The sequence below is a fragment of the Rhodopseudomonas telluris genome (genome assembly GCF_042432815.1).
Classification (GTDB): domain Bacteria; phylum Pseudomonadota; class Alphaproteobacteria; order Rhizobiales; family Xanthobacteraceae; genus Rhodopseudomonas; species Rhodopseudomonas telluris.
This window is the reverse complement of sequence record NZ_JBHLWM010000005.1, coordinates 623108-680112: the sequence shown is the minus strand read 5'-3', so window position 1 is coordinate 680112 and position 57005 is coordinate 623108. Positions and strand designations below refer to the sequence as shown.

The 57005-nt window shown below is 65.5% G+C and carries 54 protein-coding genes (2 of these 54 running past the window's edge); 40 read left to right on the top strand and 14 right to left on the bottom strand.

What is annotated here, in order from left to right:
• A protein-coding gene (locus tag ACFFJ6_RS14675; protein ID WP_378388925.1) for a GAF domain-containing protein crosses the window boundary here: on the bottom strand, positions 1-655 show its beginning. Its footprint begins 1673 nt before the window's first position; the window shows 655 of its 2328 coding nt (coding positions 1-655); its start codon is at positions 653-655; its stop codon lies beyond the left edge, outside the window.
• 361 nt (positions 656-1016) lie between these two features.
• Here ACFFJ6_RS14675 and pufB (ACFFJ6_RS14670) point away from each other — a divergent pair, with 361 nt between their 5' ends.
• The 9 genes from pufB (ACFFJ6_RS14670) (at position 1017) to ACFFJ6_RS14630 (ending at position 11160) form a co-directional block, all read left to right on the top strand.
• A complete protein-coding gene (pufB, locus tag ACFFJ6_RS14670) occupies positions 1017-1172 on the top strand; it encodes a light-harvesting antenna LH1, beta subunit (protein WP_011157052.1) in 156 nt (51 codons plus the stop codon).
• 12 nt (positions 1173-1184) lie between these two features.
• Positions 1185-1364: a light-harvesting protein gene (locus tag ACFFJ6_RS14665; protein ID WP_011504171.1), complete on the top strand. Its 180-nt coding sequence runs from the start codon at positions 1185-1187 to the stop codon at positions 1362-1364.
• Between the two features lie 204 nt (positions 1365-1568).
• Positions 1569-2996 (top strand): PucC family protein, encoded by a 1428-nt coding sequence (locus tag ACFFJ6_RS14660; protein ID WP_378388921.1) that lies wholly within the window; start codon positions 1569-1571, stop codon positions 2994-2996.
• A gap of 18 nt (positions 2997-3014) precedes the next feature.
• Complete coding sequence (locus ACFFJ6_RS14655) at positions 3015-3677, top strand: hypothetical protein (protein WP_378388919.1); 663 nt, start codon at positions 3015-3017, stop codon at positions 3675-3677.
• Positions 3678-3688: 11 nt separating this feature from the next.
• Entirely contained in the window at positions 3689-3979 is a 291-nt protein-coding gene (locus tag ACFFJ6_RS14650; RefSeq protein ID WP_378388917.1) for a hypothetical protein, read from the top strand.
• Between the two features lie 241 nt (positions 3980-4220).
• The gene (locus tag ACFFJ6_RS14645) at positions 4221-5747 is read left to right on the top strand and encodes a flavin-containing monooxygenase (protein WP_378388915.1); all 1527 of its coding nucleotides are present in this window, start codon (positions 4221-4223) and stop codon (positions 5745-5747) included.
• A gap of 460 nt (positions 5748-6207) precedes the next feature.
• A complete protein-coding gene (locus ACFFJ6_RS14640) occupies positions 6208-7431 on the top strand; it encodes an efflux RND transporter periplasmic adaptor subunit (RefSeq protein ID WP_378388913.1) in 1224 nt (407 codons plus the stop codon).
• A gap of 9 nt (positions 7432-7440) precedes the next feature.
• Complete coding sequence (locus tag ACFFJ6_RS14635; RefSeq protein ID WP_378388911.1) at positions 7441-10602, top strand: multidrug efflux RND transporter permease subunit; 3162 nt, start codon at positions 7441-7443, stop codon at positions 10600-10602.
• Between the two features lie 105 nt (positions 10603-10707).
• On the top strand, positions 10708-11160 hold the full coding sequence (locus tag ACFFJ6_RS14630) for a hypothetical protein (protein ID WP_378388909.1): 453 nt from the start codon (positions 10708-10710) through the stop codon (positions 11158-11160).
• A gap of 306 nt (positions 11161-11466) precedes the next feature.
• On the opposite strand, the gene ACFFJ6_RS14625 is transcribed toward ACFFJ6_RS14630, so the two are convergent.
• The 5 genes from ACFFJ6_RS14625 to ACFFJ6_RS14605 all read right to left on the bottom strand — a co-directional run bounded on the left by ACFFJ6_RS14625 (position 11467) and on the right by ACFFJ6_RS14605 (position 16765).
• The gene (locus ACFFJ6_RS14625) at positions 11467-11919 is read right to left on the bottom strand and encodes a PA2169 family four-helix-bundle protein (protein WP_378388907.1); all 453 of its coding nucleotides are present in this window, start codon (positions 11917-11919) and stop codon (positions 11467-11469) included.
• A gap of 109 nt (positions 11920-12028) precedes the next feature.
• Entirely contained in the window at positions 12029-13258 is a 1230-nt protein-coding gene (locus ACFFJ6_RS14620) for a Coenzyme F420 hydrogenase/dehydrogenase, beta subunit C-terminal domain (protein ID WP_378388905.1), read from the bottom strand.
• 101 nt (positions 13259-13359) lie between these two features.
• A complete protein-coding gene (locus ACFFJ6_RS14615; RefSeq protein WP_378388903.1) occupies positions 13360-13851 on the bottom strand; it encodes a CIA30 family protein in 492 nt (163 codons plus the stop codon).
• The gene (locus ACFFJ6_RS14610) at positions 13848-15452 is read right to left on the bottom strand and encodes a dienelactone hydrolase family protein (RefSeq protein WP_378388901.1); all 1605 of its coding nucleotides are present in this window, start codon (positions 15450-15452) and stop codon (positions 13848-13850) included. The genes ACFFJ6_RS14615 and ACFFJ6_RS14610 overlap by 4 nt, the downstream gene beginning before the upstream one ends.
• The gene (locus ACFFJ6_RS14605) at positions 15449-16765 is read right to left on the bottom strand and encodes a DUF3422 family protein (RefSeq protein ID WP_378388899.1); all 1317 of its coding nucleotides are present in this window, start codon (positions 16763-16765) and stop codon (positions 15449-15451) included. Before ACFFJ6_RS14605 ends, ACFFJ6_RS14610 begins: the two co-directional genes overlap by 4 nt.
• A 259-nt stretch (positions 16766-17024) precedes the next feature.
• On the opposite strand from ACFFJ6_RS14605, the gene hemC reads away from it, so the two are divergent.
• Genes hemC through ACFFJ6_RS14590 form a run of 3 tightly spaced genes read left to right on the top strand, consistent with a single transcriptional unit; the run spans position 17025 to position 20805 of the window.
• Positions 17025-18005 carry a hydroxymethylbilane synthase gene (gene hemC / locus ACFFJ6_RS14600; protein ID WP_378388897.1) on the top strand — a complete coding sequence of 327 codons (981 nt, stop codon included), beginning with the start codon at positions 17025-17027 and terminating at the stop codon, positions 18003-18005.
• An 8-nt stretch (positions 18006-18013) separates the two neighbouring features.
• Entirely contained in the window at positions 18014-19036 is a 1023-nt protein-coding gene (gene bchI / locus ACFFJ6_RS14595; RefSeq protein ID WP_378388895.1) for a magnesium chelatase ATPase subunit I, read from the top strand.
• On the top strand, positions 19033-20805 hold the full coding sequence (locus ACFFJ6_RS14590; RefSeq protein ID WP_378388893.1) for a magnesium chelatase subunit D: 1773 nt from the start codon (positions 19033-19035) through the stop codon (positions 20803-20805). The genes bchI and ACFFJ6_RS14590 overlap by 4 nt, the downstream gene beginning before the upstream one ends.
• A 135-nt stretch (positions 20806-20940) precedes the next feature.
• Here ACFFJ6_RS14590 and ACFFJ6_RS14585 read toward each other — a convergent pair whose 3' ends face one another.
• Positions 20941-21669 (bottom strand): PilZ domain-containing protein, encoded by a 729-nt coding sequence (locus tag ACFFJ6_RS14585; protein ID WP_378388891.1) that lies wholly within the window; start codon positions 21667-21669, stop codon positions 20941-20943.
• 302 nt (positions 21670-21971) lie between these two features.
• A complete protein-coding gene (gene hemE, locus ACFFJ6_RS14580) occupies positions 21972-22988 on the bottom strand; it encodes a uroporphyrinogen decarboxylase (RefSeq protein WP_378388889.1) in 1017 nt (338 codons plus the stop codon).
• 140 nt (positions 22989-23128) lie between these two features.
• Between hemE and ACFFJ6_RS14575 the strand changes: the two genes are divergently transcribed.
• The 7 genes from ACFFJ6_RS14575 (at position 23129) to ACFFJ6_RS14545 (ending at position 29358) form a co-directional block, all read left to right on the top strand.
• A complete protein-coding gene (locus ACFFJ6_RS14575; protein WP_378388887.1) occupies positions 23129-24088 on the top strand; it encodes an alpha/beta fold hydrolase in 960 nt (319 codons plus the stop codon).
• Between the two features lie 159 nt (positions 24089-24247).
• Entirely contained in the window at positions 24248-25138 is an 891-nt protein-coding gene (gene bchO / locus ACFFJ6_RS14570) for an alpha/beta fold hydrolase BchO (protein WP_378388885.1), read from the top strand.
• Positions 25139-25215: 77 nt separating this feature from the next.
• Positions 25216-26751 carry a phytoene desaturase gene (locus tag ACFFJ6_RS14565; protein WP_378388883.1) on the top strand — a complete coding sequence of 512 codons (1536 nt, stop codon included), beginning with the start codon at positions 25216-25218 and terminating at the stop codon, positions 26749-26751.
• Entirely contained in the window at positions 26748-27815 is a 1068-nt protein-coding gene (locus ACFFJ6_RS14560) for a phytoene/squalene synthase family protein (protein ID WP_378388881.1), read from the top strand. Before ACFFJ6_RS14565 ends, ACFFJ6_RS14560 begins: the two co-directional genes overlap by 4 nt.
• A 253-nt stretch (positions 27816-28068) precedes the next feature.
• Positions 28069-28980 (top strand): oxygen-dependent coproporphyrinogen oxidase, encoded by a 912-nt coding sequence (gene hemF / locus ACFFJ6_RS14555; protein WP_378388879.1) that lies wholly within the window; start codon positions 28069-28071, stop codon positions 28978-28980.
• Between the two features lie 94 nt (positions 28981-29074).
• Positions 29075-29209 carry a hypothetical protein gene (locus ACFFJ6_RS14550; protein ID WP_378388877.1) on the top strand — a complete coding sequence of 45 codons (135 nt, stop codon included), beginning with the start codon at positions 29075-29077 and terminating at the stop codon, positions 29207-29209.
• Positions 29206-29358, top strand: a complete 153-nt coding sequence (locus ACFFJ6_RS14545; RefSeq protein WP_378388875.1) for a hypothetical protein — start codon at positions 29206-29208, stop codon at positions 29356-29358. Before ACFFJ6_RS14550 ends, ACFFJ6_RS14545 begins: the two co-directional genes overlap by 4 nt.
• Before the next feature lie 314 nt (positions 29359-29672).
• Here ACFFJ6_RS14545 and ACFFJ6_RS14540 read toward each other — a convergent pair whose 3' ends face one another.
• The 3 genes from ACFFJ6_RS14540 to crtD all read right to left on the bottom strand — a co-directional run bounded on the left by ACFFJ6_RS14540 (position 29673) and on the right by crtD (position 32714).
• Positions 29673-30002: a GIY-YIG nuclease family protein gene (locus ACFFJ6_RS14540; RefSeq protein WP_378388873.1), complete on the bottom strand. Its 330-nt coding sequence runs from the start codon at positions 30000-30002 to the stop codon at positions 29673-29675.
• 176 nt (positions 30003-30178) lie between these two features.
• Positions 30179-31132, bottom strand: coding sequence for a carotenoid 1,2-hydratase family protein (locus tag ACFFJ6_RS14535; protein ID WP_378388871.1), 954 nt, complete (start codon positions 31130-31132; stop codon positions 30179-30181).
• A gap of 31 nt (positions 31133-31163) precedes the next feature.
• Positions 31164-32714 (bottom strand): 1-hydroxycarotenoid 3,4-desaturase CrtD, encoded by a 1551-nt coding sequence (gene crtD, locus ACFFJ6_RS14530; protein ID WP_378388869.1) that lies wholly within the window; start codon positions 32712-32714, stop codon positions 31164-31166.
• 121 nt (positions 32715-32835) lie between these two features.
• Between crtD and ACFFJ6_RS14525 the strand changes: the two genes are divergently transcribed.
• The 17 genes from ACFFJ6_RS14525 (at position 32836) to ACFFJ6_RS14445 (ending at position 48953) form a co-directional block, all read left to right on the top strand.
• Positions 32836-33702 carry a polyprenyl synthetase family protein gene (locus ACFFJ6_RS14525; RefSeq protein ID WP_378388867.1) on the top strand — a complete coding sequence of 289 codons (867 nt, stop codon included), beginning with the start codon at positions 32836-32838 and terminating at the stop codon, positions 33700-33702.
• A gap of 46 nt (positions 33703-33748) precedes the next feature.
• A complete protein-coding gene (locus ACFFJ6_RS14520) occupies positions 33749-34885 on the top strand; it encodes a methyltransferase (protein ID WP_378388865.1) in 1137 nt (378 codons plus the stop codon).
• A 74-nt stretch (positions 34886-34959) separates the two neighbouring features.
• Positions 34960-35898, top strand: a complete 939-nt coding sequence (bchC, locus tag ACFFJ6_RS14515) for a chlorophyll synthesis pathway protein BchC (protein ID WP_378388863.1) — start codon at positions 34960-34962, stop codon at positions 35896-35898.
• A complete protein-coding gene (locus tag ACFFJ6_RS14510; protein ID WP_378388861.1) occupies positions 35898-36896 on the top strand; it encodes a chlorophyllide a reductase iron protein subunit X in 999 nt (332 codons plus the stop codon). The genes bchC and ACFFJ6_RS14510 overlap by 1 nt, the downstream gene beginning before the upstream one ends.
• Positions 36897-36921: 25 nt before the next feature.
• The gene (gene bchY, locus ACFFJ6_RS14505) at positions 36922-38517 is read left to right on the top strand and encodes a chlorophyllide a reductase subunit Y (RefSeq protein ID WP_378388859.1); all 1596 of its coding nucleotides are present in this window, start codon (positions 36922-36924) and stop codon (positions 38515-38517) included.
• Entirely contained in the window at positions 38517-39965 is a 1449-nt protein-coding gene (gene bchZ, locus ACFFJ6_RS14500) for a chlorophyllide a reductase subunit Z (RefSeq protein WP_378388857.1), read from the top strand. The genes bchY and bchZ overlap by 1 nt, the downstream gene beginning before the upstream one ends.
• Before the next feature lie 77 nt (positions 39966-40042).
• Complete coding sequence (locus ACFFJ6_RS14495) at positions 40043-40267, top strand: hypothetical protein (protein ID WP_378388855.1); 225 nt, start codon at positions 40043-40045, stop codon at positions 40265-40267.
• A gap of 153 nt (positions 40268-40420) precedes the next feature.
• Entirely contained in the window at positions 40421-40618 is a 198-nt protein-coding gene (gene pufB / locus ACFFJ6_RS14490) for a light-harvesting antenna LH1, beta subunit (protein ID WP_238734539.1), read from the top strand.
• Between the two features lie 15 nt (positions 40619-40633).
• Positions 40634-40813 carry a light-harvesting antenna LH1, alpha subunit gene (pufA, locus tag ACFFJ6_RS14485; RefSeq protein WP_011442873.1) on the top strand — a complete coding sequence of 60 codons (180 nt, stop codon included), beginning with the start codon at positions 40634-40636 and terminating at the stop codon, positions 40811-40813.
• A 132-nt stretch (positions 40814-40945) separates the two neighbouring features.
• Positions 40946-41779: a photosynthetic reaction center subunit L gene (pufL, locus tag ACFFJ6_RS14480; RefSeq protein ID WP_254981435.1), complete on the top strand. Its 834-nt coding sequence runs from the start codon at positions 40946-40948 to the stop codon at positions 41777-41779.
• A 27-nt stretch (positions 41780-41806) separates the two neighbouring features.
• Positions 41807-42730, top strand: coding sequence for a photosynthetic reaction center subunit M (gene pufM, locus ACFFJ6_RS14475; RefSeq protein WP_378388851.1), 924 nt, complete (start codon positions 41807-41809; stop codon positions 42728-42730).
• Positions 42731-43040: 310 nt separating this feature from the next.
• On the top strand, positions 43041-44474 hold the full coding sequence (gene ppsR, locus ACFFJ6_RS14470) for a transcriptional regulator PpsR (RefSeq protein WP_378388849.1): 1434 nt from the start codon (positions 43041-43043) through the stop codon (positions 44472-44474).
• A 22-nt stretch (positions 44475-44496) separates the two neighbouring features.
• Positions 44497-45405 carry a chlorophyll synthase ChlG gene (gene chlG, locus ACFFJ6_RS14465; protein WP_378389702.1) on the top strand — a complete coding sequence of 303 codons (909 nt, stop codon included), beginning with the start codon at positions 44497-44499 and terminating at the stop codon, positions 45403-45405.
• A 28-nt stretch (positions 45406-45433) separates the two neighbouring features.
• Positions 45434-46771 (top strand): BCD family MFS transporter, encoded by a 1338-nt coding sequence (locus ACFFJ6_RS14460; RefSeq protein ID WP_378389700.1) that lies wholly within the window; start codon positions 45434-45436, stop codon positions 46769-46771.
• Between the two features lies 1 nt (position 46772).
• A complete protein-coding gene (locus ACFFJ6_RS14455) occupies positions 46773-47978 on the top strand; it encodes a geranylgeranyl diphosphate reductase (protein WP_378388847.1) in 1206 nt (401 codons plus the stop codon).
• Positions 47979-48169: 191 nt separating this feature from the next.
• Positions 48170-48637, top strand: coding sequence for a TspO/MBR family protein (locus ACFFJ6_RS14450; RefSeq protein ID WP_378388845.1), 468 nt, complete (start codon positions 48170-48172; stop codon positions 48635-48637).
• A gap of 40 nt (positions 48638-48677) precedes the next feature.
• On the top strand, positions 48678-48953 hold the full coding sequence (locus ACFFJ6_RS14445; protein ID WP_378388842.1) for a hypothetical protein: 276 nt from the start codon (positions 48678-48680) through the stop codon (positions 48951-48953).
• A 128-nt stretch (positions 48954-49081) separates the two neighbouring features.
• Here ACFFJ6_RS14445 and ACFFJ6_RS14440 read toward each other — a convergent pair whose 3' ends face one another.
• Positions 49082-49501, bottom strand: coding sequence for a c-type cytochrome (locus ACFFJ6_RS14440; RefSeq protein WP_378388840.1), 420 nt, complete (start codon positions 49499-49501; stop codon positions 49082-49084).
• 315 nt (positions 49502-49816) lie between these two features.
• On the opposite strand from ACFFJ6_RS14440, the gene ppsR (ACFFJ6_RS14435) reads away from it, so the two are divergent.
• Positions 49817-51196, top strand: coding sequence for a transcriptional regulator PpsR (gene ppsR, locus ACFFJ6_RS14435; RefSeq protein WP_378388838.1), 1380 nt, complete (start codon positions 49817-49819; stop codon positions 51194-51196).
• Entirely contained in the window at positions 51197-53395 is a 2199-nt protein-coding gene (locus ACFFJ6_RS14430) for a GAF domain-containing protein (protein WP_378388836.1), read from the top strand.
• On the opposite strand, the gene ACFFJ6_RS14425 is transcribed toward ACFFJ6_RS14430, so the two are convergent.
• Both ACFFJ6_RS14425 and ACFFJ6_RS14420 read right to left on the bottom strand, forming a co-directional pair.
• The gene (locus ACFFJ6_RS14425) at positions 53396-54073 is read right to left on the bottom strand and encodes a biliverdin-producing heme oxygenase (RefSeq protein WP_378388834.1); all 678 of its coding nucleotides are present in this window, start codon (positions 54071-54073) and stop codon (positions 53396-53398) included. It lies immediately after the preceding gene.
• Positions 54074-54139: 66 nt separating this feature from the next.
• Positions 54140-55027, bottom strand: coding sequence for a cobalamin B12-binding domain-containing protein (locus tag ACFFJ6_RS14420; RefSeq protein ID WP_378388832.1), 888 nt, complete (start codon positions 55025-55027; stop codon positions 54140-54142).
• Positions 55028-55261: 234 nt separating this feature from the next.
• Between ACFFJ6_RS14420 and bchF the strand changes: the two genes are divergently transcribed.
• Positions 55262-55852: a 2-vinyl bacteriochlorophyllide hydratase gene (bchF, locus tag ACFFJ6_RS14415; protein ID WP_378389698.1), complete on the top strand. Its 591-nt coding sequence runs from the start codon at positions 55262-55264 to the stop codon at positions 55850-55852.
• Positions 55849-57005 carry the 5' portion of a ferredoxin:protochlorophyllide reductase (ATP-dependent) subunit N gene (locus ACFFJ6_RS14410; RefSeq protein WP_378388830.1) on the top strand. Its footprint extends 130 nt past the window's final position, so 1157 of the gene's 1287 nt are visible here — the first part of the coding sequence; the start codon lies at positions 55849-55851; the stop codon falls past the right edge of the window. The genes bchF and ACFFJ6_RS14410 overlap by 4 nt, the downstream gene beginning before the upstream one ends.

Below are 57005 nucleotides of genomic sequence, written 5' to 3'. Positions count from 1 at the left end.
ACAGCGCGCGCGCCTGTTTGGGGATGTCGGATTCCGGATAGCGCAGGCCGAGAAAGCTCTCGACGTTGGCGTCTCGCGATTCCGCGATCACTTCGCCGCTGCCGTCGGCGCCGAACCGATACACCATCACCCGCTCGAAGCCGGTGACGGCGCGGACCTCGTCGACCACCGCCTGACAGAAGGCGTGAGTGCCCTCGGCGCGCTGCACGTGGCGGATCATCGACTGAACCAGCGCCAGCGAATTATCGGGCGCTGCTTCCCGTCGCGGATCGAATTCCAGTACCAGCAGACCGGAAGCCTGATGGACGACGACGTCCACGGCCGCAGCGTTGGACGAGTTCAGGGTGAAAGCGTGAAGCGGCCGGTCGAGCTTGCGATCGGGGCCGAGCAACGCGCGGATCTTGCCGATCTGCTCGGCCGATAGCAGCGTCGCGACGGAGGTCCCCGGAAGGCGGGCGGCGGGCACGCCGAACAGCGGCGTCGTATCACCCGCAGCGTGGATCACCTGCAGGTCTTCGGCCGCCAGCGCTAGAAGCGCGCCGTGGGGCTGGATCGAACCGGGCAAGTGAATCGCTTCGCGGTCACATCCGGTCTGGCCGGATGATCCGAAATTTTCGACTTCCATCTCGGCGATATTGTCAATGCCGGATCGCATCACGTTTTACTCAATTTTCCGTGTCCGGGAGTCGTCGGACCCGTTTGAGGATGTCCGGTATGACACGGACGCCCTACAGTGTCATGTTAAATTGACAAAGATGTGTGTCAGGATCATCTTACAATCACTCGGATGTGATCGAAAGGGTGATGAGCCCAGGGTCACCCGGGTCTGGGCGAGCCCCGCATCGGTCCCGCGTCCCAGCGCCAAGTCTTCTTGAAGTTGACGGCGCGGACGGGTGACGAGGCCACCAAAGGAAAGATGCTGAGACCAAGCGAACTTTGTTCGGCGTAGCAGCGAAAACTACCTACGTGCGGGTTCAGCACGAAACTGATCGAAAGTCTCTTAGGAGGTTTTTACTATGGCAGACGATCCCAACAAGGTCTGGCCGACTGGCCTGACGATCGCGGAATCGGAAGAGCTCCACAAGCACGTCATCGACGGTACGCGCATTTTCGGCGCGATCGCGATCGTCGCGCACTTCCTGGCGTATGTTTACTCGCCCTGGCTGCACTAAGGAGTATCTAAGATGAATCAAGGTCGCATTTGGACTGTCGTGAAGCCGACCGTCGGCCTGCCGCTCCTGCTCGGCAGCGTCACCGTGATCGCCATTCTCGTGCACTACGCCGTGCTGTCGCACACCACCTGGTTCCCGAAGTACTGGAACGGTAAGACTGCGGCGATCGAGAGCTCGGTCACCATCGGCTAATTGCAGCTTCTTTGAAGCTGTTGTGGCTGGACCGGGATCCAAGGGTCCCGGTCGCTTGCTTTGTAGCCGGGGTGAAACGCGACGGCGGTTTGATCTGCCGCAGTTCATCTCCGGCCGCAAAGTGGTGCTGTTCGTTCGGGTCGCCGTTCGTTCGGTCACGCTGACCAACGTCGCCGGCCTTTCGCAAGCTGGATTTGCTGGACGATGAACACAGTCAGCCAAAAGATGATGAAAGTCTGGGCCTCGCTCGGTCCGCGCTTTCTGCCTTTCGCGGATGCGGCGACGCCGGATCTGCCTCTGTCCCGGTTGTTGCGCCTGTCGCTGTTTCAAGTGGCGGTCGGCATGTCGCTGGTGCTGCTGGTCGGCACGTTGAACCGGGTGATGATCGTCGAACTCAACGTGCCTGCGTCGATCGTCGGTGTGATGGTTTCGCTGCCGCTGATCTTTGCGCCGTTCCGGGCGCTGATCGGCTTCAAATCCGACGTCCACAAATCCGTGCTCGGCTGGCGCCGCGTGCCGTTCCTCTACAAGGGGACGCTTGTGCAGTTCGGCGGTCTGGCGATTCTGCCGTTCGCCCTGCTGGTATTGTCCGGCGGCGGCGAGGCGGGTCATGCGCCCGTGTGGATCGGCCAATTCGGCGCCGCGCTCGCCTTCCTGCTGATCGGCGCCGGCGTCCACACCACCCAGACCGTCGGGCTCGCGCTCGCCACTGACCTTGCGGCGCCCGAGACGCGGCCGAAGGTCGTCGGTCTGATGTATACGATGCTGATGCTCGGTATGATCGCGAGCGCGATCATCTTCGGCATCCTGCTCGCCGATTTCTCGCCCGGCCGCCTCATTCAAGTGATCCAGGGCTCGGCCGTCGTCACTATCGTGCTCAACGCCGTCGCCTCCTGGAAGATGGAAGCGCGCCGCCGCACCGGCGGGCAGGAAGCCACCGCGCATCCCGGCGCGCCGGCCGGCGGCTTCCGGCAGTCGTGGGACGCCTTTATCTCCGGCGACAACGCGATGCGTCGGCTGATCGCGGTCGGTTTCGGCACCATGGCGTTCAGCATGGAAGACGTGCTGCTCGAACCCTATGGCGGCCAGATCCTGCATCTGTCGGTCGGCGACACCACCAAGCTGACGGCGGCGCTCGCGGTCGGCGGACTGCTCGGGTTCGGCCTCGCCTCGCGGGTGCTGAGTCGCGGCGCCGATCCGTTCCGGATGGCGAGCGCCGGCGCACTGGTCGGCATCCCGGCCTTCCTGCTGGTGATCTTCGCGGCCGAGCTGCAGGGCGCGGCGTCGGCGCTGATGTTCGGCTTCGGCACGCTGCTGATCGGTTTCGGCGCCGGCCTGTTCGGTCACGGCACGCTGACGGCGACGATGAATGCTGCGCCGAAGGATCAGGCCGGTCTCGCGCTCGGCGCCTGGGGCGCGGTGCAGGCCTCTGCGGCCGGCGTGGCGATTGCGCTCGGCGGCATCCTGCGTGACGCGGTGACGGCGTTCGCGCCGCATCTCGGACCGGCGGCCGGTTACAATTTCGTCTACTGCCTCGAACTACTGCTGCTGTTCGCGACGCTCGTGACGATGGTCCCGCTGATCAGGCGACGGGACACCCTTCTGATGCAGGGCCAGCTGACACGGCCCTGAGGCTGAAACGGAGTCAACATGACGCAAATCATCACCCGGTTGTACGATTCCAGCAGCAAGCTCGCTGCGCTGGAAAGCGACCTGAAGAAGAACAACTATCAGTATTCCGTCGTCACCGCCTATCAGGCGGGCAAGGCGAGCTCCACCGACGACATCATCGCCGCGCTCGGCCGCGCTTACGTGGCGAGCGGCGAGGCGCGGACCTATGTCGACTACGTCAAGAAAGGCGCGGTCGTGGTCGCCGTAAAGGCCGAATTCGGCTTCGCCGCCAAGGCGACGCAGATCCTCGACAGCTATCAGCCCAACAAGATCAGCATGCAGAAATCGTCGTCGGCGAGCGCCGAACAGAGCGAAGCGACGCCGTTCTCGAATCTGCTGCATCTGAAGACGCTGCTCGATACCTCGGGCAAGTACAAATCCTATTCCGGCGACTGGCTGCTCACCGACAGCGACAAGACCTTTTCGGGTACCCCGCTCGTCATCAGCAGCAAGGGCCCATACCAGTCGTTCTCCGGAACGCCGTTGCTGCTCGACAGCAGCGGTCCCTACAAGTCCTTTTCCGGGACTCCCCTGTTGCTGGACAGCAGCGGTCCGTACAAATCCTATTCGGGCGAGCCGCTGCTGATCAACAATCCAACCATCTTCTCCTCCTGGCTGGGCCTGCCAGTGCTCTCTAAGTAAAGGAATTGATCATGAGCGAATATAAAGGACACTCCGGTACTCCGCTGATTCTCGAGCAGAAGGGCGAGTACGAAGGCTATTCGGGAACCCCGCTGCTGTTGAAGCAGGAAGGTGAGTATAAGAGCTTCTCCGGCACGCCGCTGCTGCTCGAGCAAAAGGGCGAGTACCAGAGCTTCTCGGGCACGCCGCTGCTGCTGAAGCAGGAGGGCGAGTACCAGTCGTTCTCCGGCACGCCGCTGCTGCTGAAGCAGGAAGGCGAGTACAAGTCCTTCTCGGGCTATCCGCTGCTGCTCAACTTCTGAGCCAGCCGGCAAGCCGAAGGCCTCAACGCGCCGCGGGCAGCAATGCCCGCGGCGTTTTGAATCTTCGGCGTATCGGCGCGAGGTCCGCGACGGATTGTGCCGTTTCGTGCCACGAAATGATCGCGGCGCAGCGCGACGCGCTCCGCCGCGGCAGCGTGAACTCCGCCCGCAAGAAAGTGCTGGGCAAACCTCGGCGCAGACGGCAATCTGTTGGCAACGACAGAAAAAAAGTCGAGGAAACATGACCCAGCTTGCCGAAGTCGTCGCCGTGCGCGCCGGCCCCTCCGCTCACGCCGCTTCCTGTCCCGACCATGTCGACGTGTTGATCGTCGGCGCCGGCATCTCCGGCATCGGCGGCGCCTACCATCTGACCAAGCAATGTGCCGGCACGAGTTTCATTGTGCTCGAAGCGCAGGACAGTTTCGGCGGCACCTGGCTGACGCACCGCTATCCCGGTATCCGCTCCGACAGCGACCTCTACACGTTCGGCTATCGATTCAAGCCGTGGACCGGCAAGCCGATCGCGACCGCGGCCGAGATCCGCGCCTATATGAGCGAGGTGATCGAGGAAAACGATCTGGCGCAGCACATTCGCTACGGCCACCGCATCTTGTCCGCGAGCTGGTCGAGCGCGGAGCAATGCTGGACGATCGTCGCGCAGCGCACCGAGACCGGCGAGGAAGTCCGCATCACCGCGAATTTCCTCTGGATGTGCCAGGGCTATTATCGCCACAGCGAGGGCTACACGCCGGACTGGGACGGCATGACGGAGTTCAAGGGCCGCATCGTGCATCCGCAGACCTGGCCCGAGGACCTCGATTGCGCCGGCAAGAAGGTGGTGGTGATCGGCTCCGGCGCGACGGCCGCCACGGTGGTGCCGGCGCTGGCGCCGACCTGCGAGCACGTCACCGTGCTGCAGCGCTCGCCGACCTACTTCATTCCCGGCCGCAACAAGATCGAGATCGCCGACACGCTGCGCGAGCTCGGCATCTCCGAGGAGTGGATCCACGAGATCGTCCGCCGCAAGATCCTGTTCGACCAGGCGACCTTCACCCGCCGGTCGATGACCGAGCCCGATGTGGTGAAGGAGGAGCTGCTCGCCGGCGTGCGCGCCCATCTCGGGCCCGATTACAATCTCGACCCGCATTTCATGCCGAGCTACCGGCCGTGGCGGCAGCGCATCGCCTTCGTGCCCGACGGCGATCTGTTCAAGGGCATCGCCTCGGGCAAGGCCTCCGTCGTCACCGGCGATATCGAGCGCTTCACCGAAACAGGCATCAAGCTCAAGTCCGGCGAAACGCTGGAGGCCGACATCGTGGTCACCGCGACCGGCTTCAATCTCAACGTGCTCGGCGATATCGCCTTCAGCATCGACGGCGAGCCGCTGAACTTTGCCGATACGGTGACGTATCGCGGCATGATGTTCACCGGCGTTCCCAATATGGCCTGGGTGTTCGGTTACTTCCGCGCGAGCTGGACCCTGCGCGCGGATCTCGTCGCCGATTTCGTCTGCCGCCTGCTCGATCACATGAAGCAGCACGGCTACCGCAGCGTCGTCCCCGCATTGCGCCCGGAAGATGCCGGCATGGATCTGCTGCCCTGGATCGATCCGGAGAACTTCAATCCGGGCTACTTGATGCGCGGCATGCATCTGCTGCCGAAGCGTGGTGCCAAGCCGGAATGGCAGCACAGCCAGGACTATTGGACCGAGAAGGACGAACTGCCGAAGATCGACCTGAACGATCCCGCCTTCGTCTATACGCGCTGACGGACGACCTGATCCTGAAAGCGCGCGAGCGTCTGCTTGCGCGCTTGTCCTTCAGTCCCGTCGAAAGTTCCAAGCGGCGCATCGCCGACCTTCCGGTGCGGCGAGGCATGGAATCCGCCTCGCAGGCGCGGATCGGTCAGACTTGAGTTGTGCGGGCATATTGTCGCAGCGAACGTGGTTACTACCTGCTGAACTTACCGACATCATCGTCTGGAGCGATCGCCAAGGCCGTCGCTTAGTTCCCGACTCACACCCTTTAAGGTTCGAAAAGCCGCATGTATTCAAGCGGTTCCAGGGGCTGTGACATTGCGCCGCCGCGCGTCGATGTTGTGCCGCACCAATTCAAACTTAATTTCCATTCATCTGACGTCTGAAGCTTCGCGCAGGCGCGGTGCCGTGTGTCTTCCGCACGGCTGCCGCGGGCCGGCGTACCAGGCGGTAATTTCAAGAGGTTTATTCGATGCGGGGATCGATCAGGTTTGCCTTCACGGCGACGGCACTGCTGTGTCTGGCGCCAGTGCTGGCCGGCTGCAACGAACCGAAGGTGGCCAATGCGGCTGCGCCGGATAAGCCGGAAGTCGGCACCATCACCGTCAAGGCTCACGCGCGCGCCATCGTGCGCGAACTGCCGGGCCGGATCGCGCCGGTCCGCGTGGCCGACGTGCGCTCCCGGGTTTCCGGCATCGTCACCAAGCGCTCGTTCCAGCAGGGCAGCGAGGTGAACGCCGGCGACCCGCTGTATCAGGTCGATCCGCGGCCGTTCGAAGTCGAGTTGAAAGCTGCCGAAGCCGCGCTGGCCAAAGCCAATGCGGCGCGCGAGCAGGCGGAACTGCAGGCCAAGCGTGTCGCGGCGCTGGCGCGCGATCAGGCGGCTTCCAAGGCGCAGAACGAGGTTGCCGCCAGCAATTCGCGGCAGGCCGAGGCCGAGGTCGCCGCGCGCGAGGCCGAGGTCGCTCGCGCCAAGCTCAATCTCGAATACGCCACCATCCGCGCGCCGATCAGCGGCCGCATCGGCGCCGCGCTGGTCAGCGAAGGCGCACTGGTGGTGCAGAACGATCCCACCAACCTGGCGACGATCCAGCAGCTCGATCACGTCTATGCCGACTTCACCCAGCCGGTCGCCGAGATGGTCCGTCTGCGCCGCGCCTTCGAATCCGGCGAGCTCGATCAGATCGCACCCGACGCGGTGCGGGCGCGCCTCGTGCTCGACGACGGCTCGATCTATCCGATCCCGGGCAAGCTGCTGTTCTCGGAAGCCAAGGTCGATGCCTATACCGGCCAGGTGACGCTGCGCGCCGAGTTCGACAATCCGAATCGCGAGCTGCTGCCTGGCATGTATGTCCGCGTCCGCATCGAGCAGGGCTACGACGCCGACGCGATCGCGGTGCCGGAGCAGGCCGTGCAGCGGAACAGCGGCGGCGTCAGCGAGGTGTTCGTCGTCAAGGACGACAACCGCGTCGCGGTTCAGCCGGTGCGCGTCGGTTCGCAGCAGGACGGCCAGTGGCTGATTCTCGAAGGCCTCAAGCCGGGTGCCAAGGTGGTCGTCGAGGGCTTCCAGAAATTCGCGGCCGGCGACGCCGTGGTGCCGGTGAGCACGGAAGAGACCAAGGCTTCGGCTCCGGCTCCGGTACCCGCGCAGACCGCCACCACCCAGCCTGCGGGCCCCCAGAAGAAGGTGCAATAGGCCGCCCCGATGCCCGCCTTTTTCATCGACAGGCCGATCTTTGCCTGGGTCGTCGCGCTGTTCATCTGTCTGCTCGGCGCGATCTCGATTCCGTTTCTGCCGATCGCGCAGTATCCGATCATCGCGCCGCCGTCGATCTCGGTGTCGACCCAGTACCCGGGCGCGTCGCCGGAGAATCTCTACAACAGCGTCACCCGGCTGATCGAAGAAGAGCTCAACGGCGCCAACGGCATTCTGAACTTCGAATCGACCTCCGACTCGCTCGGGCAGGTCGAAATCATCGCCAACTTCGAGCCCGGCACCGACACCGAAATGGCGTCGGTCAACGTGCAGAACCGCATCAAGCGAATCGAGGCGCGATTGCCGCGCGCCGTGCTGCAGCAGGGCATCCTGGTCGAGGAAGCCTCCAGCGCGGTGCTGCAGATCATCACGCTGAGTTCGACCGACGGCTCGCTCGACGAAGTCGGCCTCGGCGACTTCATGATCCGCAACGTGCTCGGCGAGATCCGGCGTATCCCCGGCGTCGGCCGCGCCACGTTGTATTCCACCGAACGCGCGCTCCGCATCTGGATCGATCCCGACAAGCTGGTCGGCTACAACCTCACCGCCGACGACGTCACCAAGGCGATCGAGGCGCAGAACGCCCAGGTCTCATCCGGCGCGGTCGGCGCCGAGCCCAGCAGCAAGGGCCAGAAAACCTCGGTGCTGGTGCTGGTCAAGGGCCAGCTCTCCTCGGCCGACGAATTCGGCGCCATCGTGCTGCGCGCCAATCCGGACGGTTCGACGGTGCGGCTGCGCGACGTCGCCCGGCTGGAGATCGGCGGCTTCTCCTATCAGTTCAACACCCGCCTCAACGGCAAGCCGGTGGCCGGCCTGTCGGTGCTGATGTCGCCGACCGGTAACGCGCTGGCGACCGCGAGCGCGGTCGAGGCCAAGATGAAGGAGCTGTCGCGCTTCTTCCCGGCCAACATCAAATACGAGATCCCCTACAACATCACCCCGGTGGTCAAGGCCTCGATCACCAAGGTCGTGCACACCCTGATCGAGGCGGTAGTGCTGGTGTTCGTGGTGATGTTCCTGTTCCTGCAGAACATCCGCTACACCATCATTCCGACCATCGTGGTGCCGGTGGCGCTGCTCGGCACCTGTCTGTCGCTGCTGCTGTTCGGCTATTCGATCAACATGCTGACGATGTTCGGCATGGTGCTGGCGATCGGCATCCTGGTCGACGACGCCATCGTGGTGGTCGAGAACGTCGAACGCATCATGGCCGAGGAGGGGCTTCCGCCGAAGGAAGCCACCCGCAAGGCAATGAGCCAGATCACCAGCGCCATCGTCGGCATCACTGCGGTGCTGATCGCGGTGTTCGTGCCGATGGCGTTCTTCCCCGGCTCGGTCGGCATCATCTATCGGCAGTTCTCGGTGACGATGGTGTCCGCCATCGCCTTCTCGGCGATCCTGGCGCTGTCGTTGACGCCGGCGCTGTGCGCCACGCTGCTGAAGCCGGTGGTGAAGGGCCATGCCCACGCCGAGCGCGGCTTCTTCGGCCGATTCAATCGCATTCTCGACGGCACGCGCGAGCGCTATTCGCGCGTGGTGCGCTGGAATCTCGGCCGCACCGGGCGGCTGATGATCCTCTATGCGGTGCTGGTCGGCGCTCTGGGCTGGGGCCTGGTGCGGATGCCGGGCGGCTTCCTGCCGATCGACGACCAGGGCTTCGTCACTGTCGACCTGCAGACGCCGTCGGACTCGTCCTACAACCGGACCTACGACGTCATCAAAAAGGTCGAGGACTATCTCTTGAAGCGCGACGGCGTCGAGAACGTCACCTTCCTCACCGGCTTCAGCTTTCTCGGCCAGGGCATGAACGCCGCGCAGGCCTTCGTGACGCTGAAGGACTGGTCGGAGCGCGACGCGACGTCTTCGGCGGCCGCGATCGTCAACGACGCCAACAAGGCGCTCGGCTCGGTGCGGGACGCGCGCATCGCCGCGCAGCAGCCGCCGCCGATCGACAACCTTGGCAACTCGTCGGGCTTCAGCTTTCGTCTGCAGGACCGCGGGCAGAAGGGCTACGATGCGCTGGTGCAGGCCAGCCAGCAGCTCGTCGCGGCCGCCAATGCCAGCCCGATCCTGCAGAACGTCTATGTCGAAGGTCTGCCGCCCGCGCCGGTGATCAATCTGGTGATCGACCGCGAGAAGGCGAGCGCCTTCGGCGTGACCTTCCAGGACATCAACGCCACGATCTCGACCAATCTCGGCTCGGCCTATGTCAACGACTTCCCGAACCGCGGCCGCATGCAGCGCGTGATCGTGCAGGCGGACGTCACCGACCGGATGAAGGCCGAGGACATCCTGACCTACAACGTCAAGAACAGCCGCGGTCAGCTCGTGCCGCTGTCGTCCTTCGCCACCATCGAATGGTCGAAGGGCCCGACCCAGGTGGTCGGCTTCAACTACTATCCGGCGATCCGCATGAGCGGCGAGGCCCGGCCCGGCTTCACCACAGGCGACGCCATCGCCGAGATGGAGCGGCTCGCCGGTCAGCTGCCGCGCGGCTTCGGCTACGACTGGACCGGCCAGTCGCTGCAGGAAAAGCTGTCGGGCTCGCAGGCGCCGTTCCTGCTCGCGCTGTCGGCGCTGGTCGTGTTCCTGGTACTGGCAGCGCTGTACGAAAGCTGGACCATTCCGGTCTCGGTGCTGCTGACTGTGCCGCTCGGCATCACAGGCGCCGTGATCGCCGCGTCGACGCGCTCGCTGCCCAACGACGTGTATTTCACGGTCGGCCTGATCACGATCATCGGCCTTGCGGCGAAGGATGCGATCCTGATCGTCGAGTTCGCCAAGGATCTGCGCAACGAAGGCAAGTCGCTGCGCGACGCGACGATGGAAGCGTGTCATTTGCGCTTCCGGCCGATCCTGATGACGGGCCTCGCCTTCGTATGCGGCGTGCTGCCGATGGCGATCGCCACCGGCGCCGGCGGCAAAAGCCAGCAGGCGCTCGGTACCAGCGTGATGGGCGGCATGATCGCCGTGGTGATCCTCGCGCTGCTGATGGTTCCGGTGTTCTATGTGGTGGTGCAGCGCGTGCTCGGCCGCGACCGGTCGGACGATCCGGTGACGGAGCCGCACGACGTTCCGCTGCATCCGCAGCTGCCGAAGGACGCCGTCTAGGCCCCGCTGGCAATCCCGTCACACGGCAGGAACCTTTCCGAAGACCTCTCGTTGGTTGTCGACAGGTAGCAAATACTACTCATCGGCATATCCTTGGAGGATTTCATGAACGGAGACCAACCCATTAGCTGGCTGATGTTTTTCACGCTGGCCGCTGGCATCGTGATCGTCGGCTTCGCATTTCTCAACTTCATCCGCTCGCGCTCCAACCGCGCGGTCGCGGCTGATACGCTCGAAGGCAACGGCAACGGCCGTGGCGCGGCTCCCGATGGTGCGCTGCCGGAACTGATCGGCGTCACTGTGTTCGCGCTGTTCGCGATGGGCCTGCTGGCCACGGGCGTCAGCTCGCATAACAGCGGCACGCAGACCGCACAGGTGACGCAGCCGACCGCCGGCACGACCGGCGAAACCACTGGCATGGCGCAGCCGAAGAATATCCAGAACGAGCCGAAGCGATATCAGCCGGCCAATCCGGGCACCGACTCGCGCGTCGCCCCGACCGGTTCCGACGCTGGCATCGGCAACTCGCCGGGCAACACCGGCACCGTGACGAAGTAAGCGTCGCTTAAGACGAAGTCGCATCAGATCAGAACGACAATCGGGGGCCATCCGGCCCCCGATTTTTTGCGTCTATGCTTCATCGTTTGATTGAAGATGGCGCGCTGCGCGCCTGCCGCCCTGGCGGTGCGCCTGTGATCATCACCCGGGACGGAACTAACTGTAGTCACCTCGTGACGCGTCATGGCCGGGCTCGTCCCGGCCATCCACGCCTCCTCCGCGGTCACCGCAAACGTGGATGCCCGGGACGAGCCCGGGCATGACATAGAGCCACAGATAGCTGGATGGCAGAACGCGCGCGGCGCGTTACACCTTCGCCGCCTCGTAAGCCGCGTTCTGCTGCTCCATCAGGGCGATCTTCTCACGGATCTTGCTGCGTTGCGCGGTCAGAGTGGCAACGACCGCCGGAGCGGCGCCCGAGGCGGCGATCGCGTCGTCGTATTTCGCGACATTGCGCTTCTCGCCGTCGATCAGGCCGGGCAGCACACTGCCGTCGAGGCCATCGAACAGCGAGCGGATGCTCATGATGGTCTTGTGGACCACGCTCATGAACGAGCCGCTGTCGTCGGCCTGCTCGCCAGCATTGATCAGCAGCGCACCGAGCTCCTCGGCATTGGCTTGGTGCAGCGCGATCATGTCGCGAAACAGCGACGTGAGCCCTTTGCCCTCGGCGTCTTCGAGCGCTTCCTCGTAGCCGTTGCGGGCGTCGATCGCGGCGGTGTGCAGCGTCTTCAGATGATCGAGAATGGTTGTGTCCAAATCGGCCTCCCTCGGGTGGTTGCGGCGGCGCGCGCCGAACGCGCGGTTCCGTGCGCAGACAACCGGGAGGAAGCAGCGCGGTTCTGTCCGGATTATTCCGGACGCAAAATTACTTCTGCTGTTCGCCGTCTTCCGGCGCCAGCCCGTATGGTTTTACCAATGCCCAGACGTGCGCTGGTACCATGTTCTTGATCTTGTGCTTGTAGGCCCGGCGCAGATGCAGCACCGTTTCGACGGCTTTCATTTCGACCCGGGCGCGGGCGAATTCCAGGCCGCGCGGGCCGACCTTCGGCATCAGCCAGCCCATGAACGGCCGCAGCCAGTTCGGCATGCCGCGCACCGGCAGGCCGCCGGCCGCGAGTTCGGTGTTCTTGAGGAAGCCCTTCACCGGCGCCGCGCGCTTGCCGGCGCTGGTCGGCTCGCTGAGCCGGACCTCGTCGCCGAGCAGGTTCAGCAATTCTTCGCCGCGTTCGTTGCGCACCAGCAGCCATTGCTCGCCGCGCCCCGCCATGTAGCCGACGGTGATGTCGGCCAGCGTGTTGGTATAATCGACGCACGTCCGGCAGGTGATCGGAAAGAAGTCGCTCGGCAGCTTGGAGATCGGCAGCAGAAGGAACGGGATTTCCTGGATGCGGCCGTCGTCGAAGCGTAGTTCGACATGATAGTCGGCGCGGAATTCCAGATAGGTGATCGTCTCGGGCTTGTCCGACAGCAGGTCGAGGAAGCCGTGAAACGCCTCCGTCGTGGTGTTGTCGGAGCAGGGCGTGCCGATGACGTACAGCCGCTCGAAGCCGAGCTTCTGTTCGAGCGCGCGTAGCGCGTAGATCTGGCACGGGATGCCGATGACGGCGATGCGTTTGAAGCCGGCCGCGCGCGCCGGCTCGAGCAGCGCCAGCGACGGCGCGTAGCCCATCCGCATGCCGCGGCATTGCGCCATGTCTTCGGCCCGCGTCACCAGCACCGGCCGCGGCTTCCATTTGTCGGCGGGATCGGCCGCCATCGTGATCACCGCCTCGACCGCGCCGGTTTCGAGCAGCCGCTCGCCGATCCGCGTGGTGATGCCGGTCCACTGCGCGCCCTCGCGGGGCCGCTTCATCGCCGCCTGCACCATGCGGCGGTAGGGGCCGAAAAAGGCTTCGTCCGGTTTCGCGGCATCGCGGGTCCGGCCGTGGACCTTCAGCTCCATCGCCGGGTAGTTCGGCTTGATGAACTGACACGCCTGTCCGCACTGCTTGGGGTCGCTCATCCGCGACACGCCGCAATCGGTGCACAGCTCACGCGGCGCCGGCGCGTTGAGCGGCGGCGCAAAGAGCGGAGCGGAATCGTTGCGGCTATCCATGATGTTCCTCGTCGCCGCCGGTGCGGCGCTTCGGCGGCGATACGGCGGTTCTAGAAAGCCCCGATGCGGCTCGCCATTCGCCATAAGTCAGGCGGTAGCGATCAATAGAGCCAAAGCCGGGCGACGGATAGATCTGCATCAAACGCCCGCCCGATCGCCACCAGGCCGACCCGCCGCAGCCGCGCGGGATCGAACGGGGTCTCGATGCGGTGCGCGACGAATTCGGCGAACGGCAGACGCAGCACCGTCGAATGATGCGACGCCGTAAACGTTTGCCGATAGGATTGCTGCGGCCGGACCATATCGGTGGTGCGCAGATGCACGCCGTAGCTCTCGCCATTCCCGGATACTTCGAGGCCGATCCCCGCATAGGCGCTGGCGTCGTACGCGCCGCCGTCGGGCCGCAGATCCATCGCGATCTGGATGAAGCCGCCATTGTTGTCCGTCGAGACGGCTCCCCGCATGCGTACCGCCGAGCGCTCGCCCGCCAAGGGTGTGTGCAACGTTCCGCGCGAGACGCCGCCCATCACCATGTCGGTGATCAGTCGCCAGCGCCGCTTGCCGTCGTCAGGCCATAGCTCATGTTCCGTCATCGGATCACCATCGGGAACGTCACCGCAATCGCCCAGGCAAACAGAATGGCGTTGGCCAGCGCGCCGGGCAAGGGGTGGTTGGTGGCCTTGTAGGTCCAGTTGCTGATCAGCCCGAAGGCGACGAACAGCAGCAGGATCGCCGGCACGATGATAATCAGGAAAAACAGCTTGTGCAGATTGAGCGCGACCGCGACGGCCAGCGAGGCGAGGAAGCAGAATTTCGCCAGCGCATAGGCGCCGCGCCGCGCGCCCTCGCCATGCGCCATCCACTCCGCGGTGAGGAAATACGGGATGGTTCCGCAGGCGACCGCCGCGATCAGGTGCACGCGCGGCTCGATCGGCATGAAGGAGAACAGATAGGTATCGAGCGGCCAGCCGAAGCCGATGATGTTGTAGGCGATCGCCGCCGTGGCCGCGACGATCAGCGCCGCGATCGAGGCCCGCGGATGCGCCGGGTCCGGCAGCGACTCCAGCCGCGAGAGGCTGTGGCCGGTATGGTGCGCCGGGTGCGCGGTCGCCTTGTCTTGGCGAAGCCGGACGAGCCACAGGATCGCCGCCGTCAGCACGCCGTACAGCAGGAAGTGCAGCGTCAGATAGTCGCCGAGCAGGATGATCAGGAAGTCGGTCGGCGCCTTCCACAGCAGCAGCGGCGTCAGCACGGCGGGAAGGATGGCAGTGGCCAGCAGCGGCTTCCAGGTGAGGCTCGCGCCCATCGGCACCGGCGCCGCACGCGGCAGCAATGCCGACAGTGGCCACGCCAGCGCGATCAGCCCGCCGAACAGCAGCGCCAGCCAGATCGGGCGGCGGTCGATCCAGCCGCTGCTCGTGCGCCCGAACGATTCGTTCATCCAGGCCAGCGACTCGCGCAGGGAGTCCTGGCTGTACAGCACACCGATATGTTCGACGCCGGACGAGAACGCGACGCGCCGCGCCGTGCCGTCGGCGAAGCTGCCATAGCTGCGCCCGGCCACCGCTCCGCCGCCGGTGAGCTGATTGACGATGCGCAAGCCCTCGTCCTTCAGCATCTGCGGCTCCCAATCGCCGACGATCACCAGCAGATTGTGCGGCAGGGTCGGCGTCGATTTTCGGGTGAAGACCGAGACCGCGACGGTGGCGGTGATGTCCGGGTGTGCCACCGCGTAGGCGACCACGATGTCGGAAGCCATCGAATGGCCCAGCACCGCGGCGCGGCCGTCGCTCTGCGGCAGCGCGCGTGCGTAGTCGGTAACGCGCGCCAGATCGTCGACCAGCACGCCGGTGATCTTGGTCGGCTCATCGACGTCGCCTTGCATGGTGACGGGGTTGCGGCCGTGGCCGGTGAAGTCGAATGTCACCGCGATGTAGCCGTTGCGCGCCATGGTCTGGGCGAACGGCTGCATCAGTTGTTGCGAGCCGGCGAAACCGTGGGCGATCACCACCACCGGCGCGCGTGTCGTTGTCGGCGCGCGGAACACAGTCAGCGGCGTATCGCCGACGGTCGTATGCGTGATGATCAGGTCGCCGATGCCGCGCTGCAATTGCCACAGCGCCACCGCGATGGCGATCACCGCAAGGAGAGCGACGACGATGCGGGCGGGGCCGAACCTGCGGCCGCGCGTCATTCCTCCTCACCCGCGATGTGTCTTCGGCGAATGCTGCGCACGGTCCACCAGATCGAGAGCGCGGCGATCGGCACGAATCCGGCGGTGACGAGACTCGGGTCGACCTTGATCTGCCCGGCTTCGTAGAGGCCCTTCACCAGATAGCCGAACAGTCCGACCACGTAGTAGGTGATCGCCGCGGTCGACAGGCCTTCGACGGTGGTCTGCAAGCGCAGTTGCAACCGCGTCCGCGCGTTCATCGATTTCAACAGTTCCTGGTTCTGTTGTTCGAGCTCGACGTCGACGCGGGTGCGCAGCAGATTGGCGGCGCGGGCGAGCTTCAGCGACAGGTCCGATTGGCGCGCTTCGGTAGTGGCGCAGGTCCGCATCGCGGGTTTCATGCGGCGCGCGAGGAACGACGACCAGGTCGGCAGGCCGCCGACCTTGCGCTCGCCCAAGGTCGCGAGCCGGCCGGTCATGATCTCCTCATAGGCGCGGCTGGCGCTGAACCGGCCAAGGCTCGCGGCGGCGCCGGCTTCGACTTCGGCGGCGAGTTCGGTCAATTCGCGCAGCAGGCGGTTGTTGATGGCGAGGTTACCGGCCTTGCGCATCTCGGCGGTGACTTCCGCGAGGCGGCGTTCGGCGTTGCTGATCGACGGGCCGAGCCGCTGCGCTTCCGGCAGGCCGAGCAGCGCCAGCGTCCGATAGGTCTCGATTTCCAGCACGCGCTGCACCAGCGCGCCGGCGCGCTCCGGCGCCATGCCGCGATCGATCACCAGCACGCGCACGAAGCCGGACGGCCCCGGCTGGAAGTCGGTCGCATACAGCGCGGCGCCGTCGGAGTTCTCGGCGACCGCGAGACTCGCGCGATCGAACAGCCGCTCCGGCGCGGTGGCCGGCGGGTTGTCGGCGAGCAGATGCAGATCCACCGCGACCAGCAGCGGGCCGGGCTGCGGCAACAGCCGCATCGGCGAGGCGAGCGACGACGCTTCCGGATGGAACGGCGTCGTGGTCGCGTCGGCGGTGAATTCCCAGGTGTAGGTGGTGAACTCGGAGTGCTGCTCCCAGCGCAGCATCGTCGTGCCGAAGCTGGCGCGATGATGCTTCTCGCCGATCGCCGGCGGCTGCAGTCCGCGCGATTCGCAGAAGCGCGTCATCGCCGCGCGATCGGCGGCGGCTCGTTCGCCGGATGTGTCGAAGGCGAAGTGCAGCACGCGCGCCGGCACCGACAGCGCGGTGAACGGCCGCGCGTGAACCTCGCCGAGCACGACTGCCCGCAATGGATGCGGCGAAAGTCTACTATCGCCGTCACCGATCCGAACTTCTGCCGTCATGAGGGTTTTGACCTTGCTCAACATTGCGTCGGTTGACTTGAGTAGCATTGTGGCGCGATGGACAGAAGCCGAAAGGTTTTACCTGCGCAGGCAGTGTAAGGCCGTCGCTGACGCCCGAATTGTTCGAAATCAACGACCGCAGCCCCCCGCCCGGTCTTACGAAAAATCCGGTAGTCATCTGTTTGCAATCTGGCTCGGACTGGTATGGTTCGGCCGTCAGTCGCCGCGGGCCCTTCGCGGTCGTCGAATGGAGCATGTGGTGAAAATTCCAGTCCGCATTGGGACGCGCAAGAGCGTGATGGCGCTTGCCCAGACCGAGGACATTGCCAGCCAGTTGCGCGCGGCCGCGAGTGAACTCGATCCCGAGATCGTCAAGTTCGAAACCGTCGGCGACAGCGACCAGATCAGCAAACTTCTGCCGCATGGCGGCAAGGGCGGGGCATTCGTGGCGGAAATCCGCGCCGCGATGCTGCGCGGCGATCTGCATTGCGCAATGCACTCGCTCAAGGACATGCCGGCCAACGAAGAGACGCCCGGCCTGATCGTCGCCGCCACGCTGGCGCGCGATCCGGCCAACGACTCGCTGGTGCTGCGCAAGGGCCTGACGCTCGACGAGCTGAAGGCCTCGCGCGGCAAGGGCTACACCATCGGCACCAATGCGGTGCGGCGCGCGGCCTATGCCAAGCGGCTGTTCCCCGAGGTCAACGTCATTCACTTCCGTGGCGCGGCAGATACGCGGCTGCGCAAGCTCGACAATCGCGAAAAGCAGCGCCTGCCGGACGGCGGCGAAGTCGGTCCCGCAGATGCGCTGATCATGGCGCGTTCGGGCCTCGAGCGCGTCGGTTTCGCCGACCGCATCGTGCACGACTTCACGCCCGACGAGATGCTGCCGTCGGCCGGGCAGGGCATCGTCGCGGTGGAGTGCCCGATCAACGACTGGCAGACCCGCAAATATCTGGCGCTGATCGACGATCCCAAGGCGCGGCTGTGCTGCGATGCGGAACGCGAAGTGCTGTGGGTGCTGAACGGCCACTGCAACTCGCCGATGGCCGCCTACTCCACTATCAATGGCTCGGAGATGACGCTGAGCGCCTCGGTGCTGGATCAGGAAGGCGGCCTGTTCATCGAGGCCAAGCGCAGCGGACCGGCCGATCGGCCCCGCGAACTCGGCCGTGCGATCGGCCTCGATCTGCTCGGCAAGGGCGCCGCCGCGATCATCGAAAAAACGCGGCCGGAGTAACTCATCCCATGGCGATCGTATTCCCGTTCTCCGCCATCGTCGGCCAGGAAGAGATGAAGCTCGCCTTGCTGATTGCGGCTGTCGATCAGAAGGTCGGCGGCGTGCTGGCGTTCGGCGACCGCGGCGCCGGCAAGTCGACCGCGGTGCGCGCGCTCGCCGCGCTGCTGCCGAAAATGAAGACGGTCGTCGGCTGTCGCTACAATTGCGATCCCGACCAGCCCGAGCGCTATTGCGAAGAGTGCAAGGAGAAGGTCAAGCACGGCAAGGTCAAGACCGCGCAAGTGCCTGTGCCGGTGGTCGATCTGCCGCTCGGCGCCACCGAAGATCGCGTCGTCGGCGCGCTCGATCTCGAACGTGCGCTCGCCAAGGGCGAGAAGGCGTTCGAGCCGGGCCTGCTCGCGCGCGCGCATCGCGGCTTCCTCTACATCGACGAAGCCAACCTGCTTGAAGATCATCTCGTGGACCTGCTGCTCGACGTCGCGGCGAGCGGCGAGAACGTGGTCGAACGCGAAGGTCTCAGCATCCGCCATCCGGCGCGCTTCGTGCTGGTCGGCACCGGCAACCCGGAAGAGGGCGAGCTGCGTCCGCAATTGCTCGACCGCTTCGGCATGTCGGTGGAAGTGAAGACGCCCGATACGCTTCCGGAACGCATCGAGGTGGTGCGCCGCCGCGATGCGTTCGAAAACGACCCCGCCGCCTTCATCGAGGCATGGACCAAGGAAGAGGCCAAGCTGCGCCGTAAGATCACGCAGGCCAAGGAGCGGTTGCCCGAAGTAACCGTGCCCGACGCCGCGCTGGAGCGTGCCGCCAAGCTGTGCATGACGCTCGGCACCGATGGCCTGCGCGGTGAGCTCACCTTGATGCGCGCCGCCCGTGCGCTCGCGGCGCTGGAGCACGACAAGACCGTCACCGACGATCACCTCAAGCGGATCGCGCCGTCGGCGCTGCGGCATCGGCTGCGCCGAAATCCTCTGGACGACGCCGGATCGAGCGTGCGTGTCGATCGGGCGCTCGCTGAAATCTTCGGATGAGCATCTCGCCAGCATGGTCCGATGCGGTGACCGCGGCGCAGTTGTTCGCGGTGGATCCGGTCGGCACCGGCGGCGTGCTGCTGCGCTCGCGCGCCGGTCCGGTGCGCGATCGCTGGATGGCGCTGCTGCGCGCCGCGCTGCCGCCTGATCAGCCCTATCGGAATCTGCCGCTGCACATCGCCGACGGCCGCCTGCTCGGCGGCCTCGATCTGTCCGCGACGCTGCTCGCCGGCCGTCCGGTCGCCGAGCGCGGCCTGCTGGCGGAAACCGATGGCGGCGTGCTGGTCGTGGCGATGGCGGAGCGGCTGCAGTCCTCCACCAACGTGTATCTCACCGCGGCGATGGACTCGCAGGAAACCGCGGTGGAGCGCGATGGACTGTCCCTGCGGATGCCGGCGCGGTTCGGCGTCGTCGCGCTCGACGAGGGCATCGAGGACGAGTTCGCGCCCGCCGGCCTGCGCGACCGGCTCGGCTTCCATCTCGACCTCGATCAGTTCGCCTGGCGCGACACCGAGGATTTTCCAGTTGAACTCGACGCCATCGTCGCCGCGCGCGGACGTCTGGCGGGTATCAAAGTCGAAAGCGAGCAGATCGAGGCGATCTGCACCGCCGCCGCCGCGCTCGGCATTGTCTCGCTGCGCGCGCCGCTGCTGGCGATTCGCGCCGCCAAGGCGAGTGCGGCGCTGTTCGATCGCCGCACCATCGAGCAGGACGACATCACGCTGGCCGCGCGTCTGGTGCTTGCGCCGCGCGCGACCATCTTCCCGCAGCAGGACCAGCCCGATCAGGCCGACGAGCCGCCGCCACCCGAGCCGCCGCCGCCGGACGACAATTCCGACAACAATGATCAGCAGGAGCCGCCGACTCCCGATCTCGACAAGGCGCTCGACGAAGTGATCCTCGCCGCCGTGAAGGCCGCGATGCCGCCCGGCGTGCTGGAAGCGCTACGCGCCTCCGCAGGCCGCTCGCGGTCGCGCTCTGCCGGCAAGGCAGGTGAACTGCAGAAGTCGAAGAAGCGCGGCCGTCCTGCGGGCTCGCTGCGCGGCGAATTGCGCGACGGCAGCAAGCTCAACGTCATCGAAACGCTGCGCGCCGCGGCGCCGTGGCAGCCGCTGCGCCGGCGTCAGGCCGAGGCTCGGCCCGGCACCAAGCCGCGCGTGCTGGTGGAGAAGGACGATTTCCGGATCGCGCGCTTCAAACAGCGCACCGAGACGATCACCATCTTCGTGGTCGACGCGTCGGGCTCCGCGGCGCTGCATCGCCTCGCCGAGGCTAAGGGCGCGGTCGAGTTGTTACTTGCCGACTGCTACGTGCGCCGCGATCAGGTCGCGATGGTGTCGTTCCGCGGCACCATCGCGGAGATCCTGCTGCCGCCGACGCGGTCGCTGGCGCGCGCCAAGCGTAGCCTCGCCGGGCTGCCGGGCGGCGGCGGCACGCCGCTGGCGGCCGGGCTCGACACCGCCTTCATGATGGCCGATTCGATCAAGCGCAAAGGCCAGACGCCGACCGTCATCGTGCTCACCGACGGCCGCGCCAATATCGCGCGCGACGGCGCGCCGGGCCGGCCGCAGGCCGAGGAAGACGCCAAAACGTCGGCCCGGCAATTCCGCGTCGCCGGCATCAATTCGGTGGTGATCGACATGTCGCCGCGTCCCGGCCCGCAGGCCGAGGCCTTCGCCAAGGAAATGGACGCGCGCTATCTGCCGCTGCCGCATGCCGACGCGACCGTGCTGGCACAGGCCGTCACCGCCGCCGCGCGGGCAGGCTGATCGACGTCTCCGAGCGATCTGCTGACATCGGCTTCGTCGTTCATTGTCATTGCGAGGAGCGCAGCGACGAAGCAATCCAGCGCGCCGCAGTGAGCCGGATAGCTTCGCGTCGCGCGCAATGACGAAAGACTTTGCTCACACGTCGAGCTCGACGGTTTCGCTGCTGCCGTGGCTCGGCGCCTCGCCGTCTTTCCACTGCGACGAGTCCGTCGAGGCGAGGCGTTCGACGCGGGACTCGATGGTGTTGGTTCGCCCCGCAGGGCGGGCGATCCGCCATTCCAGTTCGTTGCGGTTCTGCAGCTCGGCGAACTTCACCGCGAAGCCGTCGGGCCGGTGGCGAACCACGCGGCCGACGCAACCTCCCACGGCCAGCGGCGTACCGATCTCCGGTTGCACGTCGGCCGACACCGCAACACCCGAAATCGACATGTCGATGACGAAGCAGGTGTGCACGCTGCCGTCGGCCATGATCAGACTCGAATGCGGGCAGGCCGGCACGATGCGCGCCTGCTGCCGCGCGTCGACGATCGCCGGATCGCTGAGACGCTTCTCCAGCCAGGTGAGCTGATTCGACAGCCGCTCGCGCATCGCGCGTGTTACCGTGAGTTCGAGCAGGAAGCCGCCCGGCACGGTGTCGCTGATATGGCCTTCGAGCTTGCCGAAGTCGCTGAAGTAGGACGAGATCGAATCGCCGACACGGCCGACCACCGGCACGTCGACGATCATGCGGAACGGCGATACGCGGCTGGTGCGGCAGGCGAAGTTCCGCGGCTTGCCGTGCTGGTCGTACCAGTTGGCGAGCGAGTAGTTGCCGCCGACCGCGATGTTGACGGCGCGCTGCTTCAAGAAAGCCCGAACTGACAAGGCGAGAGTCTCCCAAGCTGCCCTCGGGACCTAACTAGTCTCGCCTCGTAATTGTGCCTAGCGGAATTGCGAAGGGCTGGCGGGTTGGTTATCGAAGGCTTAGGCGGCCGCGCGCATCTCCAAGCGCTTTATCGGCAAGTTGTGTGCATCGAGTTGTAGGGATGCAGGAACGCCCGCCGGATCATATCCAACGCGGAGCAAACGGAACTCGCAGGACGTCGAGAGAATAATTCGATTCAAATCCGCCGACAAAAAAGCCGGCGCTTGCGCACCGGCTTTCGATGGTTCGAGACGGAGGCGGCTCAGCCTTTGAAGGCGCGGACCCGCTTCACCATCTGCTCGACGTTTGCGATCGAGGCGTCCGGCGTGATGCCGTGGCCGAGGTTGAAGATGTGACGGCCGCCGGAGAAATTCTTCAGCACGTCGTCGACGCCTTCGTCGAGCGCCGCGCCGCCGGCGATCAGCAGCAGCGGGTCGAGATTGCCCTGCACCGCGACCTTGGTCTGCACCTGCTCGCGAACCAGCTTCGGCTCGGCGGTCCAGTCGATGCTCACAGCGTCGACGCCGGTGCGTTCGATGAAGGCCGGCAGCAATGCGCCGGCGCCGCGCGGGAAGCCGATGATCTTGGCGCCCGGCACCTGCTTGCGCACGCCCGCGACGATGCGCCGCGTCGGCTCGATGACCCAGCGCTCGAACTCGCGCGGCGGCAGAATGCCGCCCCAGGTGTCGAACAGCTGCAGCACGTCGGCGCCGGCTTCGAGCTGCTTGAGCAGATACTGGATCGAGCTCTCGACCAGCACGTCGATGATCTTGGCGAAGGCGCCGGGGTGCTGATAGGCCATCAGCCGCGCCGGGCCCTGATCCGACGTGCCCTGGCCGGCCACCATATAGGTGGCGACCGTGAAGGGCGCGCCGCAGAAGCCGATCAACGTGGTTTCCTTCGGCAGTTCGCTGCGCACGATGCGCAGCGCTTCGAACACCGGCTCGAGCTTGCCGAGATCGATCGCGCCGTTCAGCGTGCCGACCAGGTCGGGCGAGTTCAGCGGGTCGAGGCGCGGGCCCTCGCCGACTTCGAACCGCACCGCGCGGCCGAGCGCATGGGGCACCACCAGAATGTCCGAAAAGATGATCGCGGCGTCGAAGCCGAACCGCCGGATCGGCTGCAGCGTCACCTCGGCGGCCAGCTTGGCGTTGTAACACAGATCGAGGAAGCTGCCCGCCTCGGCGCGGGTCGCGCGGTACTCCGGCAGATAGCGGCCGGCCTGCCGCATCATCCACATCGGGGGAGAGGCCTGCCGGTTACCGGAAAGCACTTCCATGAACGGTTTCGTCACCAGATTCTGTGTCAAGAGAGCTACCCACTGTTTTACGACAAGCGACCTTGACGGTCTGATACACTGCGAACACCGTCTTGACCACGCCGACCTGCGGCGGAGGCGCCGCGAACAGGAATTTCGAGATGACCGCAACTGCAACCACCCCAGCATCCCCCGCAACGCGCAACGATGGTCCGGCCCTGCCTCCGCCGGTGCCGGGCGAGAAGCACGACATCGACAGCTTCGGCGGGCGGCTGACCTATTGGTCGGCTGCGCCGGCAGAGCCGTCGTCGGAGCCTCCGCTGTTGCTGATTCACAGCATCAACGCCGCCGGATCGGCCTACGAAGTCCGGCCGATCTTCGAGCACTACGCAGCCAAGCGCCCGGTCTACGCGGTTGAATTGCCGGGGTTTGGTCATTCGTCGCGTGCCAAGCGTCAATACACAATTCGGATGATGACGGATGCGATACATTCCGTAGTTGCCGAGATTCAAAAGGCGCATCCGGGCGCGAAGATCGACGCGCTGGCGCTGTCGCTCGGCAGTGAGTTTCTCGCGCGCGCCGCGAGCGAGACGCCGGACGCGTTCCGCAGCCTCGCGCTGGTCGCGCCGACCGGCTTCGACAAGCGAAACCAGCGCTGGACGCGCGGTTCGCGCGCGATTCCGTGGCTGCATTCGTTCTTCGAGAATCCGCTGTGGAGCGAGGGCATCTTCAAGGCGCTCACCGCCAAGCCGGTGATCAGCTGGTTCCTGAAGAAGGCGTTCGGCTCGCCCAACATCGATCAGGGCATGCTCGACTACGACTATCTGACGACGCATCAGCCCGGCGCGCAGCATGCGCCTTATTACTTCGTCTCAGGCTTCCTGTTCAGCCAGGACATCCTGCGGATCTATCAGGACCTGCCGATGCCGGTGTGGTTCAGCCACGGCGTGCGCGGCGACTTCGTCGACTACGGCTTCAAGAGCACGGTCGAAGGCCGGCCGAACTGGACCGTCACGGTGTTCCAGACCGGCGCAATGCCGCACTTCGAAGTGCCAGCCGAATTCATGCGCGCCTACGACGAATTCCTCGCGCGCACGGCTGCGAGTTCGGGCACGCCATAGCGGAAGCGGGCCATGTCGACGCCTCACACCACAAGAGGCCTCATCCTGAGGAGCGGCCCGCAGGGCCGCGTCTCGAAGGATGGCGCCACGCATCCTCATGGTTCGAGACGCCTGCAGAGCGGGCTCCTCACCATGAGGGGCCTGCAGCCGGGGTAGGCGATGAGCGATCTCGTCTGGAGTCGCGACGGCGCCGACTGGCCGCATCGGGAGGCCAGCCGGTTCGTCGAGGCGGGCGGCTTCCGCTGGCATGTGCAGCAGATGGGGCCGGCGGACGCGCCGGCGCTGCTGCTGATCCACGGCACCGGCGCGGCGTCGCATTCCTGGCGCGGGCTGATGCCGCTGCTGGCCAAGGACTATCAGGTCATCGCGCCGGATCTGCCCGGCCACGGCTTCACCCAGTCGCCGCGCGCGCACCGGCTGTCGCTACCCGGCATGGCGGCCGATCTCGCGGCGCTGCTGCGGGTGCTGAACGTCTCGCCGCAGATCGTGGTCGGGCATTCGGCCGGGGCGGCGATCGCCGCGCGGATGTGCCTCGACGGCACGATCGCGCCACGGCTGCTGATCAGCCTCAACGGCGCCTTCCTGCCCTATGGCGGGCCGGCGGCGAACTTCTTCTCGCCGCTCGCCAAAATGCTGGTGCTGAACCCGTTCGTGCCCAGCCTGTTCGCCTGGCAGGCCGGCTCGCGCGGCGCGGTCGAGCGGCTGATCGGCAATACCGGCTCGACCCTCGATGCGCAGGGGCTGAAGCTCTACGGCAAGCTGGTCGGCAATTCCGGCCACGTCGCCGCGGCGCTGCGGATGATGGCGAACTGGGATCTGGAGCCGCTGCTGCGCGCGCTGCCCGGCCTGAAGCCGCAGCTGGTGCTGGTCGCGGCCGACGGCGACCGGGCGATTCCGCCTTCCGTGGCCCGTAAGGTCCAGGAAATTCAGCCGAGAGCGGTGATCGAGCGGATTCCGGGGCTCGGCCACCTGGCCCACGAGGAGCAGCCGCAGCTCATTGCCGACATCATTGCGCGATATTCGCACCAGGAAGGGGCAAATATCGAATAGATCAAAGACGGGACTGTAAGTTTCGCATTACACATTTGGACTGGTTCGGCTGTCAATTTTTCGTTACAGTGGTGCCCATGCTCGATCCTGGTCCAACACCTGCTCCTCGTACCCCCGATGATCGCGCGCCGCATGCGGTGGTGATCGGCTCCGGCTTTGGCGGCTTGGCCGCTGCGGTTCGTCTCGGTGCAAAGGGGTATCGAGTAACCGTTCTGGAGAAGCTCGACGCCGCCGGCGGCCGCGCCTACGTCCACAAGCAGGACGGCTTCTCGTTCGACGCCGGGCCGACCATCGTCACCGCGCCGTATCTGTTCGAGGAGCTGTGGAAGCTGTGCGGCAAGCGGATGTCGGACGACATCACGCTGAAGCCGATGTCGCCGTTCTACCGCATCCGCTTCGACGACGGCACCTTCTTCGATTACTCCGACGACCGCGACGCGGTGCTGGACCAGATCGCCAAGTTCTGTCCGGACGACGTGCCGGCCTACGACCGCTTCATGGCGGCGTCGCACGAGATCTTCAAGGTCGGCTTCGAACAGCTCGGCGACCAGCCGTTCAACCGCTTCACCGACATGCTGAAGATCGCGCCCGCGATGATCCGTCTGGAGAGCTATCGCAGCGTTTACAGCCTGGTGGCCAAGCACTTCAAGGATCCGAAGCTGCGGCAAGTGTTCAGCTTCCATCCGCTGCTGATCGGCGGCAACCCGTTCATGTCGAGCTCGGTGTACTGCCTGATCACCTATCTCGAGAAGCAATGGGGCGTGCATTCGGCGATGGGCGGCACCGGCGCACTCGTCACCGGCCTCGTCGGCCTGATCGAGGGGCAGGGCAACCGCATCCTGTACAATCAGGACGTCCGCCAGATCGTCGTCGAGAACGGCACCGCGACCGGCGTCAAGCTCGCCGATGGCGAAGTGATCAAGGCCGACATCGTGGTGTCGAACGCCGATTCGGCCTCGACCTATCGCTATCTGCTGGCACCGGAGGCGCGCCGGCGCTGGACCGACGCCAAGATCGAGAAGTCGCGCTACTCGATGAGCCTGTTCGTCTGGTACTTCGGCACGAAGCGGCGCTACGAGGACGTCAAGCATCACACCATCCTGCTCGGCCCGCGCTATCGCGAGCTGATCAGCGACATCTTCGGCCGCAAGATCGTCGCCGACGATTTCAGCCTGTATCTGCATCGCCCAACCGCGACCGATCCGTCGCTGGCGCCGCCCGGCTGCGACACCTTCTATGTGCTGTCGCCGGTGCCGAACCTGCTCGGCAATGTCGACTGGCACAGCAAGGCTGAGCCGTACCGCGCCTCGATCGCCAAGATGCTCGGCGCCACCGTGCTGCCCGATCTGGAAAATCAGGTCGTGAGTTCGAAGATCACCACGCCGCTCGATTTCCAGGATCGGCTGTCGTCGTTCCGCGGCGCTGCCTTCGGGCTCGAGCCGGTGCTGTGGCAGAGCGCCTGGTTCAGGCCGCACAACCAGAGCGAAGACGTCAAGAACTTGTATCTCGTCGGCGCCGGCACGCATCCGGGCGCCGGGCTGCCCGGCGTGCTGTCCTCCGCGCGCGTGCTCGATTCCCTGGTCCCCGAGGCCAACAGTCTGGTGACATCATGAGTCTGCAATCCGACCTGCTGGCCCAATCCGACCTGCTGGCCTGCCGCGAGATGATCAAGGAAGGCTCGCGGACCTTCCACGCCGCCTCGATGGTGCTGCCACGCCGGATCAGCGATCCGGCGATCGCGCTCTACGCGTTCTGCCGCGTCGCCGACGACGCCGTCGATCTCGGCCTCGATCGCTCCAACGCGGTCGACGTGCTGAAGGACCGGCTCGACCGCGCCTGCCGCGGCCTGCCGCGGGCCTATCCGTCCGATCGCGCCTTCGCCGACGTGATCGCGCGGTTCTCGATTCCGCCGGCGATTCCCGAGGCGCTGATCGAAGGCCTCGAATGGGATTCGCAGGGCCGACGTTTCGAGACGCTGTCCGATCTGTATGCCTATTGCGCCCGCGTCGCCGGCACCGTCGGCGTGATGATGACGCTGGTGATGGGCCAGCGCCGTCCCGACATCGTCGCCCGCGCCTGCGATCTCGGCTGCGCCATGCAGCTCACCAACATCGCCCGCGATATCGGCGAGGATGCCCGCAACGGCCGCATCTACATGCCGCTGTCGTGGATGCGCGAAGCCGGACTCGATCCGGAAACGTGGCTCGCCGATCCGAAGTTCACGCCGGAGATCGCCGGCATCGTCAAGCGCCTGATCGACACCGCGGACGCGCTGTACGACCGCGCCACGCTCGGCATCGCCAATCTGCCGCGCTCGTGCCGCCCGGGCATCTTCGCGGCGCGCGCGCTGTATGCCGAGATCGGCCGCGAGGTCGAACGCTCCGGCCTCGATTCGGTGTCGAGCCGCGCGGTGGTCTCGACCGGCCGCAAGCTGGCCGTGCTGGCGCGCATGCTGGCGCTGCAGGAAACCGAATGGGCGCCGGCCAAGTATCTGCCGGCCAAGTTCGGCGACATGGAAGAAACCCGCTTCCTGGTCGATGCGGTGGTGGCCTATCCGGTCCGCGACGTGCCGCAGCGTCAGAAGGTCAACCCGATCGAGCAGAAGGTCGCATGGCTCGTCGACCTGTTCACCCGCCTCGAACGCCGCGACCAGATGCTGCAACGCAGCCGGGTGTAGTTACTTTGGCATCCGCGTCGCTCGCGGCCCATGGTTCGAGACGGCGCTTCGCGCCTCCTCACCATGAGGCTGTGTGCATTGAAGCGCTGCAACACGATCAAACCTCATCCTGAGGAGGCCGCGTAGCGGCCGTCTCGAAGGATGGGCTCCGCGCGCTCGACCAAACCACGCGTCATCCGCCACCCATTTGCAAAAACTCTCGAAGCCGCCACACTGGCGTGGTACCGATGCTCACTTGCAACGGATCATCGCCATGACCATCGACACCGACCTCGACCGCACGCCCACCACTTCGGATGACCCGGTGGAAGCGCGCCGCACCCGTGCCCGCGTCTGGTTCGAGGGCCTGCGCGACCGGATCTGCGCCGAGATCGAAACGCTGGAGCGCGAAGCGCCGGCCGACCTGTTTCCCGGCACGCCCGCGACCTTCACCTACAAGCCATGGCAGCGGAAGACCGGCGCCGGCGGCGGGGTGGGTGGTTTCCTGTCGGACGGCCGGCTGTTCGAAAAGATCGGCATCCACACCTCGTCGGCCAACGGCCGACTGACGCCGGAGATGGCGAAGAATCTGCCGGGCGACGGCGTGACGCTCGACTACGTGTCGACCAGCATCAGCCTGATCATGCATCCGCGTAGCCCGCGCGTGCCGACCGTGCACATGAACACGCGGTTTCTCTCGACCTCGCAGGGCTGGTTCGGCGGCGGCGCGGACCTGACGCCGATGCTGCCCGAGCAGCGCAGCCAGGAGGCGGAGGACGCGGTGATCTTCCACGCCGCCATGAAGGCCGCCTGCGACGCCCACGATCCGACCTACTACGCGAAATTCAAGCCGTGGGCCGACACCTACTTCTTCCTGCCGCATCGTGGCACGGCGCGCGGCGTCGGCGGCATCTTCTACGATCACCTCAACAGCGGCGATTTCGAACGCGACTTCGCCTTCACGCGCGACGTCGGCGCGGCGCTGCTCGACATCTATCCGAAGATCGTCCGCAAGCGCATGGCCGAGCCGTGGACCGAGGAGGAGCGCGCGCAGCAGCTCGCCTGCCGCGGCCTCTATGTCGAGTTCAATCTCTTGTACGACAAGGGCACGATGTTCGGCCTGCAGACCGGCGGCAACACCGAAACCATCATGAGCTCGATGCCGCCGCTGGTGAGCTGGAGCTGAAACGCGCGCAGGGAAGGGCGCGTAGCTGGGAGCAAGCGTCCACCGTGATCGATCATGCCCGCATGATCGATCCGCCAGCCTTGGGGAGTGCGCCGTGGAGGACTACTACGGACTGATCGAACTCGCCGCCGTGTTCCTGTGCCTGATCGTCGGCTGGCTGATCCTCGAACGCCAAGGCAAACGCCTCGACCGCGCCCGCGCCGAACGCGACAAGGGCAAGGCCCCATGACCAGCGACAGCGCCTTCAACTATTTCGAAATCCTGATGCTCGGGATGTTCGCGGCCAGCTGGCTGGTGCTGGAATGGCAGGGCAAGCGGCTGGACAAGAAACGCGAGGCGGAGAAGGCGCGGAGCGAGGTCCTTCCGGACAAGCACTGAGTCCGTCATGGCCGGGCTCCGTCCGGGCCACCCACGATCAGCCTCTCAACGAGCCGCGCACATTGTTTCCGTTTCATTGCCGCTCTTAAAGACGCATCTGTGCGGCACCGCCGTTCGTGGATGGCCGGGACGAGCCCGGCCATGACGGGGTGGGGATCCCTGCTGCATTTTGGCGGGCCGTGTAGCGGTGACGGCTGTCTGCCTGGTTATCACGGGCTCCGGACTCGGCGCGTCTTTCGACAGACGTCGCGTCGAGCATCCAAGCCCACCCCAGCCGTCATGGCCGGGCTCGTCCCGGCCATCCACGAACATCCTCACAACGAATCGTACAGATCGTCCCAGGTCGGATTCGTCGCCAGGATCAGGCGCACTTTCCAGGTCCGGCTCCAGTGCTTGAGGTTATGCTCGCGCTGAATCGCGGTTCGGATGTCGTCATAGGTTTCGAAATACACCAGCCGCTTGAGGCCGTAACGCTTGGTGAAACCGGCGATGGCACCGCTGCGATGCTCATAGACCCGGCGCACGAGGTCGTTCGTCACCCCGACATACAGGATGCCGTTGGGTCGGTTGGTCAGGAAGTACACGTAGCCGATACCCATATGGCGAGTGTGTGTTTCGTAAATGGCCGGGACAAGCCCGGCCATGACGGAATTTGGGGCGGGCGTCTGCTACTTCTGATAGTTCTTGGAGTTGGAGAGACCGCCTCGCAGCCGTCATGGCCGGGCTCGTCCCGGCCATCCACGAAAGCGCCGGATGAGCATTCGACATCGCAGGGCACGAGAAGCGCCCCGCCAGTCGGCGGCCGGCGTAGCGCCCTTGCTCACTTCCTTCTCGGCATCCGAAACGGCAGCATCGCCTGCACCACCGGCATCTTGAAGCGGTCCAGTGACAGGCTTTCGTGCATCAGCGTGACGCGTTCGCCGAGCAGGGTCGTCTCGACCATCGAGCGGGCGTAGAATGGGGTGTCTTCGACGGTGCGGACGATACGCGCATCGGCTTCGCTGCGGGCGCTGCGCTCGATGCGCCAGCCGGAGCGGGGGAGGGGCAACAAAGGCGGCGGGGTGAAGCGTTCCATGTTGCCTTGGGCGTCGAAAGTAATCGCCAGATCGATGCGGCTGCCGTCGCGGCGTTCGGCTTCGTAGAGGATCGCGGTCTTGTCGCGCAGCGCGCCGCGGGCCCATTCCCAATGGGTGAATCCGGTCTCGATCGGCGCGTCGCCGGCATTTGTGTCGAGATAGGCCTCGCCCTGCCACGACAGGCTCGGCTGGTCGAGCGTCACCTCGATCCGCGAGCGTGGCGCGATCGGCCACCAGCGGTGATTGCCGTCCTCGTTCAGCACGAAGTGATTCTTGGTCACCACCTGCGGGACGACGCGGACACGGCCCCTGATCCGGCCCGGGATCGGCGCGCTCATCTCGTTGATGTTGATGGTCAGCGCGCGGCCGTCCCAGCCGAGATCGCTGGGGCCGATCAGGAACGAGCCGAGATTGCGCGCCACCTTGCGGCGCGAGCGTTCGGTCATCGTCCAGCGCTTGCTGCCCTGGTGATACAGCGCGACATTGAGGGCGCAGTGGTTCAACGGATCCGCCGCGCCGCCGCGCCGCGCGAACGCGTAGTAGGGTGAAAATACGCTGCCGATGAAGGCGATGATGGTGAGGCCTTCGCGGCCGTCGTCGCTGATCGCGTCGACGTACCACCAGGCATAGCCGTTCGGCGGAACGTCGAGGTTGAAGCCGGCGCGGCGTTCGTCGGTCTCGTTGGGCCAGGCAATCATCGGGTCGGTCTACACTCGTGGGTCGAAAGATTCAGGTGGCTTTGGTTGCGGCCGGCCGCAGCCGCTGTTGCTCGGCGTCGAGATCGGCGAGCAGGCTGGCCGAGGCGGCGCGGCCCGACAACGCGGCCATCGGCACGCCGGGGCCGGGATGCGTGCTGCCACCGGCGAGATACAGGCCCGGCACCTTGGTGCGTGCGCCGGGGCGTTCGAACGATGCGCTCCAGCCGTGCGAGGCGCGGCCGTACAGCGCGCCGCCGGTCGCCGGAAACAGCCGGTTGAAATCTTCCGGCGTCGTCACCTGCGTCTTGTCGGGCTGCGCCTCGACGCGCAGGCCGCAACGTTCGAGCACCGCGAAGGTCCGCTGCGTCACGCGCGCGATCTCGTCCTGATCGAAGCGCTTGCGGTCGCCGATCGGCGGCGCGTTGACCAGCACCAGCAACTCTTCTTCGCCGCCGTCGTCGCCGAGCATGGCGGTGTCGTCGATGCGATCCTGGCCGCAGATATAGACGGTCGGCTCGCCCGGCACCTCGCCGCGGCCGAAGATGTCGGTGAACTCGCGCGCGTAGTCGCGCGAGAAGAACACCGAATGCCGGCTGAGCGGAAAGCCATCGGTCTTCGCCACCATGCTCCAGGTCATCGCCGACAGCGAGCGCAGTTTCGGCGCCAGCGGCGGCACCGCGCGCTGCACCGCCTGGCCGAACAGGCCGCCGGGCAGGGCGCCGACATCGGCATTGACGATGACGGAGGAGGATTCGATGCGCTCGCCATTGGCCAGGATCACGCCGGCGGCGCGGCCGCCCGACACCATGATCTCGCGCACCTCCTGCTCGTAGCGGATGCTCGCGCCGAGCCTGGTGGCGCAATCGGCGAGCGCGCGCGCCAGCGCATGCATGCCGCCCTCGATGATCCACACGCCCTGCTGCTCGACATGCGCGACCAGCATCAGCGTCGCGGGCGCCTGGAACGGCGAGGAGCCGCAATAGGTCGCGTAGCGGCCGAACAACTGCCGCAGCCGCGGATCCTTGAAGTAATCGCCGAGCGCGTTCCACATCGTGGTGAACGGCCGAATCTTGCGCAGCTCGATCAGTCCGCCGATGCCGCCCGCGGTGGCGAGGCCGGGCAGGCTCGGCGCGGTGGCGCGCAGGAACGGCGTCTCGAGGATCTGATAGATCTTGCGGCCATCGGCACAGAATTGCTTGTAGCGCCTGGCTTCGGCGGCGCCCGCGAACGCGCCGATCGCATCGACCGAGCGCGCCTCGTCGGCGAACAGGTCGAGCCGCGTGCGCTCGTCCCACGCGTGGCGCGCCAGCACCGACAGCGGGCGAAGCTTGACGGAGTCGGCAAAGTTGAGCCCGGCGCCGGCGAACAATTCCTCGAACACCCAGCGCATGGTGAAGACGGTGGGACCGCTGTCGATCCGCGCGGCGCCGATCCCGACCTCGCGGATCTTGCCGCCGGGCGCGGCGGCGCGCTCGACCACGGTCACGTCCAGACCGCGCGCCGACAAGGCCAGCGCGGACGTCAGTCCTGCCACCCCGGCGCCGACGATCACCACCCGATTCCGTGCGGCCAGATCTCTCATGCCGATTCCTGCTTCGCCTTAAGTGTCATTGCGCCATGTCATTGACAGGTGTCCATAATAACTTACAGTCACCGATGACAAGTTAAATTGACACTTGCTGGCTTGAGAGCGGGAGTCTGCCATGGACGTGACCAACCGGATCGAGCGTGCCCTCACCGAGGCTCTCAACCAGGCCGACCTCGCAGGCTGTCCGCCCCGTCTCGCGGCGGCGATGCGCAGCGCCGTATTCCCGCGCGGCGCGCGGGTGCGGCCACGGCTTTGCCACAGCGTCGCGGCGGCCTGCGGCGAGGACAACCCGGCTGCGACCGAAGCCGCCGGCGCCGCCCTCGAACTGATGCACTGCGCCTCGCTGGTGCACGACGATCTCCCCTGTTTCGACGGCGCCGATCTGCGCCGCGGCCGTCCCTCGGTGCACAAGGCGTTCGGTGAGCCGCTCGCCGTGCTGACTGGCGACGCGCTGATCGTGCTGGCGTTCCAGTCGATCGCCCGTGTGTCATGCCAGCCCGACCGGCTGTTGAAGTTGACCCAGATCATCGGCAGCGCCGTCGGCGTGCCGCTCGGCATCGTCGCCGGTCAGGCGTGGGAATGCGAGTCCGAGATCAACCTCGCGCATTATCACCGCTCCAAGACCGGCGCGCTGTTCGTCGCCGCGACCGCGGCGGGTGCGGCCTCGGCCGGCGCCGATCCGGAACCGTGGCGCATGGTCGGCGAGAAGATCGGCGAGGCCTATCAGGTCGCCGACGATCTGCGCGATGCCGCCGCTGACGAGGAAGAGATCGGCAAGCCGGTCGGCCAGGATATCGCGCACGACCGCCCCAGCGCGGTGCGCGAGATGGGCATCGACGGCGCGATCTATCACCTGAAGTCGCTGGTGCGCGGCGCGGTGGATGCGATGCCGCCTTGCTCCAACGGCAACGAACTGCGGTCGCTGATCATGTCGGAAGCGACCCGGCTGGTGCCGGCCAAGCTCGCCGCGACCGCGGCGTGAGGCTTCCCGGCTTGGCCTTTATGGCCGGCCGGTGGTAGCAGGAGTGATGAGTTCCTTCAGCCTGCGCGACCGGCTGCTCGGCTGGCGCGATGCGATCCTGTCGAGTCCGCGGTTTCAGCGCTTTGCCGCGGTGTTTCCGCTGACGCGCGGCGTGGCGCGCCGCCGTGCGGGCGCGATGTTCGATATCGTCGCCGGCTTCGTCTATTCCCAGATCCTGCTCGCCTGTGTGCAACTGCGGCTGTTCGATCTGCTGCGCGATCGCCCCCTCGGCGTCGACGAGCTCGCGCTGCGGCTGTCGCTGCCGCCCGAGTCGATGCGCATGCTGCTGGACGCCGCGACCGCGCTGAAGCTGGTGCAGCCGCGCAGCGGCGGCCGCTACGGCCTCGGCCAGCTCGGCGCCGAGCTGTGCGGCAATCCCGGCGTGCTGGCGCTCGTCGAGCATCACGCGATGCTGTACCGCGACCTCGCCGATCCGCTCGCCGTGCTGCGCGGACCGCGCGGCGGCGGCGAGCTCGCGGCCTATTGGGCCTATGTGCGCGGCGAGGGCGCGGCCGAGCTCGGCGCCGATCAGGTGCTGCCTTACACCGCGTTGATGGCTGCCTCGCAGCCGATGATCGCCCGCGAAGTGCTGCACGTGGTGTCGTTCAAGGACCACCGCTGCCTGCTCGATGTCGGCGGCGGCGACGGCTCGTTCCTGTCCGCAGTGGCCGCGCAGACGCCGGGCCTGCGTGTCATGCTGTTCGATCTGCCGGCGGTCGCCGCCAAAGCCGCCGAGCGGTTTGACGCGAACGGTCTCGCGGGCCGCGCCAGCGCGATCGGCGGCAGCTTCCGCGACGATGCGCTGCCCGAGGGTGCCGACATCGTGTCGCTGGTCCGCATCATCCACGACCACGACGATGACGTCGTCACCGCGCTGCTGCGCGCCGTCCACAAGGCCTTGCCGGACAACGGTAAATTGGTGATCGCCGAACCGCTCGCCGGTCCGCCCGGCCGCGAATCCAGCACCGACGCCTATTTCGCGGTTTACCTGCGGGCGATGGGCACCGGGCAGGGCCGGACCTTCGCCCGGCTGCGCGAGCTTCTGGAGGAGGCCGGCTTCGGCGACATCCGGTTGCACTCGGGTCCGATGCCCATGGTCGCCTCCGTAATTACCGCAATCAAGCGCCCCGATGTGTTAATCTAGCTTGACACTGCATTCCGTCAGTTTACTCTGACACTCAGCGGCAGGACTCTGCCGCCTGGGATTTGGAGTAGGCGATGGAAACCATCGCGGTCGTACTCAAGCAGCCACAACACGTCGAACTCAGCCGGCTCAGCCTCACGGCGCCGACTGCTGACGACGTTGTCGTCGATGTTGCCTGGAGCGGTGTCAGCACCGGGACCGAGCGTTTGTTGTGGTCCGGCCGGATGCCGCCATTCCCCGGAATGGGTTATCCGCTGGTGCCCGGGTATGAGTCGGTCGGCGAAGTCGTCGAGGCGGGCGTTGCGACTGACTTGCAGCCGGGCCAGATGGTATTCGTGCCGGGCGCGAAATGCTTCGGCGAAGTCCGCGGCCTGTTCGGCGCTTCCGCCTCGCGCCTCGTCGTTCCGGCCAAGCGCGTCGTGCCGCTCGATCAGCAGCTCGGCGAGCGCGGTATCCTGATAGCTCTCGCCGCGACCGCTTACCATGCCATCGCGGCCCGTGGCGCGACACCGCCGGACTGCATCGTCGGTCACGGCGTGCTCGGCCGCCTGCTCGCGCGCATCTCGGTCGCGCTCGGTAATCCGCCGCCGACGGTCTGGGAGAAGAACCCGGTCCGCGCCGGCGGCGCCGACGGTTACGCGGTGATCGACCCCGAAACCGACGACAGACGCGACTATCGTAGCATCTACGACGTCAGCGGCGACCCGAAACTCCTGGACGTTTTGATTTCGCGCATCGCGGCGACCGGAGAGATCGTGCTCGCTGGCTTCTACAGCGAGCCGCTGTCCTTCGCCTTCCCTCCGGCTTTCATGCGTGAAGCCCGGATCCGGATCGCGGCGGAATGGCAGCCGCCGGACATCGTCGCCGCCAAGGCGCTGATCGACAGCGGCAAGCTCTCGCTCGACGGACTAATCACGCACCACCAGGAGGCGGCGTCGGCCCCCGACGCCTATCGGATCGCTTTCGAAGACCCTGCATGCCTCAAAATGGTTCTGAACTGGAGACCGAGCTGATGAACGTCGTTCCGCAGATCCGCCTGCAAGACGCACAACTCCGGGCCGAGGCGTCGATCGAGCCCGACGCCCCGGTGACGACTCCCGTGACCAAAGAGACTCAGATCATCGCCATCTACGGCAAGGGCGGCATCGGCAAGAGCTTCACGCTCGCCAACCTCAGCTACATGATGGCCCAGCAGGGCAAGAAGGTGCTGCTGATCGGCTGTGATCCGAAGAGCGACACCACCTCGCTGCTGTTCGGCGGCAAGGCGACCCCGACCATCATCGAAACCTCGTCGAAGAAGAAGCTCGCCGGCGAGGAAGTCACGATCAGCGACGTCTGCTTCAAGCGCGACGGCGTGTTCGCGATGGAGCTCGGCGGACCGGAAGTCGGTCGCGGCTGCGGCGGTCGCGGCATCATCCACGGCTTCGAAACGCTGGAGAAGCTCGGCTTCCACGAGTGGGGCTTCGACTATGTGCTGCTCGACTTCCTCGGCGACGTGGTGTGCGGCGGCTTCGGCCTGCCGATCGCCCGCGACATGTGCCAGAAGGTGATCGTCGTCGGCTCCAACGATCTGCAGTCGCTCTACGTCGCCAACAACGTCTGCTCCGCGGTCGAATACTTCCGCAAGCTCGGCGGCAATGTCGGCGTCGCCGGCATGGTGATCAACAAGGACGACGGCACCGGCGAGGCTCAGGCTTTCGCCAATGCGGCCGGCATTCCGGTGCTGGCGGCGATTCCCGCCGATGAAGACATCCGCCGCAAGAGCGCGAACTACGAGATCGTCGGCCTGCCCGACGGGCAGTGGGGTCCGCTGTTCGCCACCCTGGCCGAGAACGTCGCGATCGCGCCGCCGGTCCGGCCGAAGCCGCTCACGCAGGACGGCCTGCTCGGCCTGTTCTCCAGCGATGTCACGGGGCGCGACGTCGTGCTCCTGCCTGCGACGATGGAAGACATGTGCGGCGCCACGGTGCTGAACAAGCCGTCGCTCGAAGTGATCTACGACGCGGTCTGATCCACAGCGTGTCCGGGAGTCCGTCATGAACGCAATGTCTCGCTATTCAGGTCCCATCGGCGATTCGATCGTTACCGATCCCGCCGATGGCGACGCCATGGCGGACGGCGCCGACGCCGCGGTGAACGTCGCTGCGACCAAGACGGATGGGCTTGGTTGCCACGCCGGCGCGGCGGAAATGAAGGCCGCCGCGGAGGCCGCGGGCAAGAGCGAAATCCTCGACCGCTACGCCGCGGACTATCCGAAGGGGCCGCATGATCAGCCGCAGAGCATGTGCCCGGCGTTCGGCTCGCTGCGCGTCGGCCTGCGGATGCGTCGGACCGCGACGATCCTGTCCGGCTCGGCCTGCTGCGTCTACGGCCTGACCTTCGTGTCGCATTTCTACGGCGCGCGCCGCACCGTCGGCTACGTGCCGTTCAGTTCGGAGACGCTGGTCACCGGCAAGCTGTTCGAAGACATCCGCGACGCCGTCTACAAGCTCGCCGATCCCGAGCACTACGATACGATCATCATCACCAATCTCTGCGTGCCGACCGCGTCCGGCGTGCCGCTGGATCTGCTGCCGAACGAGATCAACGGCGTGCGTATCGTCGGCATCGACGTGCCGGGATTCGGCGTGCCGACTCATGCCGAGGCCAAGGACGTGCTGGCCGGCGCGATGCTCGAATACGCCCGCAAGGAAGCCGAACAGGGCCCGGTGCAGGCGCCGCGCGGCGGCCGCAGCGAGCGGCCGACGGTGACGCTGCTCGGCGAAATGTTTCCGGCCGATCCGGTCGGCATCAACATGATGCTGGAGCCGCTCGGCCTCGCCGCCGGTCCGGTGGTCCCGACCCGCGAATGGCGTGAGCTTTATGCGGCGCTCGACTGCGAAGTCGTCGCTGCGATTCATCCGTTCTACAAAGCCAGCATCCGTCAGTTCGAACTCGCCGGCCGCAAGGCCGTCGGCTCGGGGCCGGTTGGTCACGACGGCACCGAGACCTGGCTGGAAGCGATCGGCACCGCCTGCAACGTATCGCGCGACAAGATCGACGCGGCGAAGAATCGCTTCCTGCCGGCCATCAAGGCCGCGCTCGCCGCCAAGCCGATCGACGCGCGGATCACCGTGTCGGGCTACGAAGGCTCCGAGCTGCTGGTGGCGCGGCTGCTGATCGAAAGCGGTGCGCGTGTGCCGTATGTCGGCACGGCGGTGCCACGCACGCCGTGGTCCGACCTCGATCGCGAGTGGCTCGAAGCCAAGGGCGTGCGGGTGCAGTACCGCGCCTCGCTCGAGCAGGATTTCGCGGCGGTCGACGAATTCCGTCCGGATCTGGCGATCGGCACCACTCCGGTGGTGCAGAAGGCCAAGACCATGGCGATCCCGTCTTTGTACTTCACCAATCTGATTTCGGCGCGGCCGCTGTTCGGCGTCGCCGGCGCCGGCTCGCTGGCGCAGGTGATCAACGCGGCGCTCGCCAATCAGGCGCGCTTCGACGAGATGAAAGAGTTCTTCGGCGACGTCGGGCAGGGCCCCGGCGCCGGCATCTGGACCGACACGCCGAAGGACTACCCCGCCTTCCGCGACAAATATCGCAAGCAGATCGAAGCCGCAGCCAAGAAGCGCAAGGCGGAGGAGATGATCTGATGCTTGTTCTCGATCACGATCGCGCCGGCGGCTATTGGGGCGCCGTCTATGCCTTCACCGCGGTGAAGGGCCTGCAGGTGATCATCGACGGTCCGGTGGGCTGCGAGAATCTGCCGGTGACCTCGGTGCTGCACTACACCGACGCGCTGCCACCCCACGAACTGCCGATCGTCGTCACCGGGCTCGGCGAAGAAGAACTCGGCAAGCTCGGCACCGAAGGTGCGATGAAGCGCGCCCATCGCGCGCTCGATCCTTATCTGCCGGCGGTGGTGGTCACCGGATCGATCGCCGAGATGATCGGCGGCGGCGTCACGCCGGAGGGCACCGGCATCAAGCGATTCCTGCCGCGCACCATCGACGAGGATCAGTGGCAGAGCGCCGACCGCGCGATCTCCTGGCTGTGGAAGGAATACGGCCCGAAGAAGATTCCGGAGCGCACCCGCAAGGACGGCGAGAAGCCGCGCGTCAACATCATCGGGCCGATCTACGGCACCTTCAACATGCCGTCCGATCTCGCCGAGATCCGACGCCTGATCGAAGGCATCGGCGCCGAAGTCAACATGGTGTTTCCGCTCGGTACGCATCTGGCCGACATTCCCAAGCTGGTCAACGCCGACGTCAATGTCTGCATGTATCGCGAGTTCGGCCGGCTGCTGTGCGAAGCGCTGGAGCGGCCGTATCTGCAGGCGCCGATCGGGCTGCATTCGACCACGCGCTTCCTGCGCAAGCTCGGCGAGCTCACCGGGCTCGACCCGGAGCCGTTCATCGAGCGCGAGAAGAACACCACGATCAAGCCGTTGTGGGATCTGTGGCGCTCGGTGACGCAGGACTTCTTCGGCACCGCCAGCTTCGCGGTGGTCGCGACCGACACCTATGCGCGCGGCCTGAGGCATTTCCTCGAAGAGGAGATGGGCCTGCCGTGCAGCTTCGCGTTCTCGCGCAAGGCCGGGGTCAAGCCCGACAACGACGCGGTGCGGGCCGCGATTCGGCAGACGCCGCCGCTGATCATGTTCGGCAGCTACAACGAAAGAATGTACCTGGCCGAAGCCGGCGCGCGCGCAGTGTACATCCCGGCGTCGTTCCCGGGCGCGGTGATCCGCCGGCACACCGGCACGCCGTTCATGGGCTATTCGGGCGCGACTTACCTCGTGCAGGAAGTCTGCAACGCGCTGTTCGACGCGCTGTTCAACATCCTGCCGCTCGGCAGCGATCTCGACCGGGTCGATCCGACGCCGGCGCGCCGCCACGAAGAATTGCTGTGGAGCGACGAGGCGAAAGCCCTGCTCGACCAGGTTCTCGAATCTCATCCGGTGCTGGTGCGTATTTCCGCGGCGAAGCGCTTGCGCGATGCCGCCGAAAACAGCGCGCGCCGCGCCGGACAGGAAAAAGTCACTACCGAATTCGTCACTAAAGCACGTGCTGCGTTGCTCGACGGGCAATCGGTGTAACGATGATTTGAGCTAGAACAATGCGGTTCACAATGTCGCGACCAAATATGCGCAATCCGAGAATTAGGAGATAACCGATGTCCGACTACGTCCACACCGGCCGTCGCTCCAGGGTGCTTCAGGATAACGCTGCCATCGAGTGCAGGCTGATGTTCGGCGCGTGCTACGCGCTGTTCCTCGTCCGCGCGATCGTGACACGCGCGATGCCCTGGCGCCGGCAAAACGCACAATCTCAATCCGTGTTCAGCGAGGCCCACAACGCCGCGAGCGTTCTGGTGACCTCCTCGTTCATGGGGATGTAATTCGAATTTCGTCCGGCTTCGCCGGACGGAACACTGCCGTCTCGGAAACGAAACGGTAACTCGCTGTCGTTTCGGAAACGATACGGCAATCGTTTGCCGCCCTCACTTCGGGCGGCGAGTCGGCCGAAAGGCCATCACTAGGAGGTGTACCAAATGAGTGACGGTTCCATCTCGGGACTTTCCGAAGCGGAAGCCAAGGAATTCCACTCGATCTTCGTGACGAGCTTCTTCCTCTTCATCGTCGTCGCGGTTGTTGCTCACATCCTCGCCTGGATGTGGCGTCCGTGGCTGCCGAAGGCCACCGGTTACGCGATGGACACTGTCCATCAGCTGACTTCGTATCTTTGCTAAGGGGAGACGACTACTATGTGGCGAATTTGGCTTCTGTTTGATCCGCGTCGCGCGCTGGTCCTGCTGTTCGTGTTCCTGTTCGGCCTGGCCATCATCATCCACTTCATCCTGCTGAGCACCAGCCGCTTCAACTGGCTGGACGGCCCGAAGAAGACGGCTGAGATCTCTCAGACCTACACCAGCATGCCCGTCTAACGGCATGGTGAACTGCTTACCGGAAACGGGCGGGAAACGGACCCATCTGCCGGGCTCGCCCGCTTCCGGGAAGCTACCTGGACTGGAATACTACGATGGATTTTCCCTGGCGCGCTCGCGGAGGAACGATCGATGGCAATGCTCAGCTTTGAGAAAAAATACCGCGTTCGTGGCGGAACGCTAATCGGGGGCGACCTGTTCGACTTCTGGGTCGGCCCGTTCTACGTCGGGTTCTTCGGGGTCGCGACGGTGTTTTGTGCGGTGATGGGGACCGCGCTGATCATCTGGAATACTGCGATGGGACCGACCTGGGTTCTGTGGCAGATCAGCGTCAATCCGCCGGACGCCAAATACGGCCTCGGCTTCGCGCCGCTGACCGAAGGCGGCATCTGGCAATGGGTCTCGATCTTCGCGACCGGCGCATTCATTTCCTGGGCGCTGCGTGAAGTTGAAATCTGCCGCAAGCTCGGCATCGGCTATCACGTGCCGTTCGCCTTCAGCTTCGCGATCTTCGCTTATGTCACCCTCGTGGTGATCCGTCCGGTTCTGATGGGCTCCTGGAGCTACGGCTTCCCCTACGGTATCTTCACGCATCTCGATTGGGTGTCGAACACCGGCTACTCCTATGGCCAGTTCCACTACAATCCCGCGCACATGATCGCGATCACCTTCTTCTTCACGACCTGTCTGGCGCTGGCGCTGCATGGCGGTCTGGTTCTGTCGGCCCTCAATCCGGACCGTGGCGAACCGGTGAAGTCGCCCGAGCATGAGAACACCGTGTTCCGTGACCTCGTCGGCTACTCGATCGGCACCATCGGCATTCATCGTCTCGGCCTGTTCCTGGCCCTGGCCGCCGTGTTCTTCAGCGCCGTCTGCATGATCCTCAGCGGTCCGGTGCTCGCCGAAGGCGGTTCGTGGCCGGAGTGGTGGAATTGGTGGCGCAACCTGCCGATCTGGAATTCGTAATTCAACCGGTCACAAGAGAGTCTTGTCATGGCCCAATATCAGAACATCTTTACGCAGGTCCAGGTTGAGGGACCTGCCTATGCGGGGGTGCCGCTACGACCCGGCAGCTCTGCCCGCGAGACCCAGACGACGTTCAACTACTGGCTCGGCAAAATCGGCGACGCGCAGGTCGGCCCCGTCTATCTCGGGTTCACCGGTGTCTGCTCGCTGCTGTGCGGCTTCGTCGCGATCGAGATCATCGGCCTCAACATGCTGGCGTCGGTGGACTGGAGCCCGATCGAATTCCTGCGCCAGTTCTGCTGGCTGGCGCTCGAGCCGCCGAAGCCGGAATACGGCCTCTCGATCCCGCCGCTGAAGGAAGGTGGCTGGTGGCTGATCGCCGGCTTCTTCCTCACCGTGTCGATCGCGCTGTGGTGGGTTCGCACCTATCGCCGCTCGCGGGCGCTCGGCATGGGCACCCACGTGTCTTGGGCGTTCGCCTCGGCGATCCTGCTCTATCTGTCGCTCGGCTTCATCCAGCCGGTGCTGATGGGTTCGTTCAGCGAAGCGCCGCCCTTCGGCATCTTCCCGCACCTCGACTGGACCAACAACTTCTCGATCAAGTACGGCAACCTGTACTACAACCCCTTCCACTGTCTCTCGATCGCCTTCCTGTATGGCTCTGCCCTGCTGTTCGCCATGCACGGTGCGACCATCCTGGCCGTGAGCCGCTACGGCGGCGAGCGCGAAATCGAGCAGATGCTGGACCGCGGTACCGCACTTGAACGCGCTGCTCTGTTCTGGCGCTGGACGATGGGCTTCAACGCCACGGCCGAATCGATCCATCGTTGGGCCTGGTGGTTTGCGGTGCTCTGCCCGCTGACCGGTGCCATCGGCATCATCCTGACCGGCCCGGTTGTCGATAACTGGTTCGACTGGGGTGTGAAGCATGGCCTCGCCCCGCCGCGGTAGCGCACTCTGACGCTCTCGACCCAAGATTGCGCACGCCTGATTGAAAAATTCCGATCAGGCGTGCGTGTTGCTTTGATAGGACGCTGACCACCCCGAACAGCCGCGCCCGCTCCAAACTTCAACGCCGGATAATGACGTGCGGAGCGACGTGAGGTAAAGGAAGCGCTTCCCACCCGCGCCTGGAAGTCCGAAACAAGCCAAAAGCCAACCCGCAGCCCGCCCAAAGGCCCGGGGTCAAGAAGAAGACTCGACTTGGCGGACACAGGCGCCGGACAGAGGGAGGGGTTTTTGCTGGAGGATATTTGCCCTGGTGCAAGTGTTCAAATCTCCGAAGGAGGCGCTGGGCGATCTCGGTGCTGAATCTGCAGCGAAGCTGATCGCCGCAGCGACCGACGTCGCGTTGGTGATCGATCCGCAGGGCGTCATCCGGGACGTGGCGTTCAACAAGGACGAGCTGGCGCTCGAACTCGACGGGCAGGGCCGCTGGCTCGGATCGCGGCTGGTCGATGTCGTGACATCCGACACCCAGCCGAAAATACGCGAATTGCTGCTCGACGCGACGGTGCGCGACACCGCGACGTGGCGTCAGGTGAACCACCCCTCGCCAGGCGGGGACGACGTGCCGGTGTTGTACTCGGCCATCAATTTCGGCCGTGACGATCGGCTTCTGGTGGTCGGTCGTGATCTGCGTCAACTCGCGATCATGCAGCAACGGCTAATCAACGCACAGCAATCGATGGAGCGGGACTACATCCGGCTGCGTCACGCGGAAACCCGCTATCGCCTGCTGTTTCAGGTCTCCTCGGAAGCCGTCATGATCGTGGATGCGACCAGCGAACTGATCCTCGACGCCAATCCGGCGACGCTGGCGTTGTTCGATTCCGCCGCGCCGCAGACGCAGAATTCCCCGGTCGCCAGCCATTTCGATCCCGCCGACCAGCCGCTGGTGCTCAGCCTGCTGGCGGATGTCCGTTCCACCGGCCGCGACGGCCGCGCCAAGGTGCGCCTCGCCGCGTCGGGGCGCAGCTGCGACGTGGCGGCCTCGCTGTTCCGGCAGGAGAACGCGTCGCTGTTCCTGGTCCGGCTGACCTCGCAGTCCGCCGTGCCGGAAGTCGGCGCCGCCAAGAACGCGTCGCTGCTGCTGAAGTACTTCGAGTCCGCCGCCGATGCGCTGGTGATCACCCAGTTCGACGGCCGCGTCGTGCGCAGCAATCTCGCCTTCCTCGAAATGGCGCAGCTCGGCAGCGCCGAACAGGCGCGCGGCGAGTTGCTCGATCGCTGGCTCGGCCGCACCGGGGTGGACCTCAGCGTCGCGCTCGCCAATCTGCGGCAGAACGGCACGATCAAGCTGTTCGCCACCGTGCTGCGCGGCGAATACGGCGCCGCCGCCGAGGTCGAAGTCTCGGCCGTGGCGCTCAACGACCTCGAGGACAAGCCGTGCTTCGGCTTCGCGATCCGCAATGTCGAGAAGCGGTTGCCGACAGCCCCCAGCTCGAAGCGCGAGCTGCCGCGTTCGGTCGCGCAGCTGACCGAACTGATCGGCCGCGTGCCGTTGCGCGATCTCGTGCGCGAGACCACCGACGTGATCGAGAAGCTGTCGATCGAGGCGGCGCTCGAACTCACCGGCGACAACCGCGCTTCGGCGGCCGACATGCTCGGCCTCAGCCGCCAGAGCCTCTACGTCAAACTGCGCCGCTATGGCCTCGCGGAACATGCGCCCGAAGGAGAGGCTGCCGATGAGTAATGCGCCATTAGGCAACGCGCCGATGAGCAACGCGCCGGCCGGCGCCGTGGCGCTGCGCCCGGCGCCGTCGGCGGTGCTCGAAGTGTTGCACCCGATCACCTGGTTTCCGCCGATGTGGGCCTTCGCCTGCGGCGTGGTGTCGTCGGGCGTGCCGATCTCGTCGCGCTGGGTCGAAGTGATCGCCGGCATCGTGCTGTGCGGTCCGCTGCTGGTCGCGACCAGCCAGGTCGTCAACGACTGGTTCGATCGCGACGTCGACGCCATCAACGAACCGAACCGGCCGATCCCCTCCGGCCGCATCCCCGGACGCTGGGGCCTCTATCTGTCGTTCATGTGGACAGCCGCCTCGCTGCTGCTCGCCAGCCAGCTCGGCGTCTGGGTGTTCGGCGCCGCCGTGCTCGGCCTGGTGCTGGCCTGGATCTATTCGATGCCGCCCTTCCGGCTGAAGCAGAACGGCTGGCTCGGCAACGGCGCCTGCGCGATTACTTACGAAGGCTTCGCCTGGTTCACCGGCGCCGCCGTCATGCTCGGCGGCCTGCCGCCGTGGTGGATCGTGACGCTCGCGCTGCTCTACAGCGCCGGCGCGCACGGCATCATGACGCTGAACGATTTCAAGTCGATCGAGGGCGACATCAAGACCGGCGTCGGCTCGCTGCCGGTCAAGCTCGGCGTGGACAACGCGGCGCGCACCGCCTGCGCGGTGATGGCGATCCCGCAGGTGGTAGTGATCGCGCTGCTGCTTTCGTGGGATCGGCCGATCGGCGCGGCGATCGTCAGCCTGGTGCTGCTGCTGCAGCTGGTTCTGATGGTCCGCTTCCTGCGCACGCCGGTCGAGCGCGCCACCTGGTTCAGCGGTCTCGGCGTCGCGCTCTACGTCATGGGCATGATGGCCAGCGCCGTCGCGGTCTCCTCGTTCGGAGCCCCGGCATGAGTTTCACTGCGATCGGAGTAGCATGATCATGATGCGGCCGCTGTCCTGGCTGGGCATTGTTCGGATGGGGCTGGTGCAGACCGGCCTCGGCGCCATCGTCGTGCTCACCACCTCGACCCTCAACCGGGTGATGGTGGTGGAGCTGGCGCTGCCCGCGATGCTGCCGGGAGCGCTGGTGGCGATCCACTACGCGCTGCAGGTGTTTCGTCCGGCCTGGGGCCATGGCTCCGATCGCGGCGCGCGTCGCACGCCCTGGATCATCGGCGGCATGGCGGTGCTGGCGCTCGGCGGTTTCCTCGCCGCGGTCGCGACCGCCTGGATGGCGACGCAGCCGCTGTTCGGCGTCGCGCTGGCGATCGTCGCGTTCTGCCTGATCGGCGGCGGCGTCGGCGCAGCCGGCACCTCGCTGCTGGTGCTGCTGGCCAAGCGCGTCGACGACAAGCGTCGCGCCGCAGCCGCCACCATCGTCTGGGTGATGATGATCGCAGGCTTCATCGTCACCACCGGCTTCGCCGGCCATCTGCTCGATCCGTATTCGCCGTCGCGCCTCGTCGCCGTGTCGGGCGGCGTGTCGCTGATCGCGATGCTGCTGACGCTCGTCGGCGTCTGGGGAATTGAAGGCAAGGTCGCCGCCGCTCCGGCCGCGCCGCCGCCCGAGAAGGGCTCGTTCCGCGCCGCCATCAAGGAAGTCTGGGCCGAGCCGCAGGCACGCCGCTTCGCCATCTTCGTGTTCGTCTCGATGCTCGCTTACAGCGCGCAGGATCTGATCCTGGAGCCGTTCGCCGGCGCGGTGTTCGCGTTCACGCCGGGCGAGACCACCAAGCTGTCGAGCGTGCAGCATGGCGGCACGCTGCTCGGCATGGCGCTGGTGCCGCTGATCGGGGCGCTGTTTCCGAAGACGCGCGGCAATCTCAAGGTCTGGACGGTGGGCGGCTGCATCGCCTCGGCGATCGCGCTGCTGGGCCTGTCCACCGCCGCGATCGTCGGCGGCACCTGGCCGCTGCGCGAGAACGTGTTTCTGCTCGGCGTCACCAATGGCGCCTATGCGGTGGCGGCGATCGGCTCGATGATGGAGCTGGTGAGCGCCGGCGGCGAGAAGCGCGAAGGCGTGCGCATGGGACTGTGGGGCGCCGCGCAGGCGATCGCGTTCGGCATCGGCGGCTTCATCGGCACGCTGGCGAGCGACGTCGCGCGGCTGGTCCTGAGTTCGCCGGCGCTGTCCTACGCGTCGGTGTTCGCCGCGGAGGCCGGTTTGTTCGTGGTGTCGGCGGTGATGGCGGTGTGGGTGCATCGCGCGCAGCAGCGCTCCGCGCGCGCTGCGGGCCGGGGCGTCGATTTGTCGAATGCAGCTGTGGCGGGAGGATAGGATGAGCGAGAATTCCGCAATCTACGACGTCGTCGTCGTCGGGGGAGGGCCCGCCGGTGCGACGGCGGCCTGCGACCTCGCGCGCGCCGGCAAACGTGTCGTCCTGCTCGACCGCGCCGGACGCATCAAGCCGTGCGGCGGCGCGATCCCGCCGCGCGCGATCCGCGATTTCGCGATTCCGGACGGCATGCTGGTCGCCAAGATCAACGCCGCGCGGATGGTGTCGCCGACCGATGTCGAAGTCGACATGCCGATCGACGGCGGCTTCGTCGGCATGGTCGATCGCGAGCATTTCGACGAGTGGCTGCGCAAGCGCGCCGCCAGCGTCGGCGCGGAGCGCCGCACCGGCCTGTTCCGCCGCTTCACGCGCGACGAGAGCGGCGTCAACACCGTCCACTACGAAGCGCGCCAGCCCGATGGCTCGATGCAGGAAGAGACCGTGCGGGCGCGGGCGATCATCGGCGCCGACGGCGCGGTGTCGGCGGTGGCGCGGCAGTTCCTGCCGGATGCCGACCGGGTGCCGTTCGTGTTCGCCTATCACGAGATCATCAAGGCGCCGCAGCCCGAGCAACGCGCCGCTTATGAAAGCCGGCGCTGCGACGTGTACTATCAGGGCAAGGTGTCGCCGGATTTCTACGGCTGGGTGTTTCCGCACGGCGACACCGTGAGCGTCGGCACCGGCTCGATGCACAAGGGCTTCTCGCTGCGCGACTCGGTGGCCGAGCTGCGCAAGCAGACCGGGCTCGAAGAGGTCGAGACCATCCGCAAGGAAGGCGCGCCGATCCCGCTGCATCCGCTGCCGCGCTGGGACGACGGCCACAGCGTGCTGCTCGCCGGTGACGCCGCGGGCGTCGTGGCGCCGGCTTCGGGTGAGGGCATCTACTACGCGCTGCTCGGCGGCCGGCTTGCGGCCGAGGCGGTGGGCGAGTTTCTCGAAACCGCGGAGGCCAAAGCGCTGAAGGGCGCGCGCAAGCGCTTCATGCGCGCCAACGGCTCGGTGTTCCGCATCCTCGGCCTGATGCAGTGGTACTGGTACGCGAGCGACAAGCGCCGCGAGCAGTTCGTCAACATCTGCCGCGACCGCGACGTCCAGAAGCTGACCTGGGACGCCTACATGAACAAGAAGCTGGTCCGCGCCAAGCCGATCGCGCATGTCCGGATCTTCTTCAAGAACCTGGCGCACATGACCGGCTTTGCTTCGGTGTGACACCCGGGCAGGCTGATCGATGCGGGGCGGCGGTCCCGCGATCGAGGCCGCGAATGCCCATCGTCGCGCTGGCGTTCCGATGGGCGCGCCGGCGCCCGGAGTCTGATAGTCTGAGGACCAGACTTCGATTCTTCTTCGGCGCGTCTTGCAGGCGAGGCGCGCCGAGGGGACAACTACCTGCAGGTCCTACTTTGAATCCGATCCTTGTCGCTTTTGCCGTCGCCATCCTGGTGGGATTGCTCGGCGGATCGCTCACCGACACCGGTGCCTGGTATCAGAGCCTGATCAAGCCGTGGTGGCAGCCGCCGGACTGGGCGTTCGGTCCGGCCTGGACGGTGATCTTCGCGCTCGCCGCGATGTCGGCGGTCTATGCCTGGCGCGGCGCGGCCACGCGGGCGCAGCGCGAATGGGTGGTCGGCATCTTCGCCGCCAACGGCTTCTTCAACGTGCTGTGGAGCATGCTGTTCTTCACCATCCAGCGGCCCGACTGGGCATTGCTGGAGGTGCCGCTGCTGTGGCTGTCGGTGCTGATCGGCATCGTGGCGTTCTGGCGCAGGGCCCGCACCGCGAGCTACTACCTCGTGCCGTATCTACTGTGGGTGAGCTTCGCGGCGTATCTGAACTGGACGGTCGTGCGGCTCAACGCACCGTTCTCATGACCGGCGGCGCCCCGCTGTCTCAACTTCCGGGATCCCCGCGATGTCGATGATGTCCGACCTGTTCGCCGACGGCCTTCTCGTCGATCTGATCCTCGGCTTCCTGGTGCTCGAGGCCGTCGGCATCATCGGTTACTGGGTATGGCGCAAACGCGGGATCGCCCCGGCCGACTTCCTCCCGGGCCTGTGCTCCGGCGCCCTGATGCTGCTGGCGTTGCGAGCGGTTCTCAGTGGCGCCTCGTGGGTGCTGCCTTCAGTTTGCCTCATGGTTGCGGGGCTCGCTCACCTCGTCGACGTCCTCCGCCGCTGGCGCTCCTGACAGGGGCCAGGAGGCCGGTCCGCCGGCCGCTCGCGGCTCTTTTTCCGGTCTTCGAAAAGCAAAGAGCTCCGGTCCTTGCGGGCCGGAGCTCTTGAACGCGGCTGACCTTGGTCAGCGCGGCAATCAGCTTACTTCAGGGTCGCCAGATAGGCCGCGACGTCCTTGCGCTGCTGCTCGTTGGCGAGCTTGAAGGTCATCTTGGTCGAGCCGGTCGCCTTGTCGGCCTGGCCCTTGTCGGTCAGGAACTTCTTCAGGAACGCGTTCGGATCGGCCAGATACTCGACGACGTTTTCCTGCGACCACACCAGACCGGCTTCACCGGCCGCGTGGTTCAGCGGCGAGTAGCTGAAGCCGGCCGCGGTGCCGGTCTTGCGGCCAATCACGCCGCCGAGCGCCGGACCGACCATGTTCTTGTCGGCGCGATGGCAGGTCTGGCACTGCTTGAACACCGCTTCACCCTTGGCGGCGTCCTGCGCCGAGGCGATGCCGGTCGACAGAGATCCTGCGGCTGCGGCGATAGTGACAATTGCGAGAAGTTTACGGACCACGTCTCTCTCCTAGATCTCGTCGTTTTGCGCCCACGGAATAATGGCCCTCATGGGGCCTGGACCAACGCGCTATCCAAACTCTTTCTAAGGTAATCTGTAAAGCTATTCTGACACCGAACGTTCCTTCGAACTGGACGACTTTGGAAGTTATCGCCTTGATTTTGCGCAATAAAGTTACGGAATAGGCAATTCGGCGAATTTCGTCGATATTCCAGTGCGCTTCCACTTGTCATTGGCATAATGTCTGCATAATTCGTTTGGGCGCGACCGTTCGAATGCCGTCTCCCGACGCCGGAACCGCCTGCGAGTGGAGCGATGTCTGCCAAACCAGTTCAGCCTGACATCACGCTGTTGCTCGATATGGACGGTGTGATCCGAGACGCCAGCCTATCACCCGCTCTGTCTGAAGAGAGCGTCGAGGCCTGGCTCGGTCGCCCCTGGACCGATATCGCGGGCGAGGAAGGCGGCGACAAAGTGCGCCGCATGGTCGAGGACGCGCGTACAAGCGGCATCTCGGCATTTCGGCAGATCAATCAGCGCTTCCCCTCCGGCACCGAAATCCCGATCGAATTCACCACGATGCTGCTGGGCGATCGCACCGGCATGCTGGCTGTCGGCAAGAATCTTCAGGCCGTCACTGAACTGCATTCGAGACTGATCGCGGCGCAGCAGACCATCGAGCGCGATTACTGGCGGCTGCGCGAAATGGAGACGCGCTATCGGCTGGTCTTCGATGCCGCCACCGAAGCGGTCCTAATCGTTTCCGCCAATGATCTGAAGGTGGTCGAAGCCAATCGGGCCGCAGTTCAGGCGCTGAGCGGAATCGATCGCGGCAACGAGGAGGTCACCGGCCGCGATCTCTTGCTCGAGATCGCCGAAGCGGATCGGGAGGCGGTGCGCGAGATGCTGGTGCGCGTCCGCGATCGCGGCAAGGCGCTGAGCATCCTCGTCCATCTCGGCCGCGAAGTGCGTCCCTGGATGGTCCGTGGCTCTCTGGTGTCGTCTGAACGCGGGCAGGTGTTCCTGCTGCAATTTACGCCGGTGACGTCGACACCGCGTGGTGACGACCGTTCCGAGCCGACAGTGTTGAAGACGCTGATCGATCGCGTCCCGGATGGCTTCGTCGCGCTCGACGCGGCGGGAGTCATCCGCCACGCCAATCAGGCTTTTCTCGATCTCGTCCAAATCGGTTCGAAAGGCTCGGCGATCGGTGAGTCGCTCGGACGCTGGCTGACGCAGCCGGGCGCCGATCTCGCGGCGCTGCTGTCGCATCTGCAGCGCTACAAGACCGTGCGCCTGTTTCAGACCACGATCCGTGGTGAACTCGGCAGCGAGACCGATGTCGAAATCTCCGCGGTCGATGGCGACGACCACAACTATGTGGGCGTCCTGATCCGCAACGTTTCGCGCCGCCTGACCGGCGGCGAAACCGATGCGCTGCGCGCAGCACTCGGGCCGATCAGCAAGCAGCTCGGCCGCTCGTCGCTGCGCAAGCTGGTCAAGAATACGGTCGGTATCGTCGAGCGCCACTACGTCAAGGAAGCGCTCGAACTGACCAAAGGTAATCGCACTGCCACCGCCGAATTGCTCGGCTTGAGCCGGCAAAGCCTCTATGCCAAGCTTGCCCGCTACGGACTCGACGACAAGGGGTCCCTGTCTCAGGACGACTTACCCGACGACGACGCTGAGGACTGATTGGCCGTTCAACCGACCAGCTTGCCCGCATTCGGAACCGCCGACCTTTCGAACTGCGAACAGGAACAGATTCACCTTGCGGCCTCGATTCAGCCGCACGGCGCGCTATTGGTCGTCAGCGAGCCGGATCATCGCGTCATCCAGGCCAGCGCCAATGCTGCGGAGTTTTTGAACGTCACCCGGGTGCTGGGGCTGCCGCTCTCGGACCTCGAAGGCGATCTGCTGATTCGCATTCTGCCGCATCTCGATCCGACGCTCGAAGGCATTCCGGTCGCAGTGCGTTGTCGGATCGGCAAGCCGAGCATCGAATTCGACGGGCTGATCCACCGGCCACCCGAAGGCGGATTGATCATCGAGCTCGAGCGCGCGGGGCCGCCGCTCGACCTCCAGACCACTGTCGGACAGGCGCTCGACAAGATCAGAACTTCCAATTCGATCCGTAGCCTGTGTGATGAAGCCGCGCTGCTGTTTCAGGAGCGCACCGGATACGACCGGGTGATGGTCTATCGGTTCGATGAAGAAGGCCATGGCGAGGTCTTTTCCGAGCGCCACACGGCCGGGCTCGAATCCTATCTCGGCAATCGCTATCCCGCTTCCGATATCCCGCAGATGGCCCGGCGGCTCTACGAGCGCCAGCGGGTGCGCGTATTGGTCGATGTCGGCTATGAGCCGGTCCCGCTGCAGCCGCGGCTGTCGCCGCTCACGGGACGCGACCTCGACATGTCGAGTTGCTTCCTCCGGTCGATGTCGCCGATCCATCTTCAGTATTTGAAGAACATGGGCGTGCGCGCCACTCTGGTCGTGTCGCTGATGGTCGGCGGCAAGCTCTGGGGCCTCGTCGCCTGCCATCATTATCAGCCGCGCTTCATTCATTTCGAACTGCGCGCAGTTTGTGAGCTGCTCGCTGAGGCGATCGCGACTCGCATCACCGCGCTGGAGAGCTTCGCCCAGAGCCAGTCCGAGCTGTTCGTGCAGCGGCTCGAGCAGCGCATGATCGAGGCGATCTCGCGCGAGGGCGACTGGCGCGCGGCCATCTTCGATGCGTCGCAGTCGATCCTGCAGCCGGTCCGGGCCAGCGGTGCCGCGCTCGTCTATGAAGGGCAGGTGGCCACCATCGGTGAGGTCCCAGGCACGCACGACATCCGCGAGATCGCCGCCTGGCTCACCAAGCAGCCGCGTGCGTCCGTCCTCTCGACCTCGTCGTTAGGTCTCGACGTCCGTGATTTCTCGCCGCTGACGGCAGTCGCCAGCGGCCTCGCCGCGGCACCTGTCTCGAACCATCCTGGCGAATTCCTGATGTGGTTCAGGCCGGAGCGCGTGCGCACCGTTACCTGGGGCGGAGACCCGAAGAAGCCGTTCGTGATTGGCAACACTCCGGCCGATTTGTCGCCGCGCCGCTCCTTCGCGAAATGGAATCAGGTGGTGGAGGGCACGTCCGATCCGTGGACGCCGGCCGATCTTGCGGCGGCGCGGACGATCGGCCAGTCGGTGGCCGACATCGTTCTGCAGTTTCGCGCGGTGCGGACGCTCATCGCCCAGGAGCAACTCGATCAGTTCTCCCGTCAGGTCGCGACATCGGATCATCCGGTGGTGATCGCGGACATTGAAGGCAAGATCCTTCTGATTAACGGCGCGTTCACCGCGATGCTGCCGCAGGGCTATCCGCCCGTTCATCGGCTCGAGGATCTGGCGCTGGCGTTTCTCGATCCCTTCGACTTCAGGCGCAGCATCGGAGAGTTGATCGAGCGGCAGCGTGCCTGGCGCGGTGAACTGATGTTGCGGGGGCCCGGCGGCGAAACGCGGTCGCTGGTGGTGCGGGCGGACCCCGTTGTACCCTCGCGCGATCGCGCGCTCGGCTTCGTGCTGATCTTCAATGACAACGCCGACCGACGGGCCGCGGAAGCGGCGCGTGGCCGATTTCAGGAAGGCATCCTCGAGAGCAGCCGCGTCAGTGGCTTGCGGCTCGACGCGCAAACCGGCCTCGTCTACCAGAATCTGCTGTCCTCCGTCGTGGAGAACGCGCAGCTTGCCGCGCTGGAAATCACCTACGGGGTCGAGACCGGACGGATCGCCGATATGCTCGAGGGCGTCCGCGATTCCACATTGCGGACTGCTGAAGTGCTGCAGCACCTGCTGCTGCATGCTTCACGCACCTCGGCGGATCAGGCCGCAAGCAAGCCTCGCAAGCCAAAGAAGTAATCAGGTCTTTGCTGGCTCGCCGGCAAGGCTGCGCTGCACCGCGATCGACAGCGCGATGTTGCATTCGAAGGCCAGTGCGCCTTCTGCAATGATCGCCTCGGGATCCGGCGCTGCGGCACCGGCCAGCTCCAAGGCGTGGCGATAGCCGGCCTTCAATGTCGCCGGCTCGGCGACTGCCGAGAAATCGTAATGCGTCAGCTCTCGCGTACCGAGGCCGAGCGATTTCTCCAGCAGCCGCTTCACGATCTGTCCGCCATTGAGGTCGCCGAGATAGCGCGTGTAGGCGTGCGCAATCAGCCGACTGCCGTCGCCCTCGGCGGCTTGCGCGATGGTGCGCGCATAGGCCTCGCCCTCCGGCAACAGCGGCGGCTGGTCATCGCCGTTCAGCTCCACCAGCGCTGCTAGGTCGGCTTCGATTGTCGCCGTTCGTGCGAGTCGATAATGCGCCAGCGGCGCCAGGATTGGATTGTCGCGATGACGCTCGAGACCGTCTTCGATCTCGCGATAGGCAGGGTGAAGATTGCGCAGCAGCAGCGCATAACCGCGCCGGCTGCCAGCGCCGCGCAGCATGTCGGCGATGAACCCGGTGCGCTCGGCTTCGAGATGTAACGCTTTCGTTCGAACGTAGAGGGCGGTCACGACGCTCGGTGCGGCGCTCTCCGCGATAACTGCGGCCATTTCAACTCCCCGGCTTGACGCTGCCTTATAGCAGAGCCAACGCGAGCCGGCGAATGCACAACAGCCTCAGCCGCGTCCCTTCAGCATCGGCAGAAGCGCCCGTGCAAGCTGCGGCGCATGAGCGCCGTCAGTGGCGCTCATGTCGGCGCCCAGCGTGTTTGCAAGTTCCGGCCGATCAACCAGGATTGGGCCGCCAACGATGATGCCGATCCGGCGATTGCGGGATTCGCGACGGATGTCCTGAATCAGCCGCTTCAGCTCGTCGAGCCGCCGGTCACTGGTGACCGAGAAGCCGACCAGATCAAACCAGCGTTCCGCGACCAGCGATGCAAGCTCACGATGCGAACCGAACGGCCCCATGCAGATATCCCAGCCATCGTGCCGGAAGAATTCCGCAACCATGGCCAGGCCGAAGCTGTGCTGTTCGCCGGGGATCGTCGTGAGCAGCACGGCGCCGATGCGCTGAACGTCGTTCGCTTCCAGATAGTTTTCGCCGATGGAGCGCAGGATTCGTTGGAGACGGCTCACACCGAGCGTCACGTTTGCAAAGTCGGTCGTGTCGTCTTCCCACATCTCGCCGAGCCGCCGCGCGACCGGCGCGAGCAGGTTGAGGAAGATCAAATCAGTTGGCGTGCCTCGCGAGATAAGATTCTCAACATAAGCGAAGGCGGCACGTTCGTCGGCGCTGACGATCAGAAGTGTGAACTGCTGCACTTCGAACGGTGCGGCCGGTTCAGCCGGCGCCGGAGTTTTCGGGAAGGACATGGAGCGCAGCGCAAGGCCAACTTTGGGGAGTATCTGAGTGTGGATCGAGCGCGCAATGCCATCGCCGGCTATCGGCGCCCGGTATCGCCAGATCGGCTCGGGCGGCGAAAAGTCCAAAGGCGCCACAGGTAATCGGGGTCGATCGGTCGCGGTGACATTCGAGATCGAGAGCTCTTTCCGGTTGGTCATTAGATACCCCCTTCTCCTCAGATAACCCGACCGGCCTCTCGACCGTCAAGTTTAATTTACGTATGGTTTGGTTGACAGTCTCATCGTCGGGGACTAGCCTTTGTCGATCAGCCGCACTTAGGGAGTGGCGCGGTGCACATCAGAAAAGCATCAGATCAAGAAAATGAGGGTCTTGGTGCGATGGTGCCTGCCTCTTCCTCGCATCCGTCGGTATCGCATCACCGCGACCGGGATGTGTCAAACATTCTTTACATCGATGGCGTCAAAACATCTGCTGCAGCGCCGCATGGTTTTGGCGCTGTGGGAACGGGCGTTCAGAAGCCTTCGCAAAGGCTTAAGATGCTCTACACGCCCGAAGAACGTGTTCGCCGCGATGCAACAAAATGGACCCTGGTACAGGGCATTTTGGCCCCGGTGCAGTTTTTGGTCTTCCTGATCAGCCTCGGACTCGTGGTCCGCTATCTCTGGACGGGGGACGGTTACACCGTTGCGACCGCCTCGGTGGTGATCAAAACGCTGGTGCTCTACACCATCATGGTCACCGGAGCGATCTGGGAGAAGGAAGTCTTCGGCTGCTACCTGTTTGCGCCGGCCTTCTTCTGGGAAGATGTCTTCAGTTTCCTGGTGCTGGCTCTGCACACCGCTTATTTGGTGATGCTGTTCGCCGGCCTCGGCGATCCGCGCCAGCAAATGCTGGTCGCGCTCGCCGCCTACGCGACCTACGTCGTCAATGCCACGCAGTTCGTGCTCAAGCTTCGTGCCGCGCGCCGCGATGAGCGGATTGCGGCGATGGGCGTCGCTGATGTGTCCGGGAGCCGCGCATGACCGTGCATGTCGCTCCTTGCGCCGCTCCGACGGCCGATCCGACGACCCGTGAAGTTCGTACCGAAAGCGGGCAGCGCGAGGTATTCTGCGGACTCACGGGCATCGTCTGGCTGCACCGGAAAATTCAGGACGCGTTCTTCCTCGTTGTCGGCTCGCGCACCTGCGCACATCTGATTCAGTCGGCCGCAGGCGTGATGATCTTCGCCGAGCCGCGCTTCGGCACAGCCATCATGGAAGAGAAGGATCTCGCCGGTCTCACCGACGCGAATGACGAGCTCGATCGCGTGGTGACGCAGTTGCTGGCGCGTCGTCCCGATATCAAGCTGCTGTTCCTGGTTGGCTCGTGCCCGTCGGAAGTGATCAAGCTCGACCTCTCGCGCGCGGCGTTGCGGCTGTCGCAGCGGTTCTCCCCCGACGTTCGCATCCTGCATTACTCGGGCAGTGGCATCGAGACGACCTTCACCCAAGGCGAAGATGCCTGCTTGGCGTCGCTGGTACCGGCCCTACCGGCCGCGCAGGACGACACGCCGTCGCTGCTCGTTATCGGCTCGCTCGCCGACGTGGTCGAAGATCAGTTCAAGCGGATGTTCGATGCGCTCGGCATCGGTCCGGTCGCTTTCTTTCCGCCGCGCAGATCGACCGCGCTGCCGAGCGTCGGTCCGAATACCAAGATCCTGATGGCTCAGCCGTTCCTGCCGGATACGGTGCGCGCGCTGCAGGAGCGCGGCGCCAAGCGGCTCGTCGCGCCTTTCCCGCTCGGCGTCGAAGGCACAACGGCGTGGCTGCGTGCCGCGGCCGATGCGTTCGGTGTGTCGCCTGCTGAATTCGACAAGGTCACCGAGCCGAACCGCGCCCGCGCCGAGCGCGCGCTGGCGGCATATAAGACCGAACTCGCTGGTCGGCGCATTTTCTTCTTCCCCGACTCCCAGCTCGAAATTCCGTTGGCGCGGTTCCTGTCGCGTGAGCTGGCGATGCAGCTCGTCGAAGTCGCAACGCCCTATCTGCATCGCGAGCATCTGGCCGAAGAGCTGAAGATGTTGCCGCTCGATGTTGCCCTGACCGAAGGCCAGGACGTTGATCTTCAGCTCGACCGCTGCCGCGCGGCGCGTCCCGATATCGCGGTGTGCGGTCTCGGCCTCGCCAATCCGCTCGA

Coding starts and splice junctions, on each gene's coding strand:
- pufB (WP_011157052.1), top strand. CDS start 1,017: ATGGCAGACGATCCCAACAAGGTCTGGCCGACTGGCCTGACGATCGCG.
- ACFFJ6_RS14665 (WP_011504171.1), top strand. CDS start 1,185: ATGAATCAAGGTCGCATTTGGACTGTCGTGAAGCCGACCGTCGGCCTG.
- ACFFJ6_RS14660 (WP_378388921.1), top strand. CDS start 1,569: ATGAACACAGTCAGCCAAAAGATGATGAAAGTCTGGGCCTCGCTCGGT.
- ACFFJ6_RS14655 (WP_378388919.1), top strand. CDS start 3,015: ATGACGCAAATCATCACCCGGTTGTACGATTCCAGCAGCAAGCTCGCT.
- ACFFJ6_RS14650 (WP_378388917.1), top strand. CDS start 3,689: ATGAGCGAATATAAAGGACACTCCGGTACTCCGCTGATTCTCGAGCAG.
- ACFFJ6_RS14645 (WP_378388915.1), top strand. CDS start 4,221: ATGACCCAGCTTGCCGAAGTCGTCGCCGTGCGCGCCGGCCCCTCCGCT.
- ACFFJ6_RS14640 (WP_378388913.1), top strand. CDS start 6,208: ATGCGGGGATCGATCAGGTTTGCCTTCACGGCGACGGCACTGCTGTGT.
- ACFFJ6_RS14635 (WP_378388911.1), top strand. CDS start 7,441: ATGCCCGCCTTTTTCATCGACAGGCCGATCTTTGCCTGGGTCGTCGCG.
- ACFFJ6_RS14630 (WP_378388909.1), top strand. CDS start 10,708: ATGAACGGAGACCAACCCATTAGCTGGCTGATGTTTTTCACGCTGGCC.
- ACFFJ6_RS14620 (WP_378388905.1), bottom strand. CDS start 13,258: ATGGATAGCCGCAACGATTCCGCTCCGCTCTTTGCGCCGCCGCTCAAC.
- ACFFJ6_RS14615 (WP_378388903.1), bottom strand. CDS start 13,851: ATGACGGAACATGAGCTATGGCCTGACGACGGCAAGCGGCGCTGGCGA.
- ACFFJ6_RS14610 (WP_378388901.1), bottom strand. CDS start 15,452: ATGACGCGCGGCCGCAGGTTCGGCCCCGCCCGCATCGTCGTCGCTCTC.
- ACFFJ6_RS14605 (WP_378388899.1), bottom strand. CDS start 16,765: ATGACGGCAGAAGTTCGGATCGGTGACGGCGATAGTAGACTTTCGCCG.
- bchI (WP_378388895.1), top strand. CDS start 18,014: ATGGCGATCGTATTCCCGTTCTCCGCCATCGTCGGCCAGGAAGAGATG.
- ACFFJ6_RS14590 (WP_378388893.1), top strand. CDS start 19,033: ATGAGCATCTCGCCAGCATGGTCCGATGCGGTGACCGCGGCGCAGTTG.
- hemE (WP_378388889.1), bottom strand. CDS start 22,988: ATGGAAGTGCTTTCCGGTAACCGGCAGGCCTCTCCCCCGATGTGGATG.
- ACFFJ6_RS14575 (WP_378388887.1), top strand. CDS start 23,129: ATGACCGCAACTGCAACCACCCCAGCATCCCCCGCAACGCGCAACGAT.
- bchO (WP_378388885.1), top strand. CDS start 24,248: ATGAGCGATCTCGTCTGGAGTCGCGACGGCGCCGACTGGCCGCATCGG.
- ACFFJ6_RS14565 (WP_378388883.1), top strand. CDS start 25,216: ATGCTCGATCCTGGTCCAACACCTGCTCCTCGTACCCCCGATGATCGC.
- ACFFJ6_RS14560 (WP_378388881.1), top strand. CDS start 26,748: ATGAGTCTGCAATCCGACCTGCTGGCCCAATCCGACCTGCTGGCCTGC.
- hemF (WP_378388879.1), top strand. CDS start 28,069: ATGACCATCGACACCGACCTCGACCGCACGCCCACCACTTCGGATGAC.
- ACFFJ6_RS14545 (WP_378388875.1), top strand. CDS start 29,206: ATGACCAGCGACAGCGCCTTCAACTATTTCGAAATCCTGATGCTCGGG.
- ACFFJ6_RS14540 (WP_378388873.1), bottom strand. CDS start 30,002: ATGGCCGGGCTTGTCCCGGCCATTTACGAAACACACACTCGCCATATG.
- ACFFJ6_RS14535 (WP_378388871.1), bottom strand. CDS start 31,132: ATGATTGCCTGGCCCAACGAGACCGACGAACGCCGCGCCGGCTTCAAC.
- crtD (WP_378388869.1), bottom strand. CDS start 32,714: ATGAGAGATCTGGCCGCACGGAATCGGGTGGTGATCGTCGGCGCCGGG.
- ACFFJ6_RS14525 (WP_378388867.1), top strand. CDS start 32,836: ATGGACGTGACCAACCGGATCGAGCGTGCCCTCACCGAGGCTCTCAAC.
- ACFFJ6_RS14520 (WP_378388865.1), top strand. CDS start 33,749: ATGAGTTCCTTCAGCCTGCGCGACCGGCTGCTCGGCTGGCGCGATGCG.
- bchC (WP_378388863.1), top strand. CDS start 34,960: ATGGAAACCATCGCGGTCGTACTCAAGCAGCCACAACACGTCGAACTC.
- ACFFJ6_RS14510 (WP_378388861.1), top strand. CDS start 35,898: ATGAACGTCGTTCCGCAGATCCGCCTGCAAGACGCACAACTCCGGGCC.
- bchY (WP_378388859.1), top strand. CDS start 36,922: ATGAACGCAATGTCTCGCTATTCAGGTCCCATCGGCGATTCGATCGTT.
- bchZ (WP_378388857.1), top strand. CDS start 38,517: ATGCTTGTTCTCGATCACGATCGCGCCGGCGGCTATTGGGGCGCCGTC.
- ACFFJ6_RS14495 (WP_378388855.1), top strand. CDS start 40,043: ATGTCCGACTACGTCCACACCGGCCGTCGCTCCAGGGTGCTTCAGGAT.
- pufB (WP_238734539.1), top strand. CDS start 40,421: ATGAGTGACGGTTCCATCTCGGGACTTTCCGAAGCGGAAGCCAAGGAA.
- pufA (WP_011442873.1), top strand. CDS start 40,634: ATGTGGCGAATTTGGCTTCTGTTTGATCCGCGTCGCGCGCTGGTCCTG.
- pufL (WP_254981435.1), top strand. CDS start 40,946: ATGGCAATGCTCAGCTTTGAGAAAAAATACCGCGTTCGTGGCGGAACG.
- pufM (WP_378388851.1), top strand. CDS start 41,807: ATGGCCCAATATCAGAACATCTTTACGCAGGTCCAGGTTGAGGGACCT.
- chlG (WP_378389702.1), top strand. CDS start 44,497: ATGAGCAACGCGCCGGCCGGCGCCGTGGCGCTGCGCCCGGCGCCGTCG.
- ACFFJ6_RS14460 (WP_378389700.1), top strand. CDS start 45,434: ATGATGCGGCCGCTGTCCTGGCTGGGCATTGTTCGGATGGGGCTGGTG.
- ACFFJ6_RS14455 (WP_378388847.1), top strand. CDS start 46,773: ATGAGCGAGAATTCCGCAATCTACGACGTCGTCGTCGTCGGGGGAGGG.
- ACFFJ6_RS14445 (WP_378388842.1), top strand. CDS start 48,678: ATGTCGATGATGTCCGACCTGTTCGCCGACGGCCTTCTCGTCGATCTG.
- ppsR (WP_378388838.1), top strand. CDS start 49,817: ATGTCTGCCAAACCAGTTCAGCCTGACATCACGCTGTTGCTCGATATG.
- ACFFJ6_RS14425 (WP_378388834.1), bottom strand. CDS start 54,073: ATGGCCGCAGTTATCGCGGAGAGCGCCGCACCGAGCGTCGTGACCGCC.
- ACFFJ6_RS14420 (WP_378388832.1), bottom strand. CDS start 55,027: ATGACCAACCGGAAAGAGCTCTCGATCTCGAATGTCACCGCGACCGAT.